This is a genomic window from Aeromonas sp. 602658, assembly GCF_049173005.1.
In the GTDB taxonomy this organism is placed as follows: Bacteria; Pseudomonadota; Gammaproteobacteria; order Enterobacterales; family Aeromonadaceae; genus Aeromonas; species Aeromonas veronii_A.
In genome coordinates this window covers 115,344-171,117 of record NZ_JAAKRF010000003.1, presented here as the reverse complement: position 1 = coordinate 171,117, position 55,774 = coordinate 115,344, and the positions used below count along the sequence as shown (strand labels likewise).

Genomic DNA, 55,774 nt, shown 5'->3' with positions numbered 1-55,774 from the left:
ATCAAGGCGGACGAGATAACGAGTAAAAAGGCGCCATCAGGCGCCTTTTTCTTGCTTGCAGGTTTCGTCGGGGCGTTTACTTGCCTGCGACGGAGAGGCCACCAAAACGGATAAGCGGGGCGTAGAAGCCCTTGCTGTCGTTGTGGTGCAGGGTATCGCCGACCGCTTCCAGCTCGCCCAGCAGGCGGTAGAAGTTGCCTGCTACCGTGATGCCGCGCACCGGCTGCAGTCGCACCCCATCGCGGCAGAGGAAGCCCGACGCGCCAAAGGAGAAGTCACCGCTCACCGCATCGGCACCCGAATGCAGACCGTCCAGCTTGACCAGCTCCAGATAGTCGCCGCTCTGCACCTCCGCTTCACAGTGAGGGCCCGCGCCAAACACCAGATGGCGAGCGGTCACATCGAGGGCGCTGCGGGCACCGCGGGCGGCCGAGCCGTTGCTGGCCACACCAAAGTGGCGGGCGGTGGCGCTGTTATGGAGCAGGGTCTTCAGCTCCCCTTCGCCAATCAGCAGCAGATCCGAGCTGGCCGCCCCCTCGCCATCAAACGCCTTGATGTTCATGCCGCCCGGCATATAGACCCTGCTCTCCAGAGTGAGCCAGCGTGACGCCACGCTCTGGCCGACCTTGCTGCGCCAGGGGTTGATCCCCTGCTGGGCCCACTTGCCCGACAGCACGCCCTGAAAGCAGCCAAACAGGCTGGCAAAGCAGTTGGTGCTGAAGATGACGCTGTAGCGACCGCTCGGCACCGCTTCACCGGGCAGCAGTCCATCGGCGATGGCGTAGATCTGCTCGATGAGTCGCTGGCTATCCAGCTCGTCGAAGCGACGGCCATACTGCCCCTGCGAGTGCATCGACTGGCGGCCATCCCGTTCCACCAGCGCCGAGGTGTAGCAGCCGACGCTAAACTCGCCGTGCTGGCAGAGGGTGCCCTGACTGTTGGCGAGCCAGAGCTGGCTCTCCCCTTCAAAGAAGCTGTTGTAGGGGGCGCCGCTCACATCGGGCATGGCCAGCATGTCAGATTCGAGGCGCAGGGCCAGGGCGATCTTCTCCTCAACCGGCGTGGTATCGGGCTGGTTGATTTCGGCGCAATCTGTGGTGATCCGGCTATTGGCCACCGAGATGCGCTGATCCGGATCCACCTTGGCAAAGCGGCTGGCATCGAGCGCATCTTGCAGCATTGCATCCAGCGCCAGCTCATCGAGGGATTCCGAGTAGGCGATGCCGACCCGACCCTCTTTGATCAGGCGAATGCCGAGCTGCTGGCTGCTGGTGACCTTGTATTCACCCAGCTCGCCCTTGTCTGCCTTGAGGGAGAAGGCCTTCTCCTGATTGGCGATGATGTCTGCCTCGGCGTTGAGGTCGGCCACCTTGTCGAGCAGGCGGGTGAGCAGTTGGTTCATGTCGAGCTGGCTCATCAGGCGTTCCCTCCCACCAGAATATTGTCCACTTTCAGCGCCGGCTGGCCCACCGAGGTGGGCACCGAGCCCGAGACCGAGCCGCACATACCGGCGGCCAGTGCCAGGTTGCGGCCCACCATGGAGATCTCTTTCAGCACCTGCGGGCCGGTGCCGATCAGGGTGGCAGACTTGAGCGGCTTGGTGATTTTGCCGTGCTCGATGAGGTAGGCCTCCTGCACATTGAAGTTGAACTCGCCGGTGCCGGGCTGTACCGAGCCGCCCCCCATCTTCTTGGCGTAGATGCCGTGCTCTACCGTGGCCAACATGTCGTCGAGGCTGTGGTGGCCCGGCTCGATATAGGTGTTGCGCATGCGCGAGGTGGGGGCGTACTTGTAGGATTCGCGCCGCCCGGAGCCGGTGCGTGCGTAGCCTGTTTTGAGGGCACCCATTCTGTCCACCAGAAAGCCGGTCAGTACCCCGTCCTTGATGAGCTGGGTATGCTGGGTAGCCATCCCCTCGTCATCGACGTTGATGGAGCCCCAGGCGTTGCTCTGCAAGCCTTCATCCACCGCATTGACCACCGGATTGGCGATAAGCTGGCCCATCTTGTCGTGGAACACCGATGCCTTCTTGGCCACTGAGGTGGTCTCCAGCAGATGACCGCACGCCTCGTGGAAGATGACGCCGCCAAATCCGTTCTCCATGATGACCGGCAGGGTGCCGCTCGGGCAGGGAGCCGCGCCCAGTTTCACCAGTGCCTGACGGGTGGCGGTGAGCGCCAGCTCGCGCGGATCGATGCGATCGGCATGCTCCCACCCCATCAGGGCGCCGGGGGCCTCGTAACCGACGCTCTGCTCGCTCCCTTCCATGGCGATGGTCTGGGCCATGATGCGGTTGTAGTGGCGGCGATCGGCTACTTGCACTCCTTCGCTGTTGAAGATTTCCACCTCCTGCTCCCAGCCCAGCACGTTGCCGGAGAACTGGCTCACCTTGTCGCTCTCGGAGCGGGCCGCTGCATCCATGGCGTGCAGATAGGCGATCTTCTGCTCCAGCAGCTTGTCTGCCGACAGGGGCAGCGCCACCGGGTTGCGATCGCTCAGGCGGGTGAAATCGAAGGCGGTGGCGGTCACCACGGGGTCGCGGCGGTCTTTGGCCGCCAGCAGGGTGACAATGCGCAGCAGCTCGTCGCGGCTGGCCAGATTGGTGTAGCCGTAGAGCACCTTGTGGCCGTAACAGAGGCGCACGCCGATACCGAAATCGAGGCCGCCGCTGATGTTCTCTATCTGGCTGGAGAGCAGGCTGAGCTGGCTGCGGCGCTTGCGCTCCACAAACAGCTCGGCAAAATCGGCACCCAGCGCCAGCGCGTGATCGAGCACGTCACGGGCGATGGCGGGGGCCAACAGGGAGAATGGAGTCATAGAATATCCTTTTCTGGTCTGTCCGTTTGCTTCCGACATCCGGCTCTGATTGTTATGGGATGTCGAGTCCATTGTTGCAGACCAGCACAAAAAAGTCGCTATAGCGTCATGCGATGATACCGATTGAGAAAATCGGTGCGATAACTGCGCCCGGCGGCCAGGGCCAGGCGCTCAGGGTCGTTTTGCCAAAACGTGGGAAAGGTCAGAGCAGGGCGTGGATTTCGCTCAGGATCTGCTCGACCCACTGCTCGATGCGCGGATCGGTCTGGTCATATTGGTTGGCATCGTCCAGCGCCAGCCCGACGAAGTGACGGCCATCGTCGATCAGTGCCTTGGAGGCATCGAATTCGTACCCTTCGTTGGGCCAGTAGCCCACCAGCTTGACCCCTTTTGGCACCAGCTGATCGTGCAGCATGCCGAGGGCGTCCTGGAACCATTCGCCATAACCGAGCTGATCGCCGAGGCCAAACAGGGCCACGATGCGTCCCTCCAGATGGAGATCGGCGATATCTTCCCAGCGGGACTCCCAGTCCTCCTGCAGTTCGCCAAAATCCCAAGTGGATATGCCGAGGATCAGGATCTCGTAATCCTCCATCCGGCGCAGGGAGACATCCTTGATATTGTGAATATCCACCAGCTCGGGGCCGATGAGGGCGCGGATCTTCTCGGCAGCCATCTCGGTGTAGCAGGTGGTGGAACCGTAAAACAGACCAATCTTCATCGCTCTACTCTCTGTTGGCGCTTTCTCGCTTGCTTTTGGCGCGTTCTCGCATGCTCGTGTGGGCTGCGCCATGTTGGCAACACGATGGGTAACGTAAGGGGAGGGCGCCAGTCTAGCAGATTGCCATTCGACCTTCACCGCCCGGCAAGGTGCGTGGCAAACGTGCCTTATCTTTCCAATGAAAGTGCCTTGTCTTTCCAAGGAGTTGGCGCGTTACAATGGGCCATCGATCCCCTGATTGCAGCGCACCATGAGCAAACCCGACCCCCATCCCCTGATTGAACCCTTTCTCGACGCCCTCTGGCTGGAGCGGGGATTGTCTGACAACACGGTCAGCTCCTATCGCAGCGATCTGGAGAAGTTCTCCCTCTGGCTCGACGAGCAGGGGAGCTCGCTGCTGCTGGCGGGGATGGACGAGATCCAGCACTACCTCGCCTGGCGGGTCGATCACCAGTTTGCGGCCAGCAGCACCGCCCGCTTCCTGTCGGCCCTGCGCCGTTTCTATCAGTATCTCAACCGTGAGAAGCTGCGCAGCGATGATCCGACCGTGCTGCTGGAGGGGCCCAAGCTGCCGAAAAAACTCCCCTCAGATTTAAGCGAAACGGAGGTGGATGCGTTGCTGAGTGCGCCGCTGGTGGATGACCCGCTGGAGTTGCGGGACAAGGCAATGCTGGAGCTGCTCTACGCCACCGGGCTGCGGGTTTCCGAGCTGGTGGGGCTCACCGCCGAGCATATCAGCCTGCGGCAGGGCTTGGTGCGGGTTATTGGCAAGGGTAACAAGGAGCGGTTGGTGCCGATGGGCGAGGAGGCGATGCACTGGCTGGAGCGTTACTACCGCGAGGCCCGCACCCTGCTGCTGGGGGGCACCAGCTCGGATGTGGTGTTTCCCTCCAAGCAGGCCCGTATGATGACCCGCCAGACCTTCTGGCATCGCATCAAACTCTATTCCCTGCGGGCCGGGATTAATGGCGAGCTCTCCCCCCATACCTTGCGCCACGCCTTTGCCACCCATCTGCTCAACCACGGCGCCGACCTGCGAGTGGTACAGATGCTGCTGGGCCATGCGGATCTCTCCACTACCCAGATCTACACCCATGTGGCCAACGAGCGACTCAAGGCGCTGCACGGGGAGCATCACCCCAGAGCTTGAGTGGCTGTCCTCCCAAAAACAAAAAACCGCCAGCAGGCGGTTTTTTTATCTCTACACGACAGGAGATGGCGCTTATTTCCCTTGCTGGGATTTCAGCAGATCACGGATCTCGGTCAGCAGCTCCTGATCCTTGGTCGGGCCTGCCGGAGCGGCGGCTTCTTCTTCCTGCTTTTTCTTGAGGGTGTTGATGGCCTTCAGTCCCATAAAGATGGCAAAAGAGATGATCAGAAAGTCGATGATGGTCTGAATGAACTTGCCATAGGCGATGACCACGGCGGGTGTTGCACCTTCAGCGGCCTTCAGGGTGACCGCCAGGTCGCTGAAGTCCACGCCGCCCAGGATCAGGCCGATGGGCGGCATGATCACGTCACCGACAAAAGAGGAGACAATTTTGCCGAAGGCGGCACCAATGATGATACCGACCGCCATATCGATGACGTTGCCGCGGGCGGCAAAGGCTTTGAACTCTTGAATCAGACTCATTATTTCCTCCGAAATTAAACAAGATAGCGCGTTGATTACCCTTGCCAAAGGGCGAACTCTTGTCAGGAAAAACAGAGGCTAAGCCGCGTTGTTCCTGTCGTCCTGACTAGCTTGCGGGCGTTATGAGTCCTTGGCAATCGGGGGGAACCTTTTTTTTGGTACAAAGTGATATTAATTTTTTGATAAGTAGCTGATTGAATGATGAGCTGTGCTGCTGTAGTTTGCTGGGTCGATTCATTCATACCGCGTGAGTAAACAAGTGAAGTATTTACTACTGGGAATGATGCTTTTGTGCACATTTGCTGCCAGAGCGGGGATGGATACCCAAACCTTGAAACAGACCATTACCGCCCGGTTAGGGGTCTCTGTTTATCTGGTGGAACAGACCCCCATTCCCGGGCTCTATATGCTGGGCACTTCGCAAGGGGTGCTCTACAGCGATGCCAAGGGGAACTATGTGGTGCAGGGGGTCATGCTGGATATGACTCATAACATGAAGAATCTCACCATCTCGGGCATGCGCGAGCAGCGTCGACTGGGCTTGTCCCAGGTGACCCATACACCGGTCGTTCTCCAGGCCAGTAATGAGCGTCATCGGGTTGCGCTCTTTTTCGGTGAGCAGGATGCCGCTCGTCGCCAGCTGTCCGGCACGCTGCAACATCTGCAGGCGTCCGGGGTCAGTGTCGAGCTCTACCCCGTGATTGAACATGCAGGACAGGCTTCCCACTGGTGCCAGGATCCCCTGCTACAGAATGATCCCTTCAAAGCCTATTTGCCTCAAAAGGAATGTAGTGAGACCCTTATCGAGAATATTGGCCTGAGCCAGTGGTTGGGGGTCAAGGTACTGCCTGCCTGGGTCTCCTCTGATGGAGATCTGGTAAGGGGCTACCAGAGCCCGGAACAACTGCTCAAGATACTGGATCACATTGATGCCCCTGCAAATCCGTCGTCGTCCGCGAGTTGATGATTCCCATCTCCCCGCCACCCTGCACCCCCTGCTTCGTCAAATCTTCGCCAGCCGTGGCGTAGAGGATCCCGCTCTGCTCGAGCGCAGCGCCAGCCAGTTGCTGCCTCCCCAGCGCCTCTATGGGATGGAGCGTGCGGTGCCGCTGCTGGCGGAGGCGCTGACGGCGCAAAAACGGATCCTTATCGTCGGCGACTTCGACTGCGACGGCGCCACCAGCTCGGCCCTGTGCGTGCTGGCCCTGCGCGCCATGGGGGGGCGCCATATCGATTTTCTGGTGCCCAACCGCTTCGAGTTCGGTTATGGCCTCACCCCCGAGATCGTCGAGCTGGCGGTGGCCCGCGGCGCCGAGTTCCTGATCACGGTGGATAACGGCATCTCCAGCATCGCCGGGGTGGCGGCGGCCAAGGCGGCCGGGATGCATGTACTGGTTACCGATCACCATTTGCCGGGTCAGGAGCTGCCTGATGCCGATGCCATCGTCAACCCGAATCAGCGCGGTTGCGATTTTCCCTCCAAGTCCCTGGCCGGGGTGGGGGTGGCCTTCTATCTGATGGCGGCCCTCAACACCCATCTGCGTCAGCTTGGCTGGTACGAACGGCAAGGGCTACGCGCCCCCAATGTGGCGGATTACCTCGATCTGGTGGCCCTCGGCACGGTCGCCGACGTGGTGGCCCTCGATGGCAACAACCGCATCCTGGTCCATCAGGGGTTGCAGCGGATCCGGGCCGGGCGCTGTCGCCCCGGCATTCAGGCGCTGGTGGATGTGTCGGGCCGCGATGGTCGTCGCCTCACTGCCTCCGACCTTGGTTTTGCACTGGGGCCACGCCTCAATGCGGTAGGGCGCCTCGATGACATGTCCCTCGGGGTCGCCTGTCTGCTTTGCGATGATCTCAAGCTGGCGCGCCAGCTTGCGGCCGAGATGGACAGCCTCAATCAGGAGCGCAAGGAGATCGAGCAGGGGATGCAGCAGGAGGCCCTCGCTACCCTGGAGCAGATCCGGTTTCACGATGGCGAGGTGCCGTCGGGCATAGTGCTGCACCGCAACGAGTGGCATCAGGGGGTGGTGGGGCTGGTGGCCTCCAAGGTGAAGGAGAAGTACTACCGCCCGGTCATCGCGTTTGCCGAGAGCAGCGAGAGCGAGCTCAAGGGCTCTGGCCGCTCCATCCCCGGGGTGCATCTGCGCGATGCGCTGGAACTGCTCGACACCCGCCACCCGGGGCTGATGGGCAAGTTTGGCGGCCACGCCATGGCGGCGGGGCTGACCCTGCCCAAGGCCAATATCGAAGCGTTCGGGCGGGCCTTTGAGGCGGTCATCAGCGAGCTGGTGACGCCGGAGCTCTTGACCGGGGTGCTGCTCACCGATGGCGAGCTGCTGCCGGACGAGCTCACTCTCGAGTTGGCGGAGCTTATTCGCGCCTCCGGCCCCTGGGGTCAGGCCTTCCCCGAGCCGCTGTTTGACGGCGAATTCGTGCTGGTGCAGCAGCGGCTGGTGGGGGAGAAGCACCTCAAGATGATGCTGACTACCGATTCTGGCCACGCGGTGGATGCCATCGCCTTCGGCGTCGATCTCAAGCGCTGGCCCGATGCCTCGGTCAAGCGGGTGCGGCTTGTCTACCGGCTTGACGTCAACGAGTGGCGCGGCAACCGCAGTGTGCAGCTGCTGGTGGAGCATCTGGAGGCGGCCGGTCTCTGAGCAGGTAGCATTGCTGCTCTGATCGCTGACAACGGCCACCCTCGGGTGGCCGTTTTACTGTGGGCCCGGGGGTGACTCTACCGCCTTGTTATGTTGGTATTTAATTGCTGGCTTTCTTAGAAAGAGGGTTTTTAGTATCGTTTTACGTCAGTTAGTACGGTTTCAAATTCAAGAAAAAGAGGCGTTGTGATACATTCATCCCCGCATCATTTTGTTGTTTGAACGGGACTGACTCTTTGCTGCCTTTTGGCCGACTATCGACCTGGGCGATGGTCCTCGCTATCGCCAGCCTGCTATGGTTTGCCGCTTTCGCTGCGGTAGGGGTCACTGCAACACCTCATCAGGCGTCGGTCAGGCAGAAGGTCTCGATGCAGTTGCATGAGCAATCCGATCCGGGATTGGTCAACAGTGTCGGCCTTCCTCCTGCCTCCCAGTGGCGACTCGGCTTCGAGCTGGGGCGGCGACTCGAAGGGGCCACTCATTCCGAGCGCTATCAGATGGTGCTGGCCTGGTTCCAGCACGATATCCTCGGCCTGCTCTGCGGTCTGCTACTGGTTCTCCCTCTTCTCTATGTCAGGCAGCTCCCCGTCTACTTCGGTTATTTGCACCGACGGCTGCTGCGCTGTCGCCACCTGCAATATCGTTTCTGTCACGGCGACTAGCTCACCCGGCTGGCGGACGCTCATCCACGTTTTCACACGGATTTAACGCTCCCGATTGACTGACGGGGCAGGCTGACACCTGCAGCCTGCGCTCTATCGTCCGGTGCTGCGTCCGCGCTTTCTGTTGTTTCGTCCATGCTGCTGGCCATCGGCCAGAGGCAGACTTTCTCTTTGCGCAAACACCTGGTGAGCACACCCTATGGACTACTACCTCAACCTGTTTATTCACTCAATCTTTGTCGAGAACCTCGCCCTGGCATTCTTTCTGGGGATGTGTACCTTTCTGGCCGTCTCGAAGAACATCAACACCGCCTTTGGCCTTGGTATGACGATCTTGGTGGTGATGGTGATCGCCATTCCCCTCAACAACTTGATTTACCGCCATATCTTGCGGGCAGGCAGCACCTTTTTCGGCGAATTCGATCTGGGATTTCTCGATTACATCATCTACATCGGGGTGTTGGCGGCGCTGGTGCAGGTGATGGAGATGGTGCTCGACAAGTACGTTCCGGCGCTCTATCAGGCACTCGGCATCTATCTGCCGCTGTTGACGGTGCACTGCGCCATCTTTGGCGGGGTGATGTTTATGGCGCAGCGGGATTACGATTTCATCGAGTCGCTGGTCTACAGCGCTGGCTCGGGGCTTGGCTGGCTGCTGGCCATTGTCGCCATGGCCGGACTGCGCCAGAAGCTGAAGTACGCCGATGTCCCCGAGGGGCTGCGGGGCATCGGCATCACCTTTATCGTGGCGGGGCTGATGTCCCTCGGCTTTATGTCCTTCTCAGGCATATCGCTTTGATTGGAGATGAAAAAAACGAGGCGCCTGCGGGCGCCTCGTTGTTTATCAGGGATTGCGGATGGCCATTACAGCTCGCGGGCCCAGGGGTGAGCCTTGGGACGCAGGGCCAGCGCCAGACCCAGCAGCAGTACGGTCAGACCGTAGAGAGGCCAGCGGCCAAAGCGCAGGTAGGGGGTCTCGCCGTGGGCGGGACGCACTTCGCTGCGCAGCACGCCCGCTTCAAACTGCGGGATCTGGCCGATGATGCTGCCGTCGATTTCGGTAACGATGGTGATGCCGGTGTTGGTGTCCCGCAGCAGCGGACGAGCCAGCTCCAGCGCGCGCATCCGGGCGATCTCCATATGCTGCCAGGGGCCAATGCTGGTGCCGAACCAGGCATCGTTGGAGACGGTCAGCAGGAAGTCGGTATCGGCATTGACGTTGCGGCGCACCTCCTCCGGGAAGATGATCTCGTAGCAGATGGCGGCGGCGAACTTGAGCCCCTTGGCGATCAGGTTTGGCTGCACTTCGTCACCCCGGCTGAAGGAGGACATCGGCAGGTTGAAGAAGGGGGCGATGGGGCGCAGCAGATCTTCAAACGGCACGAACTCGCCGATGGGCAGCAGGTGGTACTTGTTGTAGCGGTTGGAGTGGTTGTAGAAGTAGGACTCCTTGCCATCCGCATCCTGCACCCCCATGCCGAGCACGGTATTGTAGAAGCGCTGTTGCTGCTCGTCGTAGTGAATAATCCCCGCCAGCAGGCCGGTATCGTTCACCTTCATCGCCTTGTCCAGATTCTCCAGATAGGGGCCCATCGCCTTCTCGATGGCCGGGATCGCCGACTCCGGCCAGATGATAATGTCAGCATCCTGATTCTCGCGGCTCAAGTCCTGATAGGTGCGCACCGTGGGGGCCAGCGCCTCCGGATCCCACTTGAGGGACTGGGCGATATTGCCCTGCACCAGTGCCACCTTGACCGGTTCGCCACGGGTCACCCAGTTGAGTTGCATCAGACCGTGAGCACCGGCAACCAGCAGGGCGGGCACCGCCAGCCAGAGCGGGGAGCGGGATTTCCACACCAGCCAGATAGCGGAAGCGGAGAACAGCAGAGCAAGGGTGATGCCTTGCACCCCGAGAATGGGGGCAAAGCCCTTGAGGGGGCCGTCGATCTGGCTGTAGCCAAACCAGAGCCAGGGGAAGCCGGTCATCACCCAGCCGCGCAGCCAGTCAGCCACCAACCAGAGGGCCGGGAAGGCGAGCAGCCAGCGGCTCCAGTGACGGCTGCCAAAGAAGCGGGCAAAGACCCAGCAGGCGAGCGTCGGGTAGAGTGCCAGATAGGCGGAGAGCCCGGCCAGCAGCACAAAGGCGACCGGCAGCGGGATGCCGCCAAACTCGGTCATGCTGACGTGGATCCACCACAGCCCCGGCAAAAAGAGTCCCATGGCGTAGCCAAAACCGCGCCAGGCGGCCTGTTTCGGCGTTGCTTTGTCCAGCAGGGCGTAGAGGCCAAGCAGGGAGGGGATCACCAGCGGCCAGTAGCCGAAGGGGGAGAAGGCCAGCACGGCGATGGCACCAGAGGCCAATGCACTTAGGCTTAACAGAATTTTGGAAGTAAAAGGGGATAATCTCACGGGCGATGGTGCTCGTCTTGGTGTGCAACTGGGGTCGAATGGCCGGTATCTTAACCTGTAAGCGGGGCAACGGCGAGCCTCGATGCCGGTGGCAGAGAGCACAACGCCCCGAGGTCGGGGCGTTGTTTCACACATCGAGCGGATCTGCTTATTGCGGCTCGGATTGCGCCGCCGCGTGGTGCTCGGGGATCTTCACCTGCAACTGCTGCAGACGACGCCGGTCGGCATGCATCACCTTGAACAGGTAGCCGTCCAGCTCGATCTCCTCGCCCTTCTTGGGCAGGTGGCTGAAGGCGTGCATCACCAGACCGCCTACCGTATCCACCTCTTCATCGCTGAATTTGGTGCCGAAGAAGTCGTTGAAATCCTCGATCTCGGTCAGGGCGCTGATGGAGAAGACCCGCTTGCTGAGGCGGCGGATTTCGTCCGGCTCATCCTCGATGTCGTCAAACTCGTCGTCGATCTCGCCAACGATCAGTTCCAGTATGTCTTCGATGGTCACCAGACCGGAGACGCCACCAAATTCGTCGACCACGATGGCCATGTGGTAGCGCTCTTCACGGAACTCCTTGAGCAGACGGTCAACCCGTTTGCTTTCCGGCACGATCACCGTGGGGCGCAAGATTTTCTCGAGCTGCAGCGGCTCGCTGGCGTGATGGCCGCCAAACCCGAAGGGGAGCAGATCCTTGGCGAGCAGAATGCCCTCCACATGATCCTTGTCCTCGTTGATCACCGGGAAGCGGGAGTGACCGGACTCGATGATCACTGGCAGGATCGCATCCACCGGTTGGGATTTCTCGATGGTCACCATCTGGGAGCGGGGGATCATGATATCGCGCACGCGAAGATCGGCGATCTCCAGCACCCCCTCGATCATGTCCTTGGTGTCCTGATCGATGAGGTCGCGCTCTTCGGCATCGGCTATCACGTCTACCAAATCATTGCGGTCTTTTGGCTCGCCCTGGAAGAGTTGGCTGAGCTTGTCGAGCCAGGTTTTCTTCGGCGAGCCGGTACTAGGGTGATCGTCGGTCATTTTCTCTCTTGGTTACTCGTATGAACACACTTGAAATAGTTCGGGTTATATAAGGATGGTCATCTGCTGTTTCAAGACGATGACCATCCGGTTCTTTACTCTTCGTCGTTCAGATAAGGATCGGCAAAACCGAGCTCCTGCATGATGTCGCGCTCAAGCGCTTCCATCTCTTCGGCTTCCTCATCCTCGATATGGTCATAACCTAGCAGATGCAGACTGCCGTGCACAACCATGTGGGCCCAGTGGGCCATCAGGGGCTTGCCCTGCTCCTCGGCCTCGCGCTCTACCACCTGACGGCAGATCACCAGATCGCCGAGCAGCGGCAGCTCCAGGCCGGGTGGCGCCTCGAACGGGAAGGAGAGCACGTTGGTGGGCTTGTCCTTGCCGCGATAGGTGAGGTTGAGTTCGTTGCTCTCCGCCTCGTCGACGATGCGCACCGTCACTTCAGCCTCCTGCTGGAAGCCGAGAATGGTGCCGTCGAGCCAGCCTTGCAGCTGGGCTTCGGTGGGCAGGCCGTCGGTGCTGGCACTGGCCAGTTGCAGATCCAGGGTTACGCTCATTGCTCGCTCTCTTTGCTGGCGTTTGTTTGGCCGGCCACCTTCTCGGCGGCCTGTTTGGCATCGAATGCCTCGTAAGCCTGCACGATACGGGCCACCACCGGGTGGCGCACCACGTCTTTGGACTCGAAGAAGTTGAATGACAGACCATCGACCCCTGGCAGCACTTCCAGCGCGTGGCGCAGGCCGGATTTGGCGTTGCGCGGCAGGTCTACCTGGGTGATGTCGCCGGTGACCACGGCCTTGGAGTTGAAGCCGATGCGGGTCAGGAACATCTTCATCTGCTCGGTGGTGGTGTTTTGGGCCTCATCGAGAATGATAAAGGCGTCATTGAGGGTTCTTCCGCGCATATAGGCGAGCGGCGCCACTTCGATGATGTTGCGCTCCATCAGCTTCTCGACCCGCTCAAAGCCCAGCATCTCGAACAGGGCGTCGTAGAGCGGGCGCAGGTAAGGATCCACCTTCTGGGAGAGATCGCCGGGCAGGAAGCCCAGCTTCTCGCCTGCTTCCACCGCCGGGCGGGTCAGCAGAATGCGGCGGATCTCCTGACGCTCCAGCGCATCCACTGCTGCCGCGACCGCCAGATAGGTCTTGCCGGTACCGGCCGGGCCTATGCCGAAGCAGATATCGTGGCGCACGATATTGGCAATGTACTGGGCCTGATTTGGGCTGCGTGGCTTGATGAGACCGCGCTTGGTCTTGACCGTCACCTCCTTGCCATAGGGGATGCTAGGCGCCGGTTCGTCATCCTGCTCCAGCACCCGCGACTCCTGAATGGCCAGATGGACCATGTCGGGGGTGATGTCGGTCACCTTGCCACCCTTGAGGGGCTGGGTTTCCACATAGAGGTGTTTGAGGATGACGGCGGCGGCATCCAGCTGGGCCGGTTTGCCCACCAACTGGAAGTGGCTGTCACGGTAGCTGATCTCGACGCCGAGGCGGCGCTCCAGCTGCTTGATGTTGTCATCGAAGGGGCCGCACAGGCTGGCAAGGCGCTGGTTGTCGGCGGGCTCCAGATGCAGATTCAGGGTCGAGATGTGTCGGCTCACAATATCCTCGTCTCAAGGCGCTCCCCATCCGCCGGGCGAATGGGGAGGAGGGGATTAATGGGGAGTGAAGGCGGCAACGCCCAGCTCGTCCGGTACGTTATCCGGGCGGCGGGCCAGGATTTCGCTCGGGGCGGTGGCGATCCGCAGGTTCATCTCGCTCTCGCCGCGGATGAACTTGCCGCGCAGGGAGTTGGGACGTACCTCGGTGATCTCCACGTCGGCAAAGCCGCCGATCAGGGTGTGCTGGCCTTCGAAGTTGACCACCCGGTTGTTCTCGGTGCGACCACACAGCTGCATCGGGTCGAGCTTGGAGGGCCCTTCCACCAGGATGCGCTGGGTGGTGCCCAGCATGGCACGGCCAATCTGCATCGCCTGGTTGTTGATGACGTGCTGCAGGCGGGCCAGACGGGCTTTCTTCACTTCCATGTCGACATCGTCGGGCATGTCGGCGGCCGGGGTGCCCGGGCGCGGGCTGAAGATGAAGCTGAAGCTCATGTCGAAACCCACATCCTCGATCAGCTTCATGGTCGCTTCAAAGTCTTCGTCCGTCTCGTTCGGGAAGCCAACGATGAAGTCGGAGCTGATGGTGATGTCGGGACGGGCGGCACGCAGGCGACGGATCTTGGATTTGTACTCCAGGATGGTGTGCGGGCGCTTCATCATGGTCAGAATACGGTCGGAGCCGCTCTGCACCGGCAGGTGCAGGAAGCTGACCACTTCCGGGGTATCTTTGTAGACTTCGATGATGTCGTCGGTGAACTCGATCGGGTGGCTGGTGGTGTAGCGAATGCGATCGATACCGTCGATGGCGGCTACCAGACGCAGCAACTCGGCGAAAGTGCAGATGCCGCCATCAAAGGTCGGGCCGCGGTAAGCGTTGACGTTCTGGCCGAGCAGGTTCACTTCGCGCACGCCCTGCTGGGCGAGCTGGGCGATTTCGTAGAGCACGTCGTCCAGCGGTCGGCTCACCTCTTCACCGCGGGTGTAGGGCACCACGCAGTAAGTACAGTATTTGGAGCAGCCTTCCATGATGGAGACGAAGGCGGTGGCCCCTTCGGCGCGCGGTTCGGGCAGACTGTCGAATTTTTCGATCTCGGGGAAGGCGATATCAACCTGGGCACCACGGCCCTCTTGCACTTCCTTGATCATGGCGGGCAGGCGATGCAGGGTCTGCGGGCCGAACACGATATCCACATAGGGAGCGCGTTGGCGAATCGCATCGCCCTCCTGAGAGGCAACGCAGCCACCCACGCCGATCACCAGACCGGGCTTGTTGGCCTTGAGCTTTTTCCAGCGTCCCAGCTGGTGGAACACCTTCTCCTGCGCCTTTTCGCGGATGGAGCAGGTATTCAGCAGCAAGACATCTGCCTCTTCGGGCTCTTCGGTAAGGGTGTAGCCATTGCTGGCATCCAACAGGTCGGCCATTTTGGACGAGTCATACTCGTTCATCTGGCAACCCCAGGTTTTAATGTGAAGTTTCTTGCTCATTGCTTCTCTTGACTTGTTTTGAAATCGGCATGGTCAAAGGACCGCGCATTTTACTCCGCAATCTGGATACTGCCTAGCTAATATCCAGCTGGCAATGGTGCTCACCCGATACCTGTTGCCAGCAAGCTCAATAAGCTTTCTCCTTGATTTGACGCAGCAATTCCCCGTTTGTCTCACTGTTTATCAGCCTCCCTTGCGCTATCATGCTGCCATCCGGTTCACGTCCGGGCGCTGTCGCCGGACGCACCCTTTCAGGAATAAATGTATGGAACAGTGTGATATCGCCATCGTCGGCGCCGGTATGGTGGGCGCCGCCACCGCCTGTCTGCTGGCGGCTCAGGGCCTCTCGGTGCGGGTCATCGAGACCCAACTGCCGGAGCATTACGCGCCGGAGCAGCCGCTGGATCTGCGGGTCTCTGCCATCAGTCAGGCCTCGGTGGCGCTGCTGGAGCAGGCCGGTGCCTGGCACCATCTGCAGCAGATGCGGCTCTGCCCCTACCGCCGACTGGAGACCTGGGAGCTGGACGGTTTTGCCACACGCTTCAATGCCGCCGATCTCGGTCTGCCCCAGCTCGGCTACATCATCGAAAACCGGTTGGTGCAGCTCGCCCTGCTCAAACGGATGGAGGATTTCCCCACCATCCAGACCCATACCCCGGCGGCGGTGACCAGCCTGCGCCAGAGTGCAGATGACGCTGTGCTGACTCTGGACGACGGCACCGAGCTGGCGGCCCGCTGGGTGCTGGCTTGCGATGGTGCCGAATCCCACACCCGCAAGCTGGCGGGTATCGGCGTATCGCGCTTCGAGTACCGCCAGCACTGCATGCTGATCAATATCGACACCGACTTTGCGCAGGAAGATATCACCTGGCAGCAGTTCACCCCGAGCGGCCCGCGCGCCTTTCTGCCGCTGCCCGGTCAGCACGGCTCTCTGGTGTGGTATGACAGCCCGGCCCGTATCCGCGCGCTGGCGGCCATGAGCAACGAAGGGCTTGCCGCCGAAGTGCGCCGCCACTTCCCAAGCCGGCTCGGCGGGTTCACCGTCACCGGCAAGGGGAGCTTCCCGCTGGTGCGCCGCCACGCCAACGACTATCACGCCGGTCGGGTGGTGCTGCTTGGCGATGCTGCCCACACCATCAACCCGCTGGCGGGGCAGGGGGTCAACCTCGGCTTCAAGGATGTGGCCTGCTGGACTGATCTGCTGCAAGGAGCTGGCGCCGACTGGCATCAACTGGCGTTGGCCGAGCGTTACGAGCGGCGCCGTCGCCCCGACAACCTGCTGATGCAGTCGGGGATGGATCTCTTCTACGGGGTGTTCAGCAACGAGATTGGCCCGCTCAAGCTGGCCCGCAATCTGGCCCTCAATCTGGCGGATAAAGCTGGCCCCTTAAAGGAGATGGCACTGCGCTATGCACTGGGGCTGGTTTGACAGGTCGAAATCAGATAGCACGGGCTGAATGCGCGAAGGAGCAAAGGTGATGAACAAGGCACTGCTGGTGATCGATTTTATCAACGATATTGCCCACCCCGACGGGCGCATTGCCGCCTCCGCAGCCCATGTGCTGGAGCAGGATGCCATCGCGCATGCCAATCAGGCGCTGGCCCATGCCCGCGCCAACGGCTGGCTGGTAGTGCTGATCAAGGTGGGCTTTGACGGCGGCTATCAGCTGCAGCCCAAGGGGTCTCCCATGTTTGGTCGCGCTCACCAGTTGGGGGCGCTCTCTTTGGCTGACAGCGGCACCGACTTTCATCCTGATCTGGATGTGCAGCTCGGCGATCTGGTGCTGACCAAGCCCAGGGTCAGTCCCTTCTATGGCACGGCGCTGGAGCCTGCGCTGCGGGCCAACCACATCGACCACCTCTATCTGTGCGGGGTGAGCACCAGCTGGGCCATTCAGGCGGCAGCGCGGGATGGTCACGATCGCGACTACGCAATCACCATTCTGGAGGATGCCTGCGCCGCCGCAGATGCCACCGAGCACCACACCTCGCTGCGGATGCTGGGTCGCATCGCCGAGATCATCAAGGTGTCCCAGCTGGCTTGATCCTTAACGCAGGCTGTGCCCGATCACCGTTTTGAGATTGACTCAGCTGCTCCCTGTCGGACCGCAGCGCTTTTGGGCAACATGATTGTCGGGCAAGATAGTGCTCACATGGATAACAACAAGGATGGACAGATGCGTTATCAGGGACGGATCGCGAGCTGGAACGAGGCGCGCGGCTTTGGATTTATTACGCCGGAGCAAAATGGCGCCGAGCAGGCAATCAATGGAGCACGCAGTGCAGGGCTGTTTGTGCATGTTACGGCGCTGCAATCAGATGGCCGGGTGCCAGAGCCGGGGGAGCGTGTCACCTATCTGATCGGCAGTGGCCAGGATAGCAAACCGAGGGCGTTGCAGGTCTTTTTCCCCGATCGCCCGCTCACGTTGGCGGATGCCGTGCCGTCGGCCGCAATATCAGCCACAAGGTCAGCCGCACCATCAGCGGCGCCATCGTTTCGGGCGGCAAGTCAGCCGCCACGACCCACCTCGACCAGAGAGAGAAGTAACCCCTATCGACGTCGCAAGAGCAGCTGGAGTGGCAAATTGATCCCTCTGCTGGTGCTCGTCGGCCTCTTTTCCATCTATTCCCGTTTCTTTGCCTATTTGCCGCCCGCATCGCCAGTTACTCAAGAGGAGGTTAGTCCCACCTTCAGTACGCCACAGGCAGCGACCTTTACTCGCCAGTGTGATGGTCGGCAGCATTGCTCCCAGATGACCTCCTGCGAGGAGGCAACCTGGTTTTTACAAAACTGCCCTGGTACCAAGATGGATGGGGAAGGAGATGGCATCCCCTGTGAAGATCAGTGGTGTGTTAATTGAAATGTTTTGATTCACAAAGGCCCGATTAATTCATCTCGATTGCTGAGCGCTATCTTCTCCTGGTTCCGTCTGCGGGAGTTTTTGGCTGGGTCAGCGATCGATTGTGGCTGGGTGCGGTGCGGGATGGGGATCGAGGACCAGCTGCACGAAGCGATCGCGGATCGGGTCGGCAAAGGCGGGGTTCCACACCAGACTTATCTCCCACTCGGAACAGGGGCCAAAGAGGGGATAGAGGGTGACGTCCGGGCCCGCGATAAAGCTGACGCTGTGCGGCAGGATGGCATTACCTATCCCTGCCGCAACCAATGCCACCAGAGTCTGAATATCCTCTGCCTCTTGAACCATGCCGGTCAGCCGGTTGGCGCCGAGAAACCCGGCGATCTGCCGGGTTAGGCCGGGACAACGGTAGCCCACCATCTGCAACAGGGGTTGACTAGTCAGTGCCTGCTGGACGTCAAACGATGACGGATCTGGCTGGGTCATCCGGGTTGGCACCGCCAGTACCAGCCGGTCGGTCAGCAGCCGATGCTCCTGCAACAGCGGAGTCTCTGGCCGACGCATAAAACCAAGTTGCAACTGGCCGGAGAGCAGCTGCTCCTGCTGGATCGCGGAGGGCATATCCTGCAGATGGACCATCACGTCCGTGACCTGCTGTTTGAAGCGGGCCACCAGCGCAGGGGCCAGCGCGAAACTCGACAGGCCAAACCCAATCTTGAGCCGACCGGCCACGCCACTCGCCACTGCCAGCGCGTGACGTTCAAACTCCCTGCCGTGTTTGACCAGTGCGCTTGCCTGAGTGAGCAGCTGGGCGCCGAGCGCCGAGCGCCGCCAGCTCGGCACCATGGCGGCCCCGCTTGAACAGGGTGCAGCCCAGCGTCTGCTCCAGCCCCTGGATCTGCTTGGTGAGGGCCGGTTGGGTAATGAAGAGGCGATTGGCCGCTTCCCGGTAGTTGGCGGTCTCGGCCAGCGTCACAAACGCCTGCAGTTGCCTCAAGTCGAATTTCATTCCAATTGGTTATCCAAAGTGGCGATTTATTGATTATAAATTATCTAATCGCCTTGTTCTAATGGCTCGGCAAGGGGGGAATCGCCCTCCTCTGAACCGGAATAAGGAGCCATATCATGTCTACCCAACGTTATCTGTTTTTGATCAAGGGCAAGCTGGTGCTGGCTCAGCCGTTGGCGGCCCCGGAGGCTGGGGAGCTGCTCGCCAGCCTGTTGCAACAGGGGTTTGTGGTCGGCCCCTTGCAAGTGTGGGCTGGCAGTACCGAGCAGGCGCTCGCCTGTTATGAGCGTGCCGCCCAGCAGCAGGCCTTTGCCGATGCGCTCTCTGGCTCTCTGCCCGAGCTGGCCGGGGTGCCTGTATGAGTGTCTGTATGAGTGCTGGCATGAACACGATCACCCTGTCGGTATCCGCCCTGCTGCTCGATATGGATGGCACCCTGGTCTGCTCGACAGGCGATGTGGAGCAGGTATGGCAGCTCTGGTGTCGTGAACATCTGCTCGATCCCGATCCAGTGTTGGCGATGTGCCACGGTATACGTTCGCGCGAGGTGATCCGGGAGCTGGCCCCGCAGCTGGATGTGGAGCGGGAAGCGGCGCGGCTCGACGAGCTGGAGATGCTGCATACCGGCGGCGACGCCATCGCAGGAGCTGGCGAGTTGCTGCGCCATTTGCCGCCAGAGCTTTGGGCCATCGTGACCTCCGCTGGTGAGCGGGTTGCCCGCCATCGCCTGAATTGTGCCGGTTTGCCGCTGCCTAACGTGTTGGTGGGAGCCGAAGCGGTGGTCAATGGCAAACCCGATCCCGAGCCCTATCTGCTGGGCGCTGTACGGCTTGGCGTGCCACCCGCTCGCTGTCTGGTATTTGAGGATGCCCCGGCCGGTATTGAGAGCGCCCTGCGTGCAGGCTGCGCCGTGGTACAGGTGGGGGGCGATGCACCGCTCAACCCTGCGGTGGTGGCGGTGATCCGCGACTGGCGCGAGGTGAGAGTGGTGTCAGGGAAAGGCGAGTCCTTGCTGGTGATGCTGTCGATGCAGGGCGCCAACCAAGAATGACGGCACGAGAGCTCTGGGAGTTGAATTAGGGGGCTGAGCCTGATGGCTGGCGGTCAGTTACTCAGGCGTATGTGGCTCTTGGTCGCAAAAGTTATAGACGATCCCCACCGATTATCTTCCGGGCGTTTACATGCAGTGGGTTCACTTTCAACCGGAGGTAAAAAACCGTCTGCAGGCGACCGGATTGATCGCCTGCAGATGGAGCTGGTTTAGCTGAACAGCAGGTAGGAGAGGGTCATGCAGCAGATGATGCCCGAGATGATGGGCACCGAGGTGCGCTTGATGATCTCGATGGGATTGCTGCCGGTGATCGAGGCGATGACGATGATCACCGCGGCGACCGGCGACATGGATCGGATCAGATTGGCAGTGAGCTGCATCGGCAGGGCCACCGCGACACTGTTGACGCCGACCTTCTCAGTGATCTCGGGAATGATGTTGATAAAGGAGTAGAAGACTGCCAGCCCACTGCCGCTGATAAAGCCGATCAGCGCCGCCGTACCGGAGAAGAAGAACATCAAGATGGAACCGACGCCGTCGATGTGTTTCACGCTATCGACCAGGGTATCGATGATGCCGATGGCTTTCAGTCCCTCCACCAGCATGCTGGCCGCTACTATGAGCGAGACCACCTGAGCCAGACCCGTCCCCATACCGGTGAAGAAGATGGCGAACTCCTTGCTGGTCTCCTTGATATTGCCTTTGCGCAGCAGCTCCACCCCTATGGTGAGCAGCAGGCAGACGAAGGTGATCTCCACCAGCCCGAGGGAGATATGGGTAAAGCAGATGCCGAACAGCAGCACCAGCACCAGTGGCAGCACCGGGAAGATGCCGTAGTAGGCGGGTGGCAAGCCGGTGGGTACGGCGAGCGACTCCTCCTTTTCCTCCAGTCCGCCGCGCGCCTGCTGCCGCTTGTCCATCGCCTTTTGCCAGAAGTAGTGCACCACCGCCATCAACGCCAACGTCGGCAGCGAGATGGGGGCGTGGTAGGAGACGATGTACTCCACCAGCGGGATGCCCAGCTTCTGGGCGGCCAGCACGTTATCGGCCCCCAGCGGGCTGGGCATGATGGTGGCAGTGGTGGCAATGACGGCCCCCGCGGTAAGGGAGGACATGTTCGATGCCTTCAGTACCGGATAGAGGGTCGCCATCAGCAACACCGCCAGACTGGCAGCGCTCGGCACCACCAGCGAGAGCAGATTGCCCAGCAGGAAAATCACCGGCACCAGCAGATAGGGGGAGCGGATGCGGCTCAAGGGGCGGGTCAGCAGCGTGACGGTGACGTCGTTGGCGCCGATGTGGCTCATGTAGCTGGAGAAGCCGAACAGCACCATGATGGTGAGGCCGACATTGCCCATCTGGCTGATGAAGATCTGCTTGATCTGGACGAAGGGATCAAGCCAGCTGAGGCCGCTGCTCTGCGCCGCAGGCAGCAGGGGGTGGCCCAGTCCGACGGCGGCAAACATCAGCAGCAGCCCAGCGCCAAACAGCACTATCTTGGCATCGTAGTTTTTGGCGATGAGATAGCCGCAGATGACCAGGATCAGGGTGCTGACAATTATTTCCAGCATGTTTCCAACACTCTCTTCTTGATGTGAATGGGCCAGCGGGCTGGCGGTTCGGGATCAGATGGCGCGGGCAAGGGTCTCCATGCACCAGGCCCTGAATCCGGGCACGTCGATATCGAGACACACCTCGGCGTTGGGCGGTCGCTTGAGCCGGTTGTTGATATCCACCGAGGTGGTGCCGAGGGTGTGTTCACCCCGGGTCTCGATGGCCACATGGCAGGCCCGGGTGATAAAGAGGTCGGGGCGTACCAGATAGGCGATGGCGCAGAGATCGTGCATCTTTAGCCCGGTCTGCATGCTGCCGCCGCGATAGTGGCCGAACAGGGCGTGGAGCATGGCGCCAGTGCGGTTGAGGGCGGGCAGCGCCGCAATCATCTCGCCGGTCAGGGTGGCCCGGCTGGTGACATCGAGTCCGCACATCACGATGGGCAGACCGCTGCTGAAGACGATGTGAGCCGCCTCCGGATCCACGTAGATATTGAACTCGGCATTGGGGGTGTGGTTGCCCCGACCGGCCGAGCCGCCCATCAACACGATCCGCGCGATCTTCTCCCGACACTCGGGGTGCAGGGTGAGCAGCAGGGCGATATTGGTCAGCGGCCCGATGGGCACCAGCGTCATGGATTGTTCGCTGGCGAGCAGGGTGGCCTTCATGGCTTCGACGGCATGCTCCGGTATCGGCTGTTGCCCGGGTTCGGCAAACTCGTAACCATCGAGGCCGGAGTGGCCGTGGATATGGCTGGCATTGTCGAGGGGGCGCACGAGGGGCTGGCTGGCCCCCTGTGCCACCGGCACCTCTTGGCCGAAAAAGTGCAGCAGGCGCAGGGCGTTGCGGGTGGTCTTGCTGACATCGACGTTGCCGGCGACCGTGGTGATGAGCGCCAGCTCGATCCCGGGGTGAAACAGGGCGGCGGCGATGGCAACGGCATCGTCGATGCCGGGGTCGGTATCCAGAATAATGGCGACAGGGTTCACGCTGTTCTCCTCGAGGTTAATCGGCTTGGCTGGCATCGTGGGGCCAGCAGCAGATAAAGGGGTCGACAATCTCGCGGGTCAGGCCATCGGTGAGGCCGAGATCGGTCAGATGGGGCCCCGCATTGCAGGCAAGGCAGGTTCCCTCGATGGCCTTGAAGACACGGTAGGGGGGCTCCCACTCCACCACCTTGCCGCTCACTTCGCGCAGAGCGTGGAAGCTGGCGGCCAGCTCGCTGGCCGGCAGGTCGGAGAGCATGCCGGCGATGGGCATGGCAACGTGGGCCAGCACCTCACCCTGCTGGACGACCGCCATGCCGCCCTCGCTGGTGATCAGAGTGTTGGCGGCCAGCATCATCTCTTGCGGGTCGCGCCCCAGCACCACCAGATTGTGGGAGTCGTGGGAGTAGCTGGTGGCGATGGCCCCTTGCAGCTCGCCCCACCCCTCCAGCAGCGCCAGCCGGGTGCCCGCCTGATGGCGGCCATGGCGGTGTTGCACCGAGATGAGGCTAAATCCCGCAGGCACGATGACCTGACCATCCCGAACCTCAACCTCGGTTTCACTCCACTGGGTGAAGCGAGCCCCCTTGATGGTCTTGAAGCGGGCCCGACCCGCAGTCAGCCCGGGTACCCGGATGATGAACTCCTCCTGCGTGCGCAGGGGGATCTGCATGGTATCGCGCGGCGCCTGACAACCGGCGACATGCTCGGAGGGTTTGAGAATGGCGCCATGGCGGGCGACCCGCTGACCACCGCTGTAGACCCAGAGCGGGTTGAGATCGGTGAGGTTGTCGAACACCACCAGGTCGGCGCAGCGGCCGGCAGCAACCAGCCCCAGATCGTTGCGCTGCAGCCGGATGGCGGCATTGAGGGTGGCCATCCGCAGCACGTCGGGCACCGCCAGCCCCAGCTCTGCCAGCAGCTTGACCAGCGCAATCATGCCCCCTTTCTCCAGCAGCATGTCGGGCGGCACATCGTCGGTACAGAGGGTGATTTGGGAGGAGAGGTGGGGCAGCTGTTTCAGCGCAGCGACGATCTCCGGCAGCAGGTAGGGGTGGGAGCCGCGCAGCTGGAGGGTGAGCCCGGCCCGCAGCTTCTCCAGCGCATCGGCAGCCGAGGTGAGTTCGTGATCCGAGCTGACCCCGGCGGCGAGATAGGCTTGCAGCCGGTGACCAGTGAGGCCCCGGGCGTGTCCCTCAATCAGGGCATTGCGTTGCAAACCGGCGTGCAGAATGCCGGTCATCCGCTCGCTGCCGCCCAGCACCCCCTGCATGTCCATCACCTCGGCGATCCCCGCCACCTCTGGCCACTCCAGCATGGTGGCCATCTCAGGGCCGTGGAAGTCGGCGCCCGACATCTCGAGACCCGGCGTCGAGGGAACGCTGGAGGGGGCGGCGCAGATGACCCGCAGCGGCAGATTGCGGCTGGCGTCGATGGCATAGCGCACCCCCGCCAGCCCGAGCACATTGGCCAGTTCGTGGGGATCCCAGAAGATGGTGGTGGTGCCCTGCGCGACCACCACATCGGCGTAGCGCTCCGGCGTCAGGTGGGAGCTCTCCACATGGACATGGCTGTCGATAAGACCGGGCGAGAGATAGGCGCCGGCCAGATCGTGGGTCTCGCGTGCCTGCTGGAAGGTGCCGACCGGATGGACGCTGGCGATCAGCGGGCCGACCAACCCCACGTCGACGGGGCGGATCTCGCCGGTCACCATGTCGATCAGGTTGGCGTTGGTCAGCAGCAGATCGAAGGGGGCTTCGCCGAGGGCTGCCTGCACGGCGCGGCGGCGCAAGTTGAGGGATGCATCTTGTTCACACATGAAGGAGATGGCCTGACAAGGGGAATAATGGGCCCACTTTAAGGAGGGGATTGGCCCGTGCATAGCGCAAAGAATTTATAACTGGATAAGAAAGGGTTATGCTGCTGCAAACGTTTTTCTCCGGTTGTCGATTTCATGTCCGAACCCTGGCGCCGTCTGCCTGCGCTCTCTCTCAAGCAGATCCAGTATTTTGTCACGCTGGCCCAGCTGCGCCACTTCACCGAAACGGCCAATCAGATGGCCATCAGCCAGCCCGCCCTGAGCAGTGCCCTGCGCCAGATTGAATCTGTGCTTGGCGGTAAACTGTTTCACCGTACCGCGCAGGCGGTTACCCTGACCGAACAGGGGGAGGCGATCCTGCCCCACGCCAAAGGGCTGCTCAATGTAGCCCACGCCGCTTTTGCCGATATGCAGCAGGTGATGGTCGAAGGGGGCGATGGCACCCTGCGCATCGGTCTGATCCCGTCGGCCTGCACCCTGATGTTTCCGCTGGCGGCCGCCCGTCTGCAGCAGCAATTTCCGGGCTTGCGGGTCGAGTTTCAGGATCACACCAACGACGGTCTGTTGCAGGCGCTGGCCGAGGGGGCTCTGGATGCGGGAATTGGCGTGCTGGATGGCGAGTTGCCCGACTCGCTGGAGGTGACGCCGCTGCTGGACGATGCGCTGGTGGCGGTGATCAACCAGCAGGATCCGCTGGCAGGGGAAGAGGCCATCAGCTGGCATGAGCTGACCCGCCGCGACATCGCCCTTTTTGCCAGAGGCAACGTCAGCCGGCAGGTCAACGGACTGGCCCAGAGCCAGTTGCCCGGGCTCAAGCCCAGATACACCACAGATTATGTCGAGACGCTTTACGGCTTGGTGCGCTCAGGGTTGGCAGTTGCTATCCTGCCCGGACTCTATGCCGCGAACCTGCGCGATCCCCAGCTGAAAGTCGTGGCGCTGCACGAGCCAGTGCTGAGTCGAACCCTGGCGCTGATGTGGGCGAAAGGACTCTCCCGATCAACTCGCATCGACGAAGGGCGAGCCCTGCTGCGCGCCACCATTATCGAACAGCTAAGTAGTCAGCACGGCTGAGGCTGGCACGAGGTGAAGGTGGAACCTGGAGAGACATCCCTGCTGGTGACGCTGCCCGCCTGAGCTGTGGTGCGAGTGCGTGACGACCGCAGATTGCGGTATGAACCATCGCTATCCGAACTCTTGATGTCGCAATAAAAACGCCCCCGAGATGCGGGGGCGTTTTGCTATCTGGCCGTTATTTGAAAACGCGGAAACGGGTGGCATCGTCGATGAAGGTCTTGTCGCCGGCCGGTTGCTGGATGCTGCCAAAGGGCATCTGGGCACGCAGCAGCCAGCTGGCTGGCAGGTTCCACTCCTTGCGTACCGCCTCGTCGATGAGGGGGTTGTAGTGTTGCAGGGAGGCGCCGATCTTCTCCTGGGCCAGGGTGGTCCAGACCGCAAACTGGGCGATGCCGGTGGCATGTTCCGACCAGATGGGGAAGTTGTCTGCATAGAGGGCAAACTTTTGCTGCAGATCCTTGATGACGTCGGTGTCTTCGAAGAACAGCACAGTGCCGAAACCTGCGCGGAAGCTGCCATCCACCTTGGCCTCACTCTGGGCGTAGGCCTCCGGCGGCACGATCTTTTTCAGCTCGGCTTTGACGATATCCCACAGCTTATGGTGCTGGGTGCCAAACAGGATGACGGCGCGGGAGCTCTGGGAATTGAAGGAGGAGGGGCTGTGCCTGATGGCATCCTGGATCAGGGCCGTCAGTTGTTCCGGTGTATGGGACACCTGGCTGCCCAGGGCATAGATGGTACGACGTGCTTTGATCTGTTCGATAAACGGACTGCTCATAACATCTCCTTGTTCTGCTTGGCGTTGCAGCCGGTGATGGACGGTGTGTCCAGCGCCGGCCGCGTCAGGTATAGACTATAACACCCGCAATGCAGAGCGGGGTTAACCCGGGGTAACTAGCGTTTTTCCTGTCAGTTGATATTCGTTTGCGAACCTTGATGTTTTGTTAGTATTGGAAATGTCATTAAAGGGGCGTTGAAGTGATATTAATCAATGATTCACTCTCCTTTCTCTCGCACAATCCCGCTATGTTTTCCCCTGTTCGGATGTCATGTGAGCCGCTCGTATCTCAACAAGCGTTACTATGTGCTGGCCCCCCTCTCCGCACTGCTTGGCTTGTTGATCCTGATCGTGACGATCATCATGGCCATTGCCAGCTATCTGCGGGATATCGACATGACGGTATCCGGCTTCGGTCACATGGCTTCCTCCGTTGAGGCGTCCTTGATCCACGAGATGGTGAAGGTCAATGAGCGGCAACTGGCAGTGCTGGAGGGCTCCCTAGACAAGGAGAAGATAGCCCGCGGCGAGCCGGCCGACTCTCCCATCTGGGCTATTGCCCATCAGATCAAGCCCGGCAACCACTATATCTACTTTTACAACCTGAAAGCGGATCGCATCGACAGTTACCCGGAGTGGCTCGCGCCCCCAGGTTATAAGGCAGCGCTGCGCCCCTGGTATCAGGTGACCGCCATGCCGGGCGACGAGCCCGTCTGGTTTGGCCCCTACCCTGAATACAATACTCAGGAGCTGATTCTCAGCCTGATCAAACGGGTGAGGGACGAGCAGGGGCAGTTGCTGGGTCTGCTGATGGTTGACATGTCATTCGACTCGCTGCAGCAGGCGCTGCAGCGCACGGTCGGTAGTAATCAGGCGGCACTCTATCTGACCTTGCGTGACACTGATCAGCTGGTAGTGGGCAGCAATATGGATCTGCTGGCGACCAACACCATCAAGCAGCATCAGAGTCAGCAGTGGCTCGGCCTGGATGTGCTGTGGCATGGGACTTATATCAAGCGTGAGCTGGCGGATATTGGTTGGGATCTCAACATCTATCTGCCGCCAGTACTGTTTCGTGACAGCCTCTACGATGCGTTGCAGATGGTGGTTTTTCCACTGCTCTCTCTGTTTGCCATCTGGTGTTGCAGCCTGAGTCTTCTGGTGCGGATCTTCCGCCAGGAGCAGGAGCTGGTGTCGGGCTCATTGACCGGCATCGTGCGCGATCTGGAGCGTTCAGCGCCTGTCAGTGAGCCCAAGACCTGGTTCGTGCGGCGTAGCCTGAACGAGATCGATCAGGTCAGGGCCAGTTTTCTCAAGGGGCAGGATGCGCTGTTGCGGGATCCCCTGACCGGTATCATGAACCGACGAGCCTTCGAGCAGCACAAGGCGGCACTGGAGCAGAGGGGGGCGTGCTTCTGGCTGCTGCTGTTTGATGTCGATCACTTCAAGGGGATCAACGACAGCCAGGGCCATGCCTTCGGCGATCAGGTGCTGTGTCGGGTGGCCAACTGTCTTGCTGATGTGCTGGGGGTGAGTACGGTTTACCGGATAGGTGGGGATGAATTTGCCGCTCTGCTGCAACAGCCACAGGATGAGTTGGCGGAGAAACTCGGTTGTCTGCTTGAACTGGTGCGTCAGCAACAGTGGCGTGAACACCATGGGCCGATCACCCTGAGTGCCGGCGGCGCCTGCCATTCTCCTGCCGCCGGCCCTATCTTCGAGCGGGCTGATGCTGCCCTCTACCGCAGCAAGGAGGCTGGCCGGAACTGCTGGCATCTGGCTGAAGGGGTGGCAGGGGCCCTTGACTGACAGCTTTTGTCCCAGCGCGCTGACTATTCGACAGGACGCGGCTGCCAGGTTATCGGTCACTTTGTCGTGACTGTCTGGTTCAATGTTAATTTTCACGTTTTAATTCAATAGGTTGATTCTACTCTTCCTGTGTTGGCTGTGACTGTACTGCCATTGACTGTCGCATCCCTGTTTTCTGCTGGCTGGCGAACCTGATAGCTCTTTGTATAGTGCTGCTGATTATTAATCAGGTTTGACAGGAGTATCCATGGATATGAGTACGCGTGGCATCGGTGCTCTGGCTCTGTTGGGGGCGTCATTGCTGGGCAGCACTGCGGCCCACGGTTCGGAAACTCTCAACACCATTCTCGGTGGTGGCGCAGGCGGGGTGGCGGGCACCATGATCGGCAAGGAGTTGGGGGGAGATACCGGTGCGCTGGTAGGTGCGGCCATTGGCGGCGCAGCCGGTGGTGCGGCGACGGCCAACAAGGGCAACAAGAATGAAGCGGCCCTTGGCGGCGCGGTGGGGGCGCTGGGCGGTGCCGCCATCGGAAAGAGTGTCGGTGGTGATACCGGCCAGCTGATCGGCGCCGGGGTTGGTGGGGCGAGTGGCTCGGCCATCGGTGCCAAGACTGGCGATGGCCACCAGAGTCAGGAGCGCTATTACGATGATGACGATGATCATCACCATCACAAGCACCACAAGAAGTACAAAAAGCATAAGAAGCACAGATGGCACGACGACAATTGATGCGTGTGCAGTGAGTGCGGAAGATGCAAAACGGGGCCTGTTGGTCCCGTTTTGCATGGTGTGGTCACTCGATTTTGCGGTTACTCGCTTGTGCGGTTACACCAGCCGGTGCTGACGGCGACCGGCGGCAAAGGCGTTGATGTTGTCGATCAGCTGATCGGCGAGACGCTGCATAGACTCCTCGCTGGCCCAGGCCACATGGGGGGTCAGAATGAAGTGAGGGTATTGCAGCGCCTTCATCAGGGGATGGTCGGGAGGCGGAGGTTCGACGCTCGCTACATCGAAACCGGCACCGCCGAGGCGGCCATTGGCCAGCGCTTGCAGCAGCGCCTCCTCATCCACCAGTCCGCCACGGCCGACGTTGATCAGCAGGGCTCCCGGTTTCATCAGATCCAGCTCCCGCTCGCCAATGAGGTTGCGGGTGTAGGGGGTGAGCGGGCAGTGCAGGCTGATGACGTCCGAGCTTTGCAGCAACTCGTCGAGGGGGAGGCGATCCTCGTCGTGGCTGGTGCCGACCTGGCTCTGGGCGTAACGCACTGTCATCCCCATCCCCTTGGCCCGCTCGCCGAGCGCCTGACCGAGCGTTCCTTTGCCGATGATGCCAAGCTGCTTGCCGTGCAGATCCATGATGTTGTGGTCGAAAAAGCAGAACTGGCCGCTCTGTTGCCAGCGCCCCTCCAGCAGCGACTGGCGCCAGCAGAAGAGGTTGCGCGACAGTGCCAGCATCAGCGCCATGGCGTGCTCCGGCACCGAGGGGCCCGAATAGTTGCGGATATTGCACACCCCGACGTTGGCGGCGTGGCACGCCTCCAGATCCACGTTGTCGCTGCCGGTGGCGGCGAGCGCGATGAGTTTGAGCTCCGGTAGCTGGGCCAGCTCGGCGGCGCCGATCCGTACTTTGTTGATGATGGCAATACTGGCATCTTTCAGCCGCTCGACTACCTGTTCCGGGGCCGTGCTGGGATAACTCTGCCAGTGGTGGGGGAAGTCGGGATGACGCAGGGTGATGCCCGCATCCAGGGTATCGCTGTCGAGAAATACGATTTGCTGCATGGTCCTTCCTGCCATTTTTCCGGTGTCGAGGGATCATGATGCCAAACAGGATACAGTCATTGCCAGCTCGCCGCTGTGTCATGGCTGGGCTTTATCCGGCAGATGTGAGCTTGCGCGCTTTATTGTGCCACGCTAGCGGCCGGTTTAGAGCCAGCCCAGATGGTTGAGCCAGCCCTGAATGCGGGTGGGGGTCTCCTCCAGCTCCATCAGGGCGTAGGGGCGATAGTTGAGCTTGTTGCTGCGCCGGCTCTCGCTTTTGCGGGCCTCGGCGGCCAGCAGTGGCCAGCGACCGCCATCCTCCTGATAGAGGTCCAGGGTGGGGATGGCCGCCTGAGCCACCTGTTTGGCCAGGGTCTGGTTGCTCTGCTGATTGGGGAAGAAGCCATCGAGCAGCACCAGCGCGTCGGGGGCGGGCAACTGTTCGCTGGCGATGAGATTGGCAGTCCAGGCGGCGCCGGTACCTTGCGCCAGGATCAGCTTGAAGCCCCCCTCCTGCAGCTTGGCATCGGCCAGCTTGCTGATCCGCTCGGCAAACTGCTTGCGAAACTCATCGCTGTTTTTCGCTTTTTTCTCGGCGGCTGGGTCCAGTTCGGTCTGCTGGGGGGAGGGCAGCAGCAGCAGGGTATCAAAGCCCAGCCGGCTGAGAGCGCGAGTCAGTTGCCAGAGTTGGCCGCTGCGCTGCCAGTCGGGCAGTAAAATGGCGAGCCCCAGATAGTTTTCACTGTCGTGTTTGGCGAACAGCACCGTCTGCTTGTCGATCTGGGTAGCATCGGGCAACCCTTTCCAGTCGCTGGCTTGCCAGTGGTCGAGGGGCATAGGTTCGGCAACGGGGGGGGCGACCTCGCTCGCCTCTGCCCCATGGCCAGCCAGCAAGGTCAATAACAGCAGTGATAAGGATAATCTGGCCATAGTGTGCTCCCCCGGTTATCTGGGTTAGCGGCGGCGGCGGGATTTTCTGAAGGCGGGCGGTGTGATGGCAACTCGGAGGCAATAAAAAAGCGAGCCGGTGGCTCGCTTTTTTGTAATCAATTCAAAGCGGTCAATTAGTTGACGCGACGCTTGAATTCGCCGGTGCGGGTATCGATTTCGATCTTGTCACCGATCTCTACGAAAGCGGCAACAGCCAGCTCGTAGGTAGTGCCTTTCAGACGGGCAGGCTTGGTCACTTTACCGGAGGTGTCGCCACGGGCAGCCGGCTCGGTGTACTCAACTTCACGCACGATGGTGGTCGGCAGTTCTACGGAGATGGCTTTCTCGTTGTAGAAAGTCACTTCGCAGATGTCTTCCATGCCGTCTACCAGGTAGTTCAGCACGTCACCCAGGTTGTCTTTCTCTACGTCGTACTGGTTGTACTCGGTGTCCATAAAGACATACAGGGGGTCGGAGAAGTAGGAGTAGGTGCACTCTTTACGTTCCAGCTGAACAACGTCCAGCTTGTCGTCGGCCTTGAAGACGGTCTCGGTAGCGCTGCCGTTCAGCAGGCCCTTCAGCTTCATTTTGACCACGGCGGAGTTACGGCCGGATTTGTTGAATTCAGCCTTCTGAACCACCATCGGCTCGGTGCCGATCATGACTACGTTACCAGCGCGGATTTCCTGTGCGGTTTTCATGTAAAAAATTCCTGTTCGTGAAACGGACGGATAAAAACTGCCAGATTATATACGGCTTTCTAAAAATTTCACCAACCGTGTGACGAGATCCCCATCCCGGAGCAACTTCTGTGACCAGCTTCGCCCATGTTGCTGCCAAATGGCGCTATATCGTGGCCATTGGGTCCAAAGTTCGCGGCAATCTTCACCACGGTTGAGAGCCAGATTAAAGCGGCGCAGCCATTGGCCGCACTCGGCGGGTAGATCGGATAAGTAGTGGTCAAGGAACTGCTCCAGCTTGACCAGATGGGCCTCCTCCTCCTGTTGGTAGATGTGCCAGAGGAAAGGACGAGCCGCCCACTGGGCCCGCACGAAGGAGTCCTCCCCGCGTACCAGATTGAGATCGCAGCTCCACAGCAGTCGATCGTAGCCAGCCTGATCGGTCATCGGCAGCAGCTTGATGGTGAGGTTGCCCGAGTGGAGTAGGTCCCCCGCGTTGGCTGCAGGGATGGCATCAGTCAGACCGGCACCGGTGAGCACATCGTTGAGAGAGCGCCCCAGCGGCAGCAGCAGGGTGACGGGCGTGGCGCTCTGGCACCAGCTCTCGACCAGACTCTTCAGCGCATCGCTCTCGTAGGTAAAGAGGCTGACCCGCAGCTCGTGCTCTTGTTTTGGCGGCAAACCGAGGCTGGCCCAGTAGGCGGTAAGTCCCGCCTCATCTTGCTGCCACTGTTCCCGTTCGGTGATGAGGTCGCGTTCGCACAAAAGGCCGCCGGTTTTAGCGGTAAAGCCCGGGAAGAAGAAGTATTTATTGAGGCTTTGATTGCCAACCCGCTGGGGCGAGGCGAGACCGTGGCAATCCTCGACCCAGCTCTCCGCCGAGAGGTACTCCAGATTAATCCAGCAGGGGGGCTTGGGTTGGCTCGCCATCAGTTCGGCCATTCGTTCAATGAAGGGGGCGGGCAGCTCGCAGGCAAAGGCCTCGATCACCACCTTGGCCGGGGTCATGTCGCTCGGCAGGGTCTCATGCCAGTGCTGGATATAGATGCCATCGACCCACTGGCCATCCTGCGCCGGGTCGAGACCTGGACAGATGCGGGCGAAACTTGCCAGGTCATCCACCCAGAGCCGCACCTGAACCTCATTGCCATGTGCCGCAATATTCCCCTCCCGTTTTAGCTGGCGGGCTAGTCGCCAGGTGACGCCGATGTCGCCGAAGTTGTCGACGACGCAGCAGAAGATGTCCCAGTCAAACGGGGGCAGGGGAGTTGTCATGGCTCGGGATCCCGGATGCAAAAAAACCGGTGCGCAGGATAGCACACCGGTTGACTGGCTTCTAACCGTCAGCGCGTGACGGCGGTCTGTGGCTGGTTACTCTTTGCCGTAGACGTTGTTCTCTTGCTCGCGAACCCGAATAAAGGTGGTGCGTTTGGTCAGCTCTTTCAGCTGGCTGGCGCCCACGTAGGTACAGGTGGAGCGCACGCCGCCCAGAATGTCGCGCACGGCGTTCTCGACCGGGCCGCGGTAGGGCAGCAGCACGGTTTTACCCTCGGAGGCGCGGTACTCGGCGACGCCGCCGGCGTGCTTGTCCATGGCGCTGGAGGAGCTCATGCCGTAGAACTTCATGAAGGGTTCGCCGTCTACATCGACGATCTCGCCACCGCACTCCTCGTGGGCTGCCAGCATGCCGCCCAGCATGACGAAGTCGGCGCCGCCGCCGAAGGCTTTGGCTACGTCGCCCGGGCAGGTACAGCCGCCGTCACCGACGATCTGGCCGCCGAGGCCGTGGGCCGCATCTGCACACTCGATGATGGCGGAGAGCTGCGGATAACCGACACCGGTCTTGACGCGAGTGGTGCAGACCGAGCCCGGGCCGATGCCAACCTTGACGATGTCGGCGCCGGAGAGGATCAGCTCTTCGACCATCTCGCCGGTCACCACGTTGCCCGCCAGAATGACGTGGTTGGGGCAGGCTTCACGAATTTTGCGTACGAACTCAACGAAGTGTTCGGAGTAGCCGTTGGCCACGTCGACACAGATGAAGCGCAGCGCTTCGGACATGGCGAGGATTTGGCGGGTCTTGGCGAAATCTTCAGCCGAGGTGCCGGTGGAGACCATCACATGGCCCAGCAGCGCCGGGTCGGTCTCGTTGACGAAAGCTTGCCACTGCTCAAGGCTGTAGTGCTTGTGTACCGCTGTCATCATCTCGAAACCGGCCAGCGTGCGCGCCATGGCGAAGCTGCCAACGGTATCCATGTTGGCGGCGATAACGGGTACGCCTTGCCATTGGGTCTGAGTGTGTTTGAAGGTGAACTGACGGGTCAGGCTTACTTGGGAACGGCTCTTGAGAGTAGAGCGCTTGGGGCGGAACAGGACATCCTTGAAACCGAGCTTCAAGTCTTCTTCGATACGCATTACAAATTCCTTATTGAGCCTTGTTGAAAGTCACTTTTGCAGTGGCAAATTTTCGGCAGGCGCAAAAAAACCGGTGGTTTTCAGGCCCTCCGGTTTACAACAGTGTAGGCAAAAATCCCTTCAGAACAAGACTGATAATTTGTAAATCCTTGTGGTAGCCTTTGGCGTCACAACCTGAGGTTAACCACCAGTTTCATCCAGCACCGTTCGGTGCCTTGCTCTCCTTCGATATTCCCGCCCGCTTGGGCCGCCGTTCGGCCACTCTTTGTCGTCTCTCTCCTGACCCGCCAGATATTATCCAAGTAGCTGAAATAAATCGGATTGACCCACAATGGGACTGTGGTAGATCTGGGCGCAGGGTTGACAAGGCAGGGCAGTAAAATGGGCAAGATGATGGTGGGGATCACCCTGATGCTGGCACTGTGTGGCAGTGCGCTGGCAGAGACCCCGACCAGCTATGGCTGGATCGAGAAGGGACTTATTTTGCCCACCGGCGTGGCGGTAAAGATGAAACTCGACACCGGGGCGCTCACCTCTTCCCTCGATGCACGCTCCATCACCAGATTCAAACGGGATGGCAAGCCCTGGGTGCGCTTTATGCTGGTGGTGACCGATGCCGACAGCGGCAAACTGGTCAAACAACAGTTCGAACGGAGGGTCGAGCGCAGCGTGACGGTGCGCGGGGCGGGCGGTATGGAGCAGCGGCCAACGGTGACCATGTCCATCTGTCTGGGGGACAAGGTGTATGAGGAGTGGTTTACCCTGCGGGATCGCAGCAAGATGATCTATCCGGTGCTGCTGGGCCGCCGTCTGCTGGCGGAGCTGGGCCCGGTGGATGCCAGTCGAACCTTTACCGTGCAGCCAGATTGTCATTGAAAGTAAAGAGCCCGCATCGCGGGCTCTTTACTTATCGCTTATCTTGCCGGCGGCAGCGGGAGTAACACGCTCACCTCCAGCCCCCCTTCCGGCCGGTTGTGGACATCGAGGTCGGCGCCGTGCAACTGGGCGATGCGTGAGACGATGGCCATGCCAAGGCCGACGCCATCCCCCTGCTGGGGATTGACCCGAAAGAAGCGTTCATACAGCCGGGGCAAGGCACTGGCGGGAATGCCGGGGCCGTTGTCGCTCACATCCACCCTCACCCGGTTGCCCTCTCGCAGTACCCGCACCCTGATCTCGCCCTCTGGCTGGGTGTAGCGCAGCGCATTGTCGATGAGATTACTGAACAGCAGCTCGAGCAGGGTGGCCTGCCCCATCACCAGCTGCGGCACTTCACACTCCAGCGACAGCTGCTGATCCTTCTTGAGCGCGATGGGTGCCAGGGTCGCGAGGGTGCCTTGCAGCAGGTGGCCTATCTCCAGCTCGGTCAGCACCAGTCCCTGCTGGTTGTCGATACGGGCCTGGGTCAGCAGTTGGCGGATCAGCCGATCGCTGCGGTCTAGGGCCTGCAGCATCTTGTGCAGGGATTGCTGGCGGCTGGCGTCATCATCGGCAGCCAGGGCATTTTCACTGTGGATCCGCAGTACCGCCAGCGGGGTGCGCAGCTCGTGGGCAGCCTCGTTGGTGAACTGCTTCTCCCGCTCTATGGTCTCCGCCAGCGCCTGCATCAGCCGGTTGATCTCGTTGGTGAGGGGGGTCAGCTCCTGCGCGCTTATCTTGAGGCTGAGCGGGCTCAGGTTGGCGGGGTGACGTTCACTGATGGCCTGGGCCAGCTGGCGCAGGGGGGCCAGCCCGCGGGTGATGAGCCACCAGAGCAGGGCCAGCAGGAACGGCAGGGTGATCAGCAGCGGCAGCATGGTGAGGGTGGCCATCTTGCTGGCCAGTTCGCTGCGCTCGTCGTCCCGCTCGGCTACCACCAGCCAGGTCTGCTCCTGCTGGTTGTAGAGAGTGAAGGTGCGCCACTGGTGATTATCTTTTTCGACCGTGTCAAAGCCGATGGCCAGGGTGACCAGCGGCTGATCCGGGGCGCTGGGGGCGCGCAGCAGCAAGTCGCCCTTTTCATCGAGCAGCTGGAAGTAGAGATTGCGTTCGAACTCGTGGCCGTAGGGGGTGATCTCCCGATCCTCGCCGGTCAGGTTGAGGCTGGGGTCTTTTTGCCACTCATCGGGGTTATGCGCCTCCCACTCCTGATAGACGGTGCCGTTGGCGGGCAGTTGCCCCTGCTGGGCCATGTAGCGGGCCAGCAGCTGATTGGTGATGCGCGCCGACTGGGCGAGGCGGGCATCAAACAGCTCCTCCATTTCGTGGCTTGCCTCCATGTAGCCGATAAAGGCGCTGATGGTAAGACTCAGGCTCACCAGCGTCAGGATACCGGTGAGTAGAAAGCGGCGAATGGAGCGGGGATGTTTCATCGTGCGGGTGTCCGGCTTGGCTGTTCGAGCTGGGGAATGATGTAGCCGACCCCGCGAATATTGCGGATGAGGTCACTGTAGAACTTCTTGCGCAGATGGTGGATATGCACCTCCACCGCGTTGCTCTCGGCCCCTTCATCCCAGCCGTAGAGGCTCTGTTGCAGCTGATCCTTGCTCAGCACCCGGCCGCTCTGGCTGATCAACTCCTGCAGCAACTTGTATTCGTGGGGGGTGAGTTTGACCGCCTCCCCCTGATAGGTGACCTGCTGGGATTCTGGATAGATGAGGATGTCGCCATACTCCAGTACCGCCTGAGCTTGCCCCTTGCTGCGACGAACCAGGGCGCGTAGGCGGGCGTTGAGCTCCTGCAGGGCGAAGGGCTTGACCATGTAGTCGTCGGAGCCGGCATCAAGGCCGACCACCCGATCGTCCAGCGCATCGCGGGCGGTGAGGATCAGCACAGGCAGCTGGTGTCCTTCACGTCGCAACTTGCGCAGCAGGCTGAGGCCATCGATGTCGGGCAGATTGAGATCGAGGATCAGGGCGGCGAACTCGTCGCTCTTGAGGGCTGCCAGAGCGGGCAACCCCTGTTGCAGCCAGTCCACCGTGTAGCCGCTATGGCGCAGTGCATCCTGCATACCATCCCCCAGCATCACATCATCTTCCACCAGCAGGATCCGCATTCTTTTCTCCCTGTTTGTTGGGTGTGGCGATCTGGCTCAGTGCCAGGGCGTGCCGTGGCATAAACAACCCTGCCCACCAGTATGCAAGCTGGTGGGCAGAGTTTAAATAGTTCTTTGATCCATCAGGGTTTTATAGCTTGGCCAGCCGATCGCGGATCTCCATTCTGCGCCCTTCGTCGGCCACTTCGCGACCCGGGCGGGCTGGGGCGACCAGCGCCTTGTCGAGATAGGTTTTGGCCTCGGCTTTGCGACCCTGATCCAGCAGGAAGTCGCCATAGAAGAAGTTGGGGTCGATGCCATCCGGATTGATGGCCAGCGCCTGCTTGAGCAGCTGCTCTGCCTTTTCGTCATCGCCAAAACCGACCGGCCAGCCGGGCACCTGATAGTAGAGGGAGCCCAGGCTGGTATAGGCGGAGCCGTCCAGCGCCTTGGGATCCTGTTTGAGTGCCAGCTCCAGCTTGGCTTTGGCCTCTTTCACCAGACCCAGTGCCCCCAGCCCCCCTTTGGCCCCCGCCCAGGTGCTCTTGACGATGGCCGACCAGATCAGCAGATCGGCGCGAAAAGGCTCCTTGGCGCTGGCCGCTTCGGCCTGGGTGCTCAGGGTTTCGAGGCAGCTCTCTTTCGCCTTGCCGGTCTGTTGATACTGGCAGACGGCCCACTGTTGCTGGATGGGGACGAGGGCATCACCCGCGGCCATGACCGAGGAGGATCCCAGCAGGATGGCGATGGCACAAGAGGTCACTGATTGACGGAAAAAGTTCATATTAATGCTCCTTCTTGGTCGGGATCGGGCGGGACAAGTCTGGTTGTGGCGCGCTGTTGGCGCCAGCATCAGCCGTCCCTGGCTGAAGATGACGGGCATAACGTTTGATGATCGGCAGCTGTCTGGCCAGCGCCTTGTCGACAATGCCGGGCAGCATGGCATTGAGCCGCACGAACAGTTTTTCCGGCCAGCCGAGCCAGCTGCGGCGGGTTTCGTTGCACAGGGCGATGACCGCCTCTTCGGCCACCTCCTGCGGGCTGTCGGTCTGGGTGCCTAGCGCCGCATTCATCTCGTAGGCAGCCTCGGAGTTGAGCTTGGTGCGGGTGGCGCGGGGGGCAAAGTGCAGCACCTTGATACCACTCCCCTCCAGCTCCCGTCCCAGCGCTTCGCTAAAGCCGCGCAGGGCAAATTTGCTGGCGCAGTAGACGCTGTAACCGGGGTAGCCGATGCTGCCCAGGCTCGAACCCATGTTCATGATGATCCCCGGCTTGCGCATGGTTGGCAGCAGGGCACGGGTGAGCTGGATGGGCGCCTCGATATTGAGCAGCAGCTGGCGCTCCACCTGCTCGAAGCTCTGATCTTCCAGCCAGGCAAACTGGTTGCAGCCAGCGTTGTTGATCAGGATGTCGATCCCATGCTCCAGCGCAGGGTGTTGCAACAGCTTGGCCCGCTCTTGCGCAGAGCCGAGGTCGGCGAGCACCACCTGATGGCGCTCGGGATGAGGCAGTGACTTGCACAGCCGCTCCAGTGCAGGGCCGCGACGACCGTGCAGCAGCAGGAGTGCCCCCTGGGCCGCCAGCTCCTGCGCCAGCTCTTCACCTATGCCACCGCTGGCGCCGGTGAGCAGCACGAGTTTCCCTTCAAGGTTCATGGTATGGATTCCCTTTTTGCTGTCTGCTGCCGACTTACGGTGTGGCGGTGAGGTTGTAGAGCATCTCGCCATAGAGGCGATAAACCACCTTGGCCCCGTGGATGATGGCGGCCTGATCCGCCGGGCTCTCGACCTTATCCATCAAGGATTCAAAGAACTTGAGGTGCTCCTGATCCAGGGCGCCGTGGGAACTCAGGTAGCTCATCGCCTGCGGGGGCAGGCCGAGACCCTTTTTCAGCTGGTCGGCGACGGTGAGGGCGATGGCCACGCTGGTGCCTTCCAGCACCTGTACCATGCCGAAGAAGCCCATGGGGTTGCCGCGCTGGATCTGGTCGTAGAGGAAGGCGACCATCAGCTCGATGGGCAGCCCGGGCTGGCCGTGGCGCACCGCCTCGGCATCACCGCCACAGGCGCGGATATCGCTTAAGATCCACTCCTGATGGCCATACTCCTCGTCGATGTACTCGGCAATGGCGCCGCGCACCCACTCGTACTCCTGACCCAGCTTGCCGCCGGTTGCCATCAGCAGCGGAACTGTGTGGCGCACGTGGTAGTAAGCCTGCGCCAGAAAGGCGAGATAGGTGTCACGGCTGATATCGCCACGGCGACAGGCTTCGATAATGGGGGCGTTGAACAGATGCTCACGCTCACTGGCAGTGGCTTGTTGCAGAGTCTGATAGAAGCTCATGACGATTCTCCTGTAAGGCATTGGCTGATTTGCCGGGAAAAGTGTTGGTAAATCTCGTTGCGACGTGGGCGCCCGTTGGCGGTCAGCAGGCCGGGATGTTGATCTAGCGCCACCGGCAACCAGTGGTGCAGCCGGGCATAATCGGGCAGCCGCTGGTTCAGACCTGCGATCTGGCGGGGCAGATCCGCCTCTTTCCCCGGCAGGGGCTGGATCAGCGCCACGTTGGCGGGTTGACCATCGCCAAACACCACGATGCGGGCGATGGCGGGGCAGAGCTGGGCCTCGGCTTCCACCCACTCTGGGGAGAAGTTGCGGCCAAAGGCGGTGATCTGGACATTCTTCTTGCGCCCGGTGATATGGAGGTAGCCTTCTTCATCCAGATGACCCAGATCGCCTGTGGCGATCTGCATGGCAGAAGGTTCGCCGGTGGCAATCTGTTCGGGAGTCGGTTCGTTGCTGCCGAGATAGCCCAGCATGGCGCTGCCGCTCACCATAATTTCGCCGTCGCTGGCGATGGTGACCTGACAGTGGGGCAGGGGGCGGCCGACGCTGCCGGGCTTGTCAGCATCCAGGCTGTTGAGCGCCACCACGGAGCCGCACTCCGAGAGGCCATAACCTTCATATACCGGCAGGCCGAGCTGACGGGCGTGTTTGATCAGGTCGGGGGCCACCTTGCCGCCACCGACGGCAATAAAGCGCAGGCTCTTGAGCTGCTGGGCCAGCGTCGGTGTGCTGGTGCAGAGCGCCAGCAGCAGGCGCAGCAGTTCGGGCACCAGCACCAGACTATGGGTCGACCAGCGTAGCAGCGCCTCCCCCAGCATGGCTGGATTGAGCGAACTGGAGCCGGTGAAGCCGAGCTCACCGAGGGACGGAATGCGGCTGCAGGCGCCGGTCAGCAGCGGCACATAAAGGCCGGTGATGTTCTCAAGCAGGGTCGCCAGCGGCAGCAGGGTCAGGTGTTTTTCCACCTTGGCTGACGCGACTCGCTCGGCCAACGCATGGCTCACCGCCATCATCTGGGTCAGTGACAGGCAGACACCCTTGGGCTGGCCCGTGGTGCCGGAGGTGTAGGTGATCTTGGCGGTGCCCTTGGGCAGCGCCGGTCGATTGGCCGGGGTATGGCGCCACAATGGCAGCTCGCCGGTGATCAGCGAGAGCGGCTCGGCGGCATGCCACCCCTGATGATATGGGCCCACCAGCGCATCGGCACCGCTGCTCTCCAGCAACCAGGCCTGCTGGGCCTGACTGAAGAAGTGGGGCACCGGAATGACCACGATACCGGCGCGGGTGCAGGCGAGATCCAGCAGCGCCCAGGGCAGGCCGTTGTCCAGTTGCAGCGCCAGACGGCTGATGTCGAGCTGTTGCAGCTGGCTGGCCAGATGCTGGATCTGTTGCCACAGGGTCTGGTAATCGAGACGCTGCTGGCTGCTCAGCAGCGCAGGGGATTGCGGATTCTCGCGGGCATGTTTGGCGATGGCGTCGAACAGGCTCATTGGGCGCACCTTTTTTGATGGGGCTGGTTATCACTGCTCTTGCTGGCATCCTCAAACAGGGTCGGCATGGGGGCCAGCAGATTGAGCAGCAGGCTGCGCTGGGCCAGCACCTCGCGCCCCTGATTGATGTCACCCACCATCACCTTGGGTTGGCAACGGTAGTACTCACCCCAGGCATCGGCGTCGGCTCCCACCTGATAGGCCTGTGCGGGGGCCAGCTCCACCGGATTGAGTTGCAGGCGGGCAAAGCTGTTGCGCAGCTTGGCTGTGCCGGTAAAGACCACGTAGTCGAGGGCGTTTTCACATAGCAGACGACAGAGGGCCGCGAACATCAGGCGGGCATTGCCCGGTTCGCTGCAGGCCAGATTCCCCACTTCGATAATGCGGTTGCGTGCCGGATAGACCCCGAGGCGGGTGTTGATGGCGGCCTCGATGGGTTGCTCCAGATACTGTTCCAGATAAAGAGGCCCCTCACTGGCATGATTGAGACCACAGGCACCGACCAGCGTCCCGTCCGCCCGATAGAGCCCCAGCAGACAGGGGAGGAAATGGGGGATGCGGGCGTTGAACTCGAGGGTGTAGGCGGCCTGGATATAGGTTTGCAGCGCCATGACCTGCTGCGGGGACTTGGCTAGCAGCAATCGGTAGGGGGCCTGGATCTCGATGGTCATGGGGGACTCCTTCTCTTGCGATGGTTTGAGAGTAAAAGGGCAAACTTAAGAAACCCTTAAGGAGCAAAAAAAGTTGTCAGCGAGGCAGCGGGCAGGCAATCTGCGCCGCTGTTATCCAACAGGAAGCCCCCAAGAGGAACCGCCATGTCATCCACCGTCAGCTGCCCCCTGTGTGCCAGCCATCGCAGTTATCCCCTGCCGGTGGCGGGCAAGCGCTATCATCGCTGCCTCGCGTGCGAGCTGGTCTGGCTGGATGAGGCGGATCATCTGGATGAGGCGGCGGAGAAGGCGGTTTATGACGGTCACGACAATCGGGTGGATGATCCCCGTTATCGCACTTTTCTGATGCGGGCATTTGGTGAGGTACTAGCGCGAGTGCCGCTACCTGCCAGTGGTCTCGATTTTGGCTGCGGTCCCGGCCCTGCGCTGGTGGCGATGGGACGCGAGGCGGGTTACCAGATGGCGGGGTATGACAAGTTCTACGCCGACTTTCCCGAGTTGCTGACGCGTCAGTATGACTTCATCACCAGTACCGAGGTGATAGAGCATATCGCCGAGCCGCGCATGGTGCTGGCGCAGTTGTGGGATTGCCTCAAGCCTGGTGGCCTGCTGGTGCTGCAGACCCAGCGGGTGCTCAGTGACGAGCGGTTTAAAAACTGGCGTTATCGCCACGACCCGACCCACATTGTCTTTTTTGCCGAGGCATCGTTTCAGGTGCTGGCCGCCAGCTGGCAGGCCGAACTCAGCTTCCCCCACGCCGATGTGGCGGTATTGCAAAAAGGCACGCCCTGAGGCGTGCCTTCGTCTGTTACTCGTCGGGTTCGCCCGGCGCTACTCCTTGTAGCCCTTGTCCTGCCACTGGTAGTACATCAGGGCAGATTTGACGCCAATTGACTTGAACGGCTCTGGCGGCAGCCACATCGGCAGACTCTGCTCCGCGTGGTTGAACCAGGGGTGCTTCTTGCCTTGATAGAGGCTGGCCACGATGTCGCCAAACAGGAAGGAGAGATTGATGCCGTGGCCGTTGTAGCCGAGGGCGTAGTAGATGTTCTTGTGATCCCCCATCACCCCCACCGCTTCGGTGCTGTCGCCAGTCATGCCGAGCACCCCGTCCCATACCTGCTCAAATTTAATCCCCTTGAGGGCCGGATAGAGGGTCACCAGCTCGCTCATCATCATCTCGCTGACCCGGTTAAGATCGCCTTTGTAGTTGAGGCCGTCGTTGAAGACGTACTCGGCATTGCCGCCACCGATGACGATGCGGTTATCCGGGGTCAACACCAGATGGAACAGGATGTTGCGGGTGTCGTAGTAGGGCACCCGACTCTGCCATTGGATGGCGGCCAGCTGTTTTTTGGTAAGCGGCTCGGTGACGGCGCTCTGGGCGTGCACCGGAAAGACCCGGCCGCTGAAGTAGCCAAGTTTTGAGGTATAGCCGTTGGTCGCCAGCACTATGCTGTCGGCGGTCACCTTGTACTTGTCGGCTACATTGAGCTCGATCTGCTTGCCCTCCTTGATCCCCATTACCGGGCTCTGCTCGTAGATGGTGACGCCCGCCTGCTCCACCGCCTTGCGCAGGGCATTGACCAGCTTCATGGCGTGTACCTGACCGCCATTGGGGTCGTAGACCGCCCCCGCGTAGCGGTCGGTGCCGAGCTTCTCTTCGGTGGTATCGGCGTTCCAGTACTGGAGCGGGATGCCGAGGCGATTGGCGGTTTTCACATAGTCGCGGTACTCGGCGATATCCTCCTCATCGAGGATTGCCTCCACATAGCCATCGAGCTTGAGGTCGGCCTCGACGCCGGTTGAGGCGACCAGCGCCTGCAGCTTGCGCATGCTGGCGACGGTGAGATCGTAGTGGCGCTTGCTCGCCTCCCCCTCCTCGTAGAGATCCATCACCTCGGAGCCCGGCAATACCATGCCGCCGTTGCGGCCCGAGGCACCACTGCCCACCTGCTTGGCCTCGAAGATGGCGATCTTGAGCGACGGGTTGGCCTTGGCCAGATGCCAGGCGCTGGAGAGGCCGCTGTAGCCGCCACCTATGATGGCGATATCGACCTTCAGGTCTTGCGCCAGCGGGGCACTCTCCTCTGCCGGTTTCTCCTTGAACCAGTAGCTGGTGTTGGGCTCAAAGTCGCTCATCTTGGGGCCGCAGGCGGCGAGGAAGAAACAGCTGATGCACATGGTCAACGCTCGTTGGCAAAGGGTGGTCGGATTCATCTTCTACTCCGGTTGCAGATACAAAATATCAAATCATTTCATCGGGTTGGGCGGTGTTGACCCGGCGACCTATGTCTCTCAGCCGGGCCAGCTGATCGGCAAGGCCGGGCCCCTCATCCAGGCTGGTGACAAAGTTCCAGAGGTAGGTCATCACAGCATAGACATGGCCTGCCGAGACCTGGGGCTGGGCCATCAGCATGGTGATGGCCAGCAGGAACAGCAGGGAGGCGCTGATGCCGACCGCCAGAAAGGCGAGTGCCTCCCGATCCGAAATCCGGATGCGGATCCAGGCCAGCGCGCGGTAGTGGCGGGCGAGGCTGGCTGATTGGGCATGGGTGACCAGTTTGACCTCGTGTTCCAGCCGATCGTTGAGCCGCTCGTGCAGCAGCTGGTTCTTGCGCGAAAAGCCGGGCAGCAGCAGGCCGAACAGCAGCAATACCCCCATGCAAGCGATGCCGACCCAGAACTCGATCACCATCAGCATCACGGCCGCCCCGACGATGGAGATCAGGCTGGTGGCCAGGATCGGGATATGTTTCTCGAAGAAGTCGACAAACTCCCGCGCCAGGGTGACCCGCGCCACTATGGTGGATTGCCCCTCCTGCTGCTGGCGCTGGGTCAGGATCACCGGCACCACCAGTGCCGCATAGATATGGGTAAAGGTGCGGGTATCGACCGCCCGGCGCAGGGCGCCGATGAGCCAGAACAGCAGCACGATCAGGGCGTAGCTTGAAGCCTGCCACCACTGGCCTTTGACGATGGCGTCGATGGCAAAGCCGGCGAATAGGGGATAGACCACCAGCAGGATGTTTTCGAGGGCCACCAGCGAGAAGGTGCCTGCTAGCTTGAGGGGATTGGCCCGCGCAATCGCCCCCAGCGAACGACCGGCCGAGTGTGGCAACGGCGTGGCCTGCTCGTCGCAACTGGCTGCCGAAGTGGTTGGTGTTGTCATGGGTTATCTCCTAAGATGTCGGAAACGCTAAGTTTGAGCGAGTGCTCAAAGTTTGTTTGAGCGACTGCTCAAAGTCAAGCAGATCGATTGGTATCGCAGGAGGTCAGATGGCACGCCCATCAGCAGAACAGCGCAAAGAGATGATCATCGAGGCCGTACTGGCCCTGTTTCGAGAGAAGGGGATGGCGGCATCGTCAACCCGTGATATTGCCGAGCGCACCGGTCTGGCGCGCAGTCACGTCTACCACTACTTCAAGGATTGGAAGGAGCTCTGCCTCTGCGCCGTGGAGCGTTTCACCTATCAGGAGATCGCCGAGCAGCGGGAGTGGCTGTTGCCGCTGCCTGCCCGCGAAGCGTTGCCGCTCTTTGTGCGGGACAACCTGCCGACCAGTCAGGATGCCTCCTGGGCCATCTATCTGGATGCCTGGAACGAGTCACTGCGCGACCCTGTGTTTGCCGAGAGCTACCGCAAAATCATTCTGGCGTGGCGCGAGGTGCTGGAGCTGATCCTGCAAAAGGGGATCGACAGCGGCGAGTTTGTGGCGGGCGATGCCCGGCGACTGGCGCGCCAGATCACCTCCCTCATCAACGGCTATGCCGATGACCTCATTCTGGAGCCGACCCCCGAGACGGTAGAGGCCACTTATCAAGAGATCATGCTGGTGGTCAATCAGCTGGTCTTGCCCCCGGCCCACTCATAGCGGCGCAGGCAAAAAAAGGGTGGGGAGGCATGCCAGCGTGGTGTCTCCCCCGGTTTTGTTGGCTATCCGCCGGGCGCGCGATGGTCAGATACCAGGGAGCGGTTGTTGATGTCGATTACCCATTTGTCACTGCAAGATGCTCGTCATCTGCAACTGGCGGCGCAGGGGCTGCTTGCCCCCCGTCGCTGCAAGGCGACCCCGGCCGATCTGCTGGCCACCATTCGCCGCATGGCGCTGCTGCAGATAGACACCATCTCGGTGGTAGCGCGCAGTCCCTATCTGGTGCTCTTTAGCCGTCTCGGCCAGTACGAACCTCGCTGGCTGGAGCAGTTGCTGGCCGACGGCGAGATCTTCGAATATTGGGCCCACGAGGCCTGTTTCGTTCCCCGTGAAGATTACCGGCTGCTGCGCCACCGAATGCTTGATCCTGCCGCCATGGGGTGGAAGTTTTCGGCCAACTGGCTCGCTACCCATCAGCAGGAGATTGGCCAGCTTATCGAGCGCATTCGCCAGCATGGCCCGGTGCGGGCGGCCGACTTTGAACGCACAACCGGCAAGGGGAACGGCTGGTGGGACTGGAAGCCGGAGAAACGCCATCTGGAGGTGCTCTTTACCACAGGTCAGCTGATGGTGCGGGAGCGGCGCAACTTTCAGCGGGTCTATGACCTGGCCGAGCGGGTCATCCCCGAGTGGCGTGACGAGCGGGATCTGCCGAGCGTCGAGCAGGCGCAGCGGGATATGGTGCGCGCCAGCTGCCGGGCATTGGGGCTGGTCAAAACTGGCTGGGTCGCTGACTACTATCGGCTGCGGCGCGGCAAATATGACGCCTTGCTCCATCAGCTGGCGGACGAGGGTGAGCTGCTGCCGGTACGGGTGGAGGGGTGGCAGCACGGCGCTTTTGTGCACGCCTCGCTGGCCGATGAGCTGGTGCAAGCCAAGGAGGGCCGTCTCAAGGCAACCCATACCACCGTCTTGTCGCCGTTCGATCCGCTGGTGTGGGATCGCAAACGGGCCAGTGAACTGTTCAACTTCGACTATCGCATCGAATGCTATACCCCGGCCCCCAAGCGCCAGTATGGCTACTTCGTGTTGCCCTTGCTGCATCGTGGCAAGCTGGTGGGCAGGATGGATGCCAAGGCCCATCGCCAGCAGGGGATCTTCGAGATCAAGAGCCTCTATCTGGAAGCTGGTGTGAGAGTGACCCGCACGCTTGCACAGGATCTGGCGAAAGCCCTGCAAAAGCTGGCTGACTGGCACCAGACGCCGCAGCTTCGTTATGGTGCCATTCCGGCCAATTTGCTGACGTTGTGGCATGAAAGCGCCCCTGCAAAGTGAGCACTATCTCTTCTGGGCTAAGCTGCAAGAGGGATAAACAGTTCGGGAGCGGGAGATGAGACGAGCGGCAACATGGTGGGCGGGATTGGCGATGGCTATCTTGTCCCCCGCGCTATGGGGGCAAGAGCCACCAGTGAAGATCTGTCTGGGGGAGGGCAACGAGTGGGCCCCCTTTACCTACTGGGAGCGCAAGGACGGGGTGCCCGATACCAGCAGCCTGACCGGTTCGGCGACGACGCTGGTGCTCGATGCATTGCAACAGAGCGGGCTCTCGCACCAGATCCGCTATCTGCCCTGGGCGCGGGTGCAGCAGGAGCTGGCGGATTATCGCCAGAATGGTCTGTGCGAGCTGACCTGGGATGCCAGCTACAAGCCGGAGCGGGCCGAGTTTGCCTTCTACAGCGTTCCCCTCTACTACACCCACCTCGGTTTCTTCTATCTCAAGCGCCGCTACCCCGAACCGCCGGATCTGCAGACGGTCAACCGCTCCCGGGTGTGCGGGGTGATTGGCTACAACTACACACCCTACGGGCTTGCGCAGGAGCCACGCCGGGTCAAGCAGTTGCAGCAGGCGCTCGATATGCTGGAGCGGGATCGCTGCGACTTTCTGCCAAGCGAAATCGAACCTCTGGTGGCAGGCATCAGCCTTGGCATCTACCGCAGCGAGAGCGGGTTGCTCAATCTCGCCCTGCCCAGCCGCAAGGGATTCTATCTGCTGGTGAGCAAGGGCTCCCCCCGTGGCCACCAGCTGGTGAACATCCTCAATCAGTCGCTGGTGGCATTTCAGGAAGGGGGGCATACGGATGAGGTGATGCGCCGCTTCTTGCCGCCAATGGAGTAATAGCGAAGGGTTGCTGTCATTCTGGGGAAGTAGATAAAAAAAGGGCCAGCCGGTGCAAACCGGCTGGCCCTTTTTTACGTGAGAACTTGTCAGGCCGCCAGACGGGTCAGTACCTTCACCAGCAGCTCGATGCGCGGGGCAATGCTGGCCAGATCCAGATACTCCTCGTCACTGTGGAAACCGGCACCGATGGGGCCCAGACCATCCAGAGTAGGGATGCCGAGGGCTGCGGTCAGGTTGGCATCGGAGCCGCCCCCCACCTCCTGCCAGTTGATCGGCAGTCCCAGTTCGGCGCCACACTCCTCCACCAGTAGCATCAGCGCCTGAGTACCCTCTGACGGCACCATGGCCGGTTTGTGGGCCTCGCGGGTCAGTTGGATGGTGACGCCATCCAGATGAGGCCGCTCGGCCAGGGTCAGCAGCTGATCGTTGATCTGGTGGTACTCCTGATTGTCCCAGAAGCGGACGTCTACCACGGCGCTGGCATGGGCCGGCACTATGTTGGCACCATTGCCCCCCTCGACGATGCCGATGTTGAGGGTGGTGCCGCTCTCGAAGTTGGTCAGGGCGTTGATGGCCAGGATCCAGTGGCCCAGCTCGGTGATGGCGCTGCGCCCCTTCTGCGGTTCGTTGCCCGCGTGAGCCGCCTTGCCTGTGAAGTCGATGCGATAACGGGCCATCCCCTTGCGCGCCTTGACCAGCGAGCCATCGGCGCGGGCCGCTTCGGCCACCAGCACCTGCTTTGCCTGTTTGGCCACCGCGGCCAGCCAGTCGCTGGAGTGCAGGGAGCCGATCTCCTCGTCCGGGTTCATGCAGACGCAGATGCTCAGGCGATCGCGCACCTCGCGGGGCAGTGCACGCAGGGCATAGACGATGTTGAGCAAGCCGGATTTCATGTCGGAGACACCGGGACCGTAAGCGCGCTCACCATCGATGCTCATCGGGCGGGCGGCGGCGGTACCGAGGGGGAAGACGGTATCCATATGGCCAATCAGCATCACATCGATCTGCGCCGCATCAGGCTGGTTGCGGATCTCCAGCCCCACCCCGGCGGCGCCGCAGTCGACCCGCTTGATCTGCCAGCCGCCCATCGCCTCATATTTGGCGGCCATCAGGTCGGCCACTGCCGCAATGCCCGGCTGGTGCAGGGATCCGCAATCCAGATTGATCAGCGGGGCCAGTTCGGTCAGGTATTGATCCAGAGAAAAAGTCATTGTTTGTTCCACTATCAGGTTCGGGTCAGAGAAGGATGTTCATCACCAGCATGGCGCCGAAGGCGTTGAGTACCGAGATGGCGACCATGATGGGGATATAACGCCCTTCGGTGCCGATACAGCCGAGGATGCGGCCCATGTACTGCACCTGGGAGCCCATCAGGTAGATGGCTGGCGCCAGAATGGCGATGTGAGTGCCGTTGAGGATCCCCTGATCGAACAGGGTGATGACCACACCGACCGCACCGCCCATCGACATCCAGGCGCCGATCAGCACGGCTGCCGCCTCACCGGGCAACCCGAAGATGGCCATGACGGGGGAGAAGATGGCGCCCATGGCATCCAGCGCGCCGGTGATCTGCAGCGCCTTGATGATGACGAAGGCCATCAGTACGTTGGGTACGGTGGAGGTGGTGGCGATGACCCAGCCCTTCTTGGCCCCTTCGACGAAGATATCGGTGACGATGGGTTTCTTGATGTTGGCCTGGCTCATTTGGCTTGCTCCTGAGTGTTGAGGGTCTGCTGGGTGTTGTTATCGGTCTGCTTGCCTTCGCTCATATTGAGGTAGACCCGAAACAGGTTGGCCCCGACAAATTTGAAGGCGAACATCACGATGACAGCCAGACCGATGGAGGAGCTGACCGCCGGGCTGCCATCTGCCAGTGTCAGGGTGAACAGCACGGCGCCGGAGGAGAAGAAGTTGACGATGGTGGCACCAGCGGAGAACTGGAACATGGTGAATACGTCGGTTTCACGCTTGGTGATGAGCCCTTCATCCTTGAGCTGACGGGTCATGGCGGCACCGGCATCGGTACTCTGCAGGGAGGCGATAAGGGCGAGGCCGGTGTTGCCTGGGATCCCCATCAGCGGACGCAGCAGCGGGGTCAGCAACTTGCGGGCCGCTTCCAGCGCGCCGTAGTGCTCCAGCACATTGATCATGCCGAGGGCAAACATCACGGTGGGGATCAGGGTCAGGGCGAACAGAAAGCCATCTCGCGCCCCGTTGCCCCCCTTGCCGCGCATGTCGGTCATGGCGGTCTTGATGCCGTCACCATTCTCGCTGACGCTCTGGACCATGGTACCGAACGAACCGTTCAGCGTGGTGAAATCGAATACCCCGTACCACTCGCCGGATTGCAACAGTCCGGAGAAGAAGACCACGGCGAAGGCCAGTGCCAGGTAACTGCCTAGGCTCACCGAGCGTGTTTTGTCTGTCATTAGCTAGCTCCATATGAATAATTATTTAATCTGAATAATTATAATTGATATGGATGTCACTAAATTGATGGTGGTCAAAATGGTTTGCTACAAATGACGAATGTATTGGGGTTATGTGACTATGATCGCCATATGCTTGGACGATAATCTGGTTTTTATCGAATTGTTTGAGTGAATAAAAAGCAGGGGCGGGATAGCGGGGCAATAAAAAACCGGGCACGAGGCCCGGTTTGGTCAATCAGTCAGATGTGATTACTGGAGTACCAGTACCATCAGCAGGCCGACACTAATGGCAGATACCAGGAAGGCAAAGCCATAGAACACATAGTGGTGCAGCTTGGTGGTGTGGATCCCCAGATCGTGCAGACCGTGGTAGATACGGTGCATGCCGTGCCAGACTGGCAGGGCGATGATCACCAGCAGGATGCAGGCACCCCACCAGGAGCTGGCGAACGCGTGCACGCGGTCATAGCTCATGGTTTCCACGTCCATGATGCCCATGGGCACCAGCAGACCGGTAATGAGGACAATGACCGGCAGCAGCATGGCAACGACCATGCCACCCGCACCAAACAGACCCCAGTAAATTGGTTCGTCAGAACGTCTCATTGTTTTCTCCTCAAGCCACGATGATCAGGACAAGCAGGGACACCACCGCCAGCGCCACATATTGGGCGAGAACGATCGGCTTCTCCGGTACCAGGTCTTCACCACGGAAGATACGCATGGCTTTCGGCGCCAGGGCGAACCAGGTTTTGGCATGGAACAGGCACGCCGCCAGAGCGACGACATGGAACAGGATGGCGATCGGGCTTTGCAGGGATTCCAGCCAGCCGTTGAACGCTTCCTGACCCTGAACCAGGCGCATCAGGCCCCACATCAGCACAACGGCGTAGATGGAGACGAAGATACTGGTGCCTTCACGGATCATGTAACCGGTGTAGAAGGCGTTCTTCAGCCACCAGTCTTTCTTCATTTCGCGGACGTAAGGTTTACGTTTGCTATCAGTGTTGTTCATGGTCTCAATCCTGCTCTCAATCTGGCTTGAACATGGCGATCATGTAGTCCTTGGCGCTTTCGACCTTGCCAAGCTGGATGGCCGCTGCCGGATCGACGCCTTTCGGGCACACTTCGGAGCAGTAGCCCACGAAGGTACAGCCCCAGACGCCTTCGTCCTGGCTGATGATACGCATACGCTCTTTGGCGCCGGCATCACGGTTGTCGACGTTGTAGCGATAGGCCAGAGCCAGTGCCGCCGGACCGGTGAACTTCTTGTTGATACCGTACTGCGGGCAGGCCGCGTAGCAGAGACCACAGTTGATGCACTGGGAGAACTGCTTGTACTGCGCCATCTGGGCCGGCGTCTGGATGTACTCGCCATCACACAGGCTGCGCGGCTCGCTCGGGATGATGTACGGCTTGATGCTCTCCAGCTTCTCGATGAAGTCGGACATGTCGACCACCAGATCGCGCTCGATCGGGAAGTTGTTGAGCGGCTCGACGGTCATCTTGCCCGGCAGATAGTCGCGCAGGAACGCCTTGCAACCCAGCTTGGGCACACCGTTGACCATCATGCCGCAAGAGCCGCAGATCGCCATCCGGCAGGACCAGCGGAAGCTCAGGGTAGAGTCCAGGTGATCCTTGATGTACTGCAGGGCGTCCAGCAGAGACATCTCTCTCTGGTATGGCACCTGAAAGGTTTGCATCCAGGGCTCGTTATCCTGTTCCGGACGGTAGCGCAGGATCTCAATTTCAATCATCTCAGCCATTCTTCTTAGCCTCGTCTTGTTTCTCACCCTCGGAGCCGTACACGCGTTTTGCCGGCTGGGACTTAGTGATCTTCACATCGGAGTAATCGATGGAGGGCGTTTCGCCATTTTTGTAGAACGAGAGCGTGTGTTTGAGGAAGTTCACGTCATCGCGCTCTTCGTAACCATCCAGACGCTGGTGGGAACCGCGGGACTCTTTACGATTGATGGCGGAGTGCGCCATGGCTTCAGCCACGTCCAGCATGTAACCCAGTTCGATGGCGTACAGCAGATCGGTGTTGAAGACAGAGGACTTGTCGTTGATCTTGACCTTCTTGTAACGGGCTTTCAGCTCGTTGATCTTGTCGATGGTGCCCTGCATCAGCTCTTCGGTACGATAGATACCGACACCGGCTTCCATGGACATGCCCAGCTCGTTGCGGATATCGGCCGGGTTTTCGGTACCGTCTATGTCCATCAGGGAGAGGTGCTGCTTGATGAGCGCCTCGGCCTTGGCGGCCAGCGCTTCGGTATTGCCATGCTTCTGAGTCTTGGCAAATTCACCTGCCTGCTCACCGGCCAGCTTGCCGAATACCACGATCTCGGACAGGGAGTTGGAACCCAGACGGTTGGCACCGTGCAGACCGACGGAGGCACATTCGCCCGCGGCGTAGAGGCCGGGCAGACGGGTGGCACACTTGTTGTCAGTCTCGATACCACCCATGGTGTAGTGGGCAGTCGGACGTACCGGGATAGGCTCTTTGGCCGGATCCACGTTGACGTAGGCTTTGGCCAGTTCGCAGATGAACGGCAGGCGCTCTTTCAGGTACTTCTCGCCAAGGTGACGCAGGTCGAGGTGAACCACATCGCCCATCGGGCCCTGAATGACGCGGCCTTTCTGCTGCTCTTGCCAGAATGCCTGGGAAACACGGTCGCGCGGACCCAGTTCCATGTATTTGCTCTTCGGCTGGCCGATCGGGGTTTCCGGGCCCAAGCCGTAGTCTTGCAGGTAGCGGTAGCCATCCTTGTTCAGCAGGACGCCACCCTCACCACGACAACCTTCGGTCATCAGGATGCCGGTGCCCGGCAGACCGGTCGGGTGATACTGGACGAACTCCATATCACGCAGCGGTACGCCGTGACGGTAGGCCAGTGCCATGCCGTCGCCGGTGACGATGCCACCGTTGGTGTTGTAGCGATAGACACGGCCAGCGCCGCCAGTGGCCACGATCACGGATTTGGCCTGGATGAAGCGGGTGATACCGTTCTGGATGTCGAAGGTCAGTACGCCCTGGACACGGCCGTCGTCCACGATCAGATCAAGACAGAAATGCTCGTCGAAGCGCTTGATGCTCGGGTATTTGACGGAGGTCTGGAACAGGGTGTGCAGAATATGGAAACCGGACTTGTCTGCGGCGAACCAGGTACGCGGAACCTTCATACCACCAAACGGACGCACGTTGGCTTTGCCATCCGGCTTGCGGCTCCAGGGGCAACCCCAGTGCTCCAGCTGGATCATCTCTTTGGTCGCGTTGTTGACGAAGTATTCCACTACGTCCTGCTCGCACAGCCAGTCACCACCGGAGACGGTGTCGTTGAAGTGGTTTTCGAGGGAGTCGTCATCACGGACGACACCGGCGGCGCCGCCTTCGGCAGCAACCGTGTGGCTGCGCATCGGGTAAACCTTGGAAATCAGGGCGATGTCCAGGTCTGGCTGTGATTCGGCTATAGCGATAGCGGCGCGTAAGCCGGTACCGCCAGCACCGATGATGGCCACATCGGTCTTGATAATATCCACATCTGCCTCCTTAGGGATAGATTTGCTGGGCACGATTTTGCTCTATGAAAAAAATTCAGGCTTGATGCAAGTCAAACTGCTAGGTTTTATTCCCTTTTTATTGGTTATTTTTCTATAAAACACCCAAATCCCTGGATGAAAATGTCGTTATAATCGTCATTTTTTGGTGTTACTGAGCAGTTGAACACCTAGCTACGAGCACTTTAACTTCTGGATTGTACGTAGTTTTCTTTCAATAAAATGCGAATCACCTCTCTTTTTAGGTACTCGCGAAAAAAATTTTAAGTTTTTTATTGTAATTTTTTAATGAGAATTATTGGCATTTATCCGCTCGAATAGAAATAGGTAATCCGAAGTGCGGCGGTGACCACGGCGGTGATCTGATAATTCCAGACGAATTTCAAGGATTTCAAGGCGGGGTATTTGGCTGGTAATGTGAGATTACCCACTGAAAATTAAGCGCTATTTAGAAAAATAAAAGGGGCCTGAACGGCCCCTTTTGCTCATGCTCAAATGCGGAACATGCCGACCTGATTGCTCAGTTCACCCGAAATATTTTTAAGTTGTTCAGAGAGATGGCGTGAGCTGTCCGCATCTACCGCCAGTTCATCCGAGACATCTTTCACCGCCTGAATGTTGCGGCTGACCTCGTCGGTCACCGCTCGTTGCTCTTCCGCCGCGCTGGATATCTGGGTCGCCATGTCGGAGATCTGATTGATGGAGGAGGTGATCTGTTCCAGCGCCTGGGTGGCGTTGTTGGCGTCATCCACGCTGTTCTGGGCCAGCAGTTGTCCTTCATGCATGGTGCTGACTGCCCCCTGTGTATTGCGCTGCAGGGTCTCGATCATGCTGCGGATCTCGACGGTGGAGCTATGGGTGCGCTGTGACAGCACCCGCACTTCGTCTGCCACCACAGCGAAACCCCGGCCCTGTTCGCCTGCACGGGCTGCTTCGATAGCTGCGTTGAGCGCCAGCAGGTTGGTCTGTTCGGCGATGCCCTGAATGGTGGAGAGGATGGTGTTGATCTCCTGAGCGTTCTTCTCAAGCTCCTGAATAATGTCCGACGCCTGGGCAACCTGGGTGGCCAGATCGGTAATGGAACGCTGGTTGCGGGCAATAACCTGTTTGCCATGTTCACAACTGCTGCTAGAGGAGCGGGCTGCTTCGGCGGTCTGTTCGGCGTTGCTTGCCACTTCAACTGCAGTGGCCGACATCTCGTGTACTGCAGTAGCGATCTGGGAGATTTCGTTTTGCTGACGTGCCAGCCCCTGATTCGCCTTCTCCGCCATGCTGTGGGAGGATTTGGCCTGCTGATTAAGCTGGGTCGAGGAGTTGGAGATATCCTGCACCATCACATGGATCCGGTCGATGAAGGTGTTGACGTGCTTGGCAACTGCGCCCACCTCGTCTTCCCGCTCTATCTTGATCCGGCGGGTCAGATCGCCATTGCCGCGTGAGAGATCGGCAATCGCTTCGCCCAGGGTTTTCAGGGGGGCCAGCGAACCATTGATGGCGACATAGGAGAAGCCAGCCACGATCAGTATGGTGATAAGCCCCTGGATGAGGGAGGAGGTGACCATGCTGCGCACCGACTGATAGGCGGTTTCCTCATCCACCATCATGCCGTAATACCAGTTGGTATTGGGGATTGCGTTGAAGTCAAAGACCTCTTTCTTGCCACTGATCACCAGCTCGTTGATCATGCCGTCATGGGCGATCTGGTTGATGTAAGAAGCAGTCAATTCAGGGGCCAGTGCGGTGGCAGACTTGAGACTCAACGAGGCATCCGGGTGGGCGATGATGGTGCCATTACTGTCTACCAGAATGGCGTAGGTGCCCTCGGTGGTGACTGCCAGAATATCCGAGATAAGGGCGCTGATGGATACGTCACCGGCGATGACGCCCTGAGTGTTGCCGCGCTGGAACGGCTCGGCAATGGTGACAATCAGTTGTCCGGTAGAGATATCCGCATAAGGGGCAGTAATGACCAGTTTGCCAGCTGCCATCGCATCCTTGTACCAGGGGCGTTGACGGGGGTCATAACCGGCTGGGAGATTGGTGGGCTTGCTCTGGATCATCTTGCCATCGGCAGTACCGGCATAGACCAGGTCGAATCCACCTGCATTCATGGATTGGGCCAGATGGCTGATGGGTTCATCCTCTTTGGTGAAAGCCTCCTTGGTGGTGCTGACGATGGCGATACGGGAGTCAACCCAGCGGGAGATCCCCTTGACGTTGGCCATGGAGCTTTCGTCGATGATATTCCAGACCAGCCGCTGGGTTTCGCTGCGCAGTTGCGAGGTGTTGTACCAGACCTGTATCCCGGTGATCACCAGAATGATGACCCCGATAGCCAGGACCAGCTTGTTTTTAATCGATAAGTTCATAGTTACATCCTTGTGAGCGTCAGTCTGAGTGTGTGGAAACTGGTTATTGTTATGTGCCTGTTCTTATCGGCTGAAGTTGAACT

53 protein-coding genes and 1 pseudogene are annotated in these 55,774 nt (G+C 60.4%); 18 read left to right on the top strand and 36 right to left on the bottom strand.

The window, feature by feature from the left end; genetic code table 11:
• Window positions 1–76: 76 nt before the first annotated feature.
• The 3 genes from G5253_RS05400 to fldB all read right to left on the bottom strand — a co-directional run bounded on the left by G5253_RS05400 (window position 77) and on the right by fldB (window position 3,538).
• A complete protein-coding gene (locus G5253_RS05400) occupies window positions 77–1,417 on the bottom strand; it encodes a TldD/PmbA family protein (RefSeq protein WP_227342069.1) in 1,341 nt (446 codons plus the stop codon).
• A complete protein-coding gene (locus G5253_RS05395; protein ID WP_216953022.1) occupies window positions 1,417–2,817 on the bottom strand; it encodes a TldD/PmbA family protein in 1,401 nt (466 codons plus the stop codon). The genes G5253_RS05400 and G5253_RS05395 overlap by 1 nt, the downstream gene beginning before the upstream one ends.
• 202 nt (window positions 2,818–3,019) lie before the next feature.
• Window positions 3,020–3,538 (bottom strand): flavodoxin FldB, encoded by a 519-nt coding sequence (gene fldB / locus G5253_RS05390; RefSeq protein WP_005335151.1) that lies wholly within the window; start codon window positions 3,536–3,538, stop codon window positions 3,020–3,022.
• A gap of 250 nt (window positions 3,539–3,788) precedes the next feature.
• Between fldB and xerD the strand changes: the two genes are divergently transcribed.
• Window positions 3,789–4,688, top strand: a complete 900-nt coding sequence (xerD, locus tag G5253_RS05385) for a site-specific tyrosine recombinase XerD (protein ID WP_216953023.1) — start codon at window positions 3,789–3,791, stop codon at window positions 4,686–4,688.
• Window positions 4,689–4,760: 72 nt separating this feature from the next.
• On the opposite strand, the gene mscL is transcribed toward xerD, so the two are convergent.
• A complete protein-coding gene (mscL, locus tag G5253_RS05380; protein ID WP_047438040.1) occupies window positions 4,761–5,171 on the bottom strand; it encodes a large-conductance mechanosensitive channel protein MscL in 411 nt (136 codons plus the stop codon).
• A gap of 316 nt (window positions 5,172–5,487) precedes the next feature.
• Here mscL and G5253_RS05375 point away from each other — a divergent pair, with 316 nt between their 5' ends.
• From G5253_RS05375 to nqrE, 4 genes are all read left to right on the top strand, one after another.
• A complete protein-coding gene (locus G5253_RS05375; RefSeq protein WP_421172117.1) occupies window positions 5,488–6,135 on the top strand; it encodes a disulfide isomerase DsbC N-terminal domain-containing protein in 648 nt (215 codons plus the stop codon).
• Complete coding sequence (gene recJ / locus G5253_RS05370) at window positions 6,101–7,831, top strand: single-stranded-DNA-specific exonuclease RecJ (protein WP_227342070.1); 1,731 nt, start codon at window positions 6,101–6,103, stop codon at window positions 7,829–7,831. The genes G5253_RS05375 and recJ overlap by 35 nt, the downstream gene beginning before the upstream one ends.
• A gap of 269 nt (window positions 7,832–8,100) precedes the next feature.
• Window positions 8,101–8,493 carry a hypothetical protein gene (locus G5253_RS05365; protein ID WP_421202807.1) on the top strand — a complete coding sequence of 131 codons (393 nt, stop codon included), beginning with the start codon at window positions 8,101–8,103 and terminating at the stop codon, window positions 8,491–8,493.
• Between the two features lie 199 nt (window positions 8,494–8,692).
• Window positions 8,693–9,292, top strand: coding sequence for an NADH:ubiquinone reductase (Na(+)-transporting) subunit E (gene nqrE / locus G5253_RS05360; protein ID WP_227342072.1), 600 nt, complete (start codon window positions 8,693–8,695; stop codon window positions 9,290–9,292).
• A 65-nt stretch (window positions 9,293–9,357) separates the two neighbouring features.
• On the opposite strand, the gene lnt is transcribed toward nqrE, so the two are convergent.
• From lnt to miaB, 5 genes are all read right to left on the bottom strand, one after another.
• Window positions 9,358–10,902 carry an apolipoprotein N-acyltransferase gene (lnt, locus tag G5253_RS05355; RefSeq protein WP_421202805.1) on the bottom strand — a complete coding sequence of 515 codons (1,545 nt, stop codon included), beginning with the start codon at window positions 10,900–10,902 and terminating at the stop codon, window positions 9,358–9,360.
• A gap of 148 nt (window positions 10,903–11,050) precedes the next feature.
• The gene (corC, locus tag G5253_RS05350) at window positions 11,051–11,935 is read right to left on the bottom strand and encodes a CNNM family magnesium/cobalt transport protein CorC (protein WP_005354092.1); all 885 of its coding nucleotides are present in this window, start codon (window positions 11,933–11,935) and stop codon (window positions 11,051–11,053) included.
• Window positions 11,936–12,030: 95 nt separating this feature from the next.
• Window positions 12,031–12,495, bottom strand: a complete 465-nt coding sequence (gene ybeY, locus G5253_RS05345; protein WP_005354089.1) for an rRNA maturation RNase YbeY — start codon at window positions 12,493–12,495, stop codon at window positions 12,031–12,033.
• Window positions 12,492–13,541 (bottom strand): PhoH family protein, encoded by a 1,050-nt coding sequence (locus G5253_RS05340; protein ID WP_005362369.1) that lies wholly within the window; start codon window positions 13,539–13,541, stop codon window positions 12,492–12,494. Before G5253_RS05340 ends, ybeY begins: the two co-directional genes overlap by 4 nt.
• 54 nt (window positions 13,542–13,595) lie before the next feature.
• On the bottom strand, window positions 13,596–15,029 hold the full coding sequence (gene miaB, locus G5253_RS05335) for a tRNA (N6-isopentenyl adenosine(37)-C2)-methylthiotransferase MiaB (RefSeq protein ID WP_005335132.1): 1,434 nt from the start codon (window positions 15,027–15,029) through the stop codon (window positions 13,596–13,598).
• 265 nt (window positions 15,030–15,294) lie between these two features.
• Between miaB and G5253_RS05330 the strand changes: the two genes are divergently transcribed.
• From G5253_RS05330 to G5253_RS05320, 3 genes are all read left to right on the top strand, one after another.
• The gene (locus tag G5253_RS05330) at window positions 15,295–16,458 is read left to right on the top strand and encodes an FAD-dependent oxidoreductase (RefSeq protein WP_421202804.1); all 1,164 of its coding nucleotides are present in this window, start codon (window positions 15,295–15,297) and stop codon (window positions 16,456–16,458) included.
• Between the two features lie 49 nt (window positions 16,459–16,507).
• Window positions 16,508–17,074, top strand: a complete 567-nt coding sequence (locus G5253_RS05325) for a cysteine hydrolase family protein (RefSeq protein ID WP_416004390.1) — start codon at window positions 16,508–16,510, stop codon at window positions 17,072–17,074.
• A gap of 132 nt (window positions 17,075–17,206) precedes the next feature.
• Window positions 17,207–17,890 (top strand): excalibur calcium-binding domain-containing protein, encoded by a 684-nt coding sequence (locus tag G5253_RS05320; RefSeq protein WP_421202829.1) that lies wholly within the window; start codon window positions 17,207–17,209, stop codon window positions 17,888–17,890.
• A gap of 90 nt (window positions 17,891–17,980) precedes the next feature.
• Here the strand turns inward: G5253_RS05320 and G5253_RS05315 are convergent.
• A pseudogene (locus G5253_RS05315) lies at window positions 17,981–18,896 on the bottom strand (LysR family transcriptional regulator).
• 116 nt (window positions 18,897–19,012) lie between these two features.
• Here G5253_RS05315 and G5253_RS05310 point away from each other — a divergent pair.
• Window positions 19,013–19,258: a hypothetical protein gene (locus tag G5253_RS05310; RefSeq protein WP_421202803.1), complete on the top strand. Its 246-nt coding sequence runs from the start codon at window positions 19,013–19,015 to the stop codon at window positions 19,256–19,258.
• Window positions 19,259–19,278: 20 nt separating this feature from the next.
• A complete protein-coding gene (locus G5253_RS05305) occupies window positions 19,279–19,947 on the top strand; it encodes an HAD-IA family hydrolase (RefSeq protein WP_421202802.1) in 669 nt (222 codons plus the stop codon).
• Between the two features lie 209 nt (window positions 19,948–20,156).
• Here the strand turns inward: G5253_RS05305 and dcuC are convergent, their stop codons facing one another.
• The 3 genes from dcuC to G5253_RS05290 are packed head-to-tail and all read right to left on the bottom strand — an operon-like array spanning window position 20,157 to window position 24,306.
• Entirely contained in the window at window positions 20,157–21,518 is a 1,362-nt protein-coding gene (dcuC, locus tag G5253_RS05300) for a C4-dicarboxylate transporter DcuC (RefSeq protein ID WP_421202801.1), read from the bottom strand.
• A gap of 54 nt (window positions 21,519–21,572) precedes the next feature.
• Entirely contained in the window at window positions 21,573–22,490 is a 918-nt protein-coding gene (rihC, locus tag G5253_RS05295) for a ribonucleoside hydrolase RihC (protein ID WP_421172108.1), read from the bottom strand.
• A 16-nt stretch (window positions 22,491–22,506) separates the two neighbouring features.
• Window positions 22,507–24,306 carry an adenine deaminase gene (locus G5253_RS05290; protein ID WP_421202800.1) on the bottom strand — a complete coding sequence of 600 codons (1,800 nt, stop codon included), beginning with the start codon at window positions 24,304–24,306 and terminating at the stop codon, window positions 22,507–22,509.
• Window positions 24,307–24,441: 135 nt separating this feature from the next.
• On the opposite strand from G5253_RS05290, the gene G5253_RS05285 reads away from it, so the two are divergent.
• Window positions 24,442–25,380: a LysR family transcriptional regulator gene (locus G5253_RS05285; protein ID WP_421202799.1), complete on the top strand. Its 939-nt coding sequence runs from the start codon at window positions 24,442–24,444 to the stop codon at window positions 25,378–25,380.
• Window positions 25,381–25,558: 178 nt separating this feature from the next.
• Here the strand turns inward: G5253_RS05285 and G5253_RS05280 are convergent, their stop codons facing one another.
• Window positions 25,559–26,161 (bottom strand): nitroreductase family protein, encoded by a 603-nt coding sequence (locus G5253_RS05280; RefSeq protein ID WP_421202798.1) that lies wholly within the window; start codon window positions 26,159–26,161, stop codon window positions 25,559–25,561.
• Between the two features lie 273 nt (window positions 26,162–26,434).
• Here G5253_RS05280 and G5253_RS05275 point away from each other — a divergent pair, with 273 nt between their 5' ends.
• On the top strand, window positions 26,435–27,970 hold the full coding sequence (locus G5253_RS05275; protein ID WP_164536238.1) for a sensor domain-containing diguanylate cyclase: 1,536 nt from the start codon (window positions 26,435–26,437) through the stop codon (window positions 27,968–27,970).
• A gap of 247 nt (window positions 27,971–28,217) precedes the next feature.
• Window positions 28,218–28,700 carry a YMGG-like glycine zipper-containing protein gene (locus tag G5253_RS05270; protein ID WP_164536239.1) on the top strand — a complete coding sequence of 161 codons (483 nt, stop codon included), beginning with the start codon at window positions 28,218–28,220 and terminating at the stop codon, window positions 28,698–28,700.
• A gap of 96 nt (window positions 28,701–28,796) precedes the next feature.
• On the opposite strand, the gene G5253_RS05265 is transcribed toward G5253_RS05270, so the two are convergent.
• The 5 genes from G5253_RS05265 to G5253_RS05245 form a co-directional block, all read right to left on the bottom strand.
• Window positions 28,797–29,753, bottom strand: coding sequence for a D-2-hydroxyacid dehydrogenase (locus G5253_RS05265; protein WP_164536240.1), 957 nt, complete (start codon window positions 29,751–29,753; stop codon window positions 28,797–28,799).
• 144 nt (window positions 29,754–29,897) lie between these two features.
• The gene (locus G5253_RS05260) at window positions 29,898–30,662 is read right to left on the bottom strand and encodes a DUF3530 family protein (protein ID WP_164536241.1); all 765 of its coding nucleotides are present in this window, start codon (window positions 30,660–30,662) and stop codon (window positions 29,898–29,900) included.
• Window positions 30,663–30,796: 134 nt separating this feature from the next.
• Window positions 30,797–31,363: an elongation factor P gene (gene efp / locus G5253_RS05255; protein WP_005362323.1), complete on the bottom strand. Its 567-nt coding sequence runs from the start codon at window positions 31,361–31,363 to the stop codon at window positions 30,797–30,799.
• 45 nt (window positions 31,364–31,408) lie between these two features.
• The gene (earP, locus tag G5253_RS05250; protein WP_421202797.1) at window positions 31,409–32,617 is read right to left on the bottom strand and encodes an elongation factor P maturation arginine rhamnosyltransferase EarP; all 1,209 of its coding nucleotides are present in this window, start codon (window positions 32,615–32,617) and stop codon (window positions 31,409–31,411) included.
• 96 nt (window positions 32,618–32,713) lie between these two features.
• The gene (locus G5253_RS05245; RefSeq protein WP_005348017.1) at window positions 32,714–33,757 is read right to left on the bottom strand and encodes a GMP reductase; all 1,044 of its coding nucleotides are present in this window, start codon (window positions 33,755–33,757) and stop codon (window positions 32,714–32,716) included.
• A 381-nt stretch (window positions 33,758–34,138) separates the two neighbouring features.
• On the opposite strand from G5253_RS05245, the gene G5253_RS05240 reads away from it, so the two are divergent.
• Window positions 34,139–34,633 carry an ATP-dependent zinc protease gene (locus G5253_RS05240; RefSeq protein WP_021229763.1) on the top strand — a complete coding sequence of 165 codons (495 nt, stop codon included), beginning with the start codon at window positions 34,139–34,141 and terminating at the stop codon, window positions 34,631–34,633.
• Window positions 34,634–34,671: 38 nt separating this feature from the next.
• Here the strand turns inward: G5253_RS05240 and G5253_RS05235 are convergent, their stop codons facing one another.
• The 7 genes from G5253_RS05235 to G5253_RS05205 form a co-directional block, all read right to left on the bottom strand.
• A complete protein-coding gene (locus G5253_RS05235) occupies window positions 34,672–36,108 on the bottom strand; it encodes an ATP-binding protein (protein ID WP_421202796.1) in 1,437 nt (478 codons plus the stop codon).
• A complete protein-coding gene (locus G5253_RS05230) occupies window positions 36,105–36,791 on the bottom strand; it encodes a response regulator (protein WP_005335091.1) in 687 nt (228 codons plus the stop codon). The genes G5253_RS05235 and G5253_RS05230 overlap by 4 nt, the downstream gene beginning before the upstream one ends.
• A gap of 130 nt (window positions 36,792–36,921) precedes the next feature.
• A complete protein-coding gene (locus G5253_RS05225; RefSeq protein WP_421202795.1) occupies window positions 36,922–37,554 on the bottom strand; it encodes a tetratricopeptide repeat protein in 633 nt (210 codons plus the stop codon).
• Between the two features lies 1 nt (window position 37,555).
• Entirely contained in the window at window positions 37,556–38,425 is an 870-nt protein-coding gene (locus G5253_RS05220) for an SDR family oxidoreductase (RefSeq protein WP_421202794.1), read from the bottom strand.
• 34 nt (window positions 38,426–38,459) lie between these two features.
• On the bottom strand, window positions 38,460–39,113 hold the full coding sequence (locus G5253_RS05215; RefSeq protein ID WP_088868663.1) for a TenA family transcriptional regulator: 654 nt from the start codon (window positions 39,111–39,113) through the stop codon (window positions 38,460–38,462).
• Window positions 39,110–40,606 (bottom strand): AMP-dependent synthetase/ligase, encoded by a 1,497-nt coding sequence (locus G5253_RS05210; protein WP_421202793.1) that lies wholly within the window; start codon window positions 40,604–40,606, stop codon window positions 39,110–39,112. Before G5253_RS05210 ends, G5253_RS05215 begins: the two co-directional genes overlap by 4 nt.
• Complete coding sequence (locus G5253_RS05205) at window positions 40,603–41,277, bottom strand: thermostable hemolysin (RefSeq protein WP_421202792.1); 675 nt, start codon at window positions 41,275–41,277, stop codon at window positions 40,603–40,605. Before G5253_RS05205 ends, G5253_RS05210 begins: the two co-directional genes overlap by 4 nt.
• Before the next feature lie 144 nt (window positions 41,278–41,421).
• Here G5253_RS05205 and G5253_RS05200 point away from each other — a divergent pair, with 144 nt between their 5' ends.
• Window positions 41,422–42,069 (top strand): class I SAM-dependent methyltransferase, encoded by a 648-nt coding sequence (locus G5253_RS05200; RefSeq protein WP_199427318.1) that lies wholly within the window; start codon window positions 41,422–41,424, stop codon window positions 42,067–42,069.
• Window positions 42,070–42,108: 39 nt separating this feature from the next.
• On the opposite strand, the gene G5253_RS05195 is transcribed toward G5253_RS05200, so the two are convergent.
• Both G5253_RS05195 and G5253_RS05190 read right to left on the bottom strand, forming a co-directional pair.
• Window positions 42,109–43,497: an NAD(P)/FAD-dependent oxidoreductase gene (locus G5253_RS05195; RefSeq protein ID WP_421202791.1), complete on the bottom strand. Its 1,389-nt coding sequence runs from the start codon at window positions 43,495–43,497 to the stop codon at window positions 42,109–42,111.
• A gap of 28 nt (window positions 43,498–43,525) precedes the next feature.
• Entirely contained in the window at window positions 43,526–44,449 is a 924-nt protein-coding gene (locus tag G5253_RS05190; RefSeq protein WP_421202790.1) for an ABC transporter six-transmembrane domain-containing protein, read from the bottom strand.
• A 107-nt stretch (window positions 44,450–44,556) separates the two neighbouring features.
• Between G5253_RS05190 and G5253_RS05185 the strand changes: the two genes are divergently transcribed.
• The 3 genes from G5253_RS05185 to G5253_RS05175 all read left to right on the top strand — a co-directional run bounded on the left by G5253_RS05185 (window position 44,557) and on the right by G5253_RS05175 (window position 47,326).
• The gene (locus G5253_RS05185) at window positions 44,557–45,150 is read left to right on the top strand and encodes a TetR/AcrR family transcriptional regulator (protein WP_109867214.1); all 594 of its coding nucleotides are present in this window, start codon (window positions 44,557–44,559) and stop codon (window positions 45,148–45,150) included.
• A 108-nt stretch (window positions 45,151–45,258) separates the two neighbouring features.
• On the top strand, window positions 45,259–46,485 hold the full coding sequence (locus G5253_RS05180; protein WP_421202789.1) for a winged helix-turn-helix domain-containing protein: 1,227 nt from the start codon (window positions 45,259–45,261) through the stop codon (window positions 46,483–46,485).
• A 91-nt stretch (window positions 46,486–46,576) separates the two neighbouring features.
• On the top strand, window positions 46,577–47,326 hold the full coding sequence (locus tag G5253_RS05175) for a substrate-binding periplasmic protein (RefSeq protein WP_421202788.1): 750 nt from the start codon (window positions 46,577–46,579) through the stop codon (window positions 47,324–47,326).
• Between the two features lie 89 nt (window positions 47,327–47,415).
• Here the strand turns inward: G5253_RS05175 and G5253_RS05170 are convergent, their stop codons facing one another.
• The 8 genes from G5253_RS05170 to G5253_RS05135 form a co-directional block, all read right to left on the bottom strand.
• Window positions 47,416–48,540, bottom strand: a complete 1,125-nt coding sequence (locus tag G5253_RS05170; protein ID WP_421202787.1) for a M20 family metallopeptidase — start codon at window positions 48,538–48,540, stop codon at window positions 47,416–47,418.
• A gap of 25 nt (window positions 48,541–48,565) precedes the next feature.
• Window positions 48,566–49,033 (bottom strand): YjiG family protein, encoded by a 468-nt coding sequence (locus G5253_RS05165; protein WP_005335063.1) that lies wholly within the window; start codon window positions 49,031–49,033, stop codon window positions 48,566–48,568.
• On the bottom strand, window positions 49,030–49,758 hold the full coding sequence (locus tag G5253_RS05160; protein WP_158109835.1) for a nucleoside recognition domain-containing protein: 729 nt from the start codon (window positions 49,756–49,758) through the stop codon (window positions 49,030–49,032). Before G5253_RS05160 ends, G5253_RS05165 begins: the two co-directional genes overlap by 4 nt.
• Window positions 49,759–50,010: 252 nt before the next feature.
• A complete protein-coding gene (frdD, locus tag G5253_RS05155) occupies window positions 50,011–50,367 on the bottom strand; it encodes a fumarate reductase subunit FrdD (protein WP_005335059.1) in 357 nt (118 codons plus the stop codon).
• A gap of 10 nt (window positions 50,368–50,377) precedes the next feature.
• Entirely contained in the window at window positions 50,378–50,776 is a 399-nt protein-coding gene (locus G5253_RS05150; RefSeq protein WP_005335058.1) for a hypothetical protein, read from the bottom strand.
• 16 nt (window positions 50,777–50,792) lie between these two features.
• Window positions 50,793–51,527 carry a succinate dehydrogenase/fumarate reductase iron-sulfur subunit gene (locus tag G5253_RS05145; protein ID WP_005335057.1) on the bottom strand — a complete coding sequence of 245 codons (735 nt, stop codon included), beginning with the start codon at window positions 51,525–51,527 and terminating at the stop codon, window positions 50,793–50,795.
• Window positions 51,520–53,304: a fumarate reductase (quinol) flavoprotein subunit gene (gene frdA / locus G5253_RS05140; protein ID WP_047437968.1), complete on the bottom strand. Its 1,785-nt coding sequence runs from the start codon at window positions 53,302–53,304 to the stop codon at window positions 51,520–51,522. The genes G5253_RS05145 and frdA overlap by 8 nt, the downstream gene beginning before the upstream one ends.
• Window positions 53,305–53,813: 509 nt before the next feature.
• Entirely contained in the window at window positions 53,814–55,691 is a 1,878-nt protein-coding gene (locus G5253_RS05135) for a methyl-accepting chemotaxis protein (protein ID WP_421202786.1), read from the bottom strand.
• Between the last annotated feature and the right edge of the window lie 83 nt (window positions 55,692–55,774).

Bases quoted from the DNA above. Each gene is read 5' to 3' on its own strand.
- G5253_RS05400 (WP_227342069.1), bottom strand. From the start codon at position 1,417: ATGAGCCAGCTCGACATGAACCAACTGCTCACCCGCCTGCTCGACAAG.
- G5253_RS05395 (WP_216953022.1), bottom strand. From the start codon at position 2,817: ATGACTCCATTCTCCCTGTTGGCCCCCGCCATCGCCCGTGACGTGCTC.
- fldB (WP_005335151.1), bottom strand. From the start codon at position 3,538: ATGAAGATTGGTCTGTTTTACGGTTCCACCACCTGCTACACCGAGATG.
- xerD (WP_216953023.1), top strand. From the start codon at position 3,789: ATGAGCAAACCCGACCCCCATCCCCTGATTGAACCCTTTCTCGACGCC.
- mscL (WP_047438040.1), bottom strand. From the start codon at position 5,171: ATGAGTCTGATTCAAGAGTTCAAAGCCTTTGCCGCCCGCGGCAACGTC.
- G5253_RS05375 (WP_421172117.1), top strand. From the start codon at position 5,488: ATGGATACCCAAACCTTGAAACAGACCATTACCGCCCGGTTAGGGGTC.
- recJ (WP_227342070.1), top strand. From the start codon at position 6,101: ATGCCCCTGCAAATCCGTCGTCGTCCGCGAGTTGATGATTCCCATCTC.
- G5253_RS05365 (WP_421202807.1), top strand. From the start codon at position 8,101: ATGGTCCTCGCTATCGCCAGCCTGCTATGGTTTGCCGCTTTCGCTGCG.
- nqrE (WP_227342072.1), top strand. From the start codon at position 8,693: ATGGACTACTACCTCAACCTGTTTATTCACTCAATCTTTGTCGAGAAC.
- corC (WP_005354092.1), bottom strand. From the start codon at position 11,935: ATGACCGACGATCACCCTAGTACCGGCTCGCCGAAGAAAACCTGGCTC.
- ybeY (WP_005354089.1), bottom strand. From the start codon at position 12,495: ATGAGCGTAACCCTGGATCTGCAACTGGCCAGTGCCAGCACCGACGGC.
- miaB (WP_005335132.1), bottom strand. From the start codon at position 15,029: ATGAGCAAGAAACTTCACATTAAAACCTGGGGTTGCCAGATGAACGAG.
- G5253_RS05330 (WP_421202804.1), top strand. From the start codon at position 15,295: ATGGAACAGTGTGATATCGCCATCGTCGGCGCCGGTATGGTGGGCGCC.
- G5253_RS05325 (WP_416004390.1), top strand. From the start codon at position 16,508: ATGAACAAGGCACTGCTGGTGATCGATTTTATCAACGATATTGCCCAC.
- G5253_RS05320 (WP_421202829.1), top strand. From the start codon at position 17,207: ATGCGTTATCAGGGACGGATCGCGAGCTGGAACGAGGCGCGCGGCTTT.
- G5253_RS05310 (WP_421202803.1), top strand. From the start codon at position 19,013: ATGTCTACCCAACGTTATCTGTTTTTGATCAAGGGCAAGCTGGTGCTG.
- G5253_RS05305 (WP_421202802.1), top strand. From the start codon at position 19,279: ATGAACACGATCACCCTGTCGGTATCCGCCCTGCTGCTCGATATGGAT.
- dcuC (WP_421202801.1), bottom strand. From the start codon at position 21,518: ATGCTGGAAATAATTGTCAGCACCCTGATCCTGGTCATCTGCGGCTAT.
- G5253_RS05290 (WP_421202800.1), bottom strand. From the start codon at position 24,306: ATGTGTGAACAAGATGCATCCCTCAACTTGCGCCGCCGCGCCGTGCAG.
- G5253_RS05285 (WP_421202799.1), top strand. From the start codon at position 24,442: ATGTCCGAACCCTGGCGCCGTCTGCCTGCGCTCTCTCTCAAGCAGATC.
- G5253_RS05280 (WP_421202798.1), bottom strand. From the start codon at position 26,161: ATGAGCAGTCCGTTTATCGAACAGATCAAAGCACGTCGTACCATCTAT.
- G5253_RS05270 (WP_164536239.1), top strand. From the start codon at position 28,218: ATGGATATGAGTACGCGTGGCATCGGTGCTCTGGCTCTGTTGGGGGCG.
- G5253_RS05265 (WP_164536240.1), bottom strand. From the start codon at position 29,753: ATGCAGCAAATCGTATTTCTCGACAGCGATACCCTGGATGCGGGCATC.
- G5253_RS05260 (WP_164536241.1), bottom strand. From the start codon at position 30,662: ATGGCCAGATTATCCTTATCACTGCTGTTATTGACCTTGCTGGCTGGC.
- efp (WP_005362323.1), bottom strand. From the start codon at position 31,363: ATGAAAACCGCACAGGAAATCCGCGCTGGTAACGTAGTCATGATCGGC.
- earP (WP_421202797.1), bottom strand. From the start codon at position 32,617: ATGACAACTCCCCTGCCCCCGTTTGACTGGGACATCTTCTGCTGCGTC.
- G5253_RS05245 (WP_005348017.1), bottom strand. From the start codon at position 33,757: ATGCGTATCGAAGAAGACTTGAAGCTCGGTTTCAAGGATGTCCTGTTC.
- G5253_RS05240 (WP_021229763.1), top strand. From the start codon at position 34,139: ATGGGCAAGATGATGGTGGGGATCACCCTGATGCTGGCACTGTGTGGC.
- G5253_RS05235 (WP_421202796.1), bottom strand. From the start codon at position 36,108: ATGAAACATCCCCGCTCCATTCGCCGCTTTCTACTCACCGGTATCCTG.
- G5253_RS05230 (WP_005335091.1), bottom strand. From the start codon at position 36,791: ATGCGGATCCTGCTGGTGGAAGATGATGTGATGCTGGGGGATGGTATG.
- G5253_RS05225 (WP_421202795.1), bottom strand. From the start codon at position 37,554: ATGAACTTTTTCCGTCAATCAGTGACCTCTTGTGCCATCGCCATCCTG.
- G5253_RS05220 (WP_421202794.1), bottom strand. From the start codon at position 38,425: ATGAACCTTGAAGGGAAACTCGTGCTGCTCACCGGCGCCAGCGGTGGC.
- G5253_RS05215 (WP_088868663.1), bottom strand. From the start codon at position 39,113: ATGAGCTTCTATCAGACTCTGCAACAAGCCACTGCCAGTGAGCGTGAG.
- G5253_RS05210 (WP_421202793.1), bottom strand. From the start codon at position 40,606: ATGAGCCTGTTCGACGCCATCGCCAAACATGCCCGCGAGAATCCGCAA.
- G5253_RS05205 (WP_421202792.1), bottom strand. From the start codon at position 41,277: ATGACCATCGAGATCCAGGCCCCCTACCGATTGCTGCTAGCCAAGTCC.
- G5253_RS05200 (WP_199427318.1), top strand. From the start codon at position 41,422: ATGTCATCCACCGTCAGCTGCCCCCTGTGTGCCAGCCATCGCAGTTAT.
- G5253_RS05195 (WP_421202791.1), bottom strand. From the start codon at position 43,497: ATGAATCCGACCACCCTTTGCCAACGAGCGTTGACCATGTGCATCAGC.
- G5253_RS05190 (WP_421202790.1), bottom strand. From the start codon at position 44,449: ATGACAACACCAACCACTTCGGCAGCCAGTTGCGACGAGCAGGCCACG.
- G5253_RS05185 (WP_109867214.1), top strand. From the start codon at position 44,557: ATGGCACGCCCATCAGCAGAACAGCGCAAAGAGATGATCATCGAGGCC.
- G5253_RS05180 (WP_421202789.1), top strand. From the start codon at position 45,259: ATGTCGATTACCCATTTGTCACTGCAAGATGCTCGTCATCTGCAACTG.
- G5253_RS05175 (WP_421202788.1), top strand. From the start codon at position 46,577: ATGGCTATCTTGTCCCCCGCGCTATGGGGGCAAGAGCCACCAGTGAAG.
- G5253_RS05170 (WP_421202787.1), bottom strand. From the start codon at position 48,540: ATGACTTTTTCTCTGGATCAATACCTGACCGAACTGGCCCCGCTGATC.
- G5253_RS05165 (WP_005335063.1), bottom strand. From the start codon at position 49,033: ATGAGCCAGGCCAACATCAAGAAACCCATCGTCACCGATATCTTCGTC.
- G5253_RS05160 (WP_158109835.1), bottom strand. From the start codon at position 49,758: ATGACAGACAAAACACGCTCGGTGAGCCTAGGCAGTTACCTGGCACTG.
- frdD (WP_005335059.1), bottom strand. From the start codon at position 50,367: ATGAGACGTTCTGACGAACCAATTTACTGGGGTCTGTTTGGTGCGGGT.
- G5253_RS05150 (WP_005335058.1), bottom strand. From the start codon at position 50,776: ATGAACAACACTGATAGCAAACGTAAACCTTACGTCCGCGAAATGAAG.
- G5253_RS05145 (WP_005335057.1), bottom strand. From the start codon at position 51,527: ATGGCTGAGATGATTGAAATTGAGATCCTGCGCTACCGTCCGGAACAG.
- G5253_RS05135 (WP_421202786.1), bottom strand. From the start codon at position 55,691: ATGAACTTATCGATTAAAAACAAGCTGGTCCTGGCTATCGGGGTCATC.